This window comes from Pseudomonas sp. TSO6 (assembly GCF_056098905.1).
Window position 1 is genome coordinate 229,352 of sequence record NZ_JBLZWV010000069.1, and the last position, 57,671, is coordinate 287,022.

40 protein-coding genes and 1 pseudogene (1 of these 41 cut by a window edge) are annotated in these 57,671 nt (G+C 61.9%); 19 read left to right on the forward strand and 22 right to left on the reverse strand.

Annotated features, from left to right (window positions below; translation table 11 throughout):
• Both typA and thiI read right to left on the reverse strand, forming a co-directional pair.
• Positions 1–1,485: the 5' portion of a translational GTPase TypA gene (gene typA, locus ACN6NG_RS27920; protein WP_016502013.1), read on the reverse strand. 339 nt of this gene lie to the left of the window's left edge; the window shows 1,485 of its 1,824 coding nt (coding positions 1–1,485); it begins with the start codon at positions 1,483–1,485; the stop codon falls past the left edge of the window.
• Between the two features lie 127 nt (positions 1,486–1,612).
• On the reverse strand, positions 1,613–3,067 hold the full coding sequence (gene thiI / locus ACN6NG_RS27925; RefSeq protein ID WP_016502014.1) for a tRNA uracil 4-sulfurtransferase ThiI: 1,455 nt from the start codon (positions 3,065–3,067) through the stop codon (positions 1,613–1,615).
• 470 nt (positions 3,068–3,537) lie between these two features.
• Between thiI and glnA the strand changes: the two genes are divergently transcribed.
• The 4 genes from glnA (at position 3,538) to ntrC (ending at position 8,412) form a co-directional block, all read left to right on the forward strand.
• Positions 3,538–4,944, forward strand: coding sequence for a type I glutamate--ammonia ligase (gene glnA / locus ACN6NG_RS27930; protein WP_016489592.1), 1,407 nt, complete (start codon positions 3,538–3,540; stop codon positions 4,942–4,944).
• Between the two features lie 151 nt (positions 4,945–5,095).
• On the forward strand, positions 5,096–5,638 hold the full coding sequence (locus ACN6NG_RS27935) for a chorismate mutase (protein WP_063423325.1): 543 nt from the start codon (positions 5,096–5,098) through the stop codon (positions 5,636–5,638).
• A 255-nt stretch (positions 5,639–5,893) separates the two neighbouring features.
• The gene (gene glnL, locus ACN6NG_RS27940; RefSeq protein WP_016489593.1) at positions 5,894–6,979 is read left to right on the forward strand and encodes a nitrogen regulation protein NR(II); all 1,086 of its coding nucleotides are present in this window, start codon (positions 5,894–5,896) and stop codon (positions 6,977–6,979) included.
• Positions 6,976–8,412 (forward strand): nitrogen regulation protein NR(I), encoded by a 1,437-nt coding sequence (gene ntrC, locus ACN6NG_RS27945; RefSeq protein WP_474317267.1) that lies wholly within the window; start codon positions 6,976–6,978, stop codon positions 8,410–8,412. The genes glnL and ntrC overlap by 4 nt, the downstream gene beginning before the upstream one ends.
• 442 nt (positions 8,413–8,854) lie before the next feature.
• Here ntrC and ACN6NG_RS27950 read toward each other — a convergent pair whose 3' ends face one another.
• Positions 8,855–9,292 (reverse strand): hypothetical protein, encoded by a 438-nt coding sequence (locus ACN6NG_RS27950; protein ID WP_063423324.1) that lies wholly within the window; start codon positions 9,290–9,292, stop codon positions 8,855–8,857.
• Here ACN6NG_RS27950 and trmL point away from each other — a divergent pair.
• Positions 9,291–9,752, forward strand: a complete 462-nt coding sequence (gene trmL, locus ACN6NG_RS27955) for a tRNA (uridine(34)/cytosine(34)/5-carboxymethylaminomethyluridine(34)-2'-O)-methyltransferase TrmL (protein ID WP_013974580.1) — start codon at positions 9,291–9,293, stop codon at positions 9,750–9,752. The genes ACN6NG_RS27950 and trmL overlap by 2 nt on opposite strands.
• 86 nt (positions 9,753–9,838) lie before the next feature.
• Here trmL and secB read toward each other — a convergent pair whose 3' ends face one another.
• Genes secB through ACN6NG_RS27970 form a run of 3 tightly spaced genes read right to left on the reverse strand, consistent with a single transcriptional unit; the run spans position 9,839 to position 11,033 of the window.
• Positions 9,839–10,324 carry a protein-export chaperone SecB gene (gene secB / locus ACN6NG_RS27960; protein ID WP_016489596.1) on the reverse strand — a complete coding sequence of 162 codons (486 nt, stop codon included), beginning with the start codon at positions 10,322–10,324 and terminating at the stop codon, positions 9,839–9,841.
• A 39-nt stretch (positions 10,325–10,363) separates the two neighbouring features.
• Positions 10,364–10,618, reverse strand: coding sequence for a glutaredoxin 3 (grxC, locus tag ACN6NG_RS27965; RefSeq protein WP_003249204.1), 255 nt, complete (start codon positions 10,616–10,618; stop codon positions 10,364–10,366).
• 1 nt (position 10,619) lies between these two features.
• Positions 10,620–11,033: a rhodanese-like domain-containing protein gene (locus ACN6NG_RS27970; protein ID WP_016502017.1), complete on the reverse strand. Its 414-nt coding sequence runs from the start codon at positions 11,031–11,033 to the stop codon at positions 10,620–10,622.
• Between the two features lie 206 nt (positions 11,034–11,239).
• On the opposite strand from ACN6NG_RS27970, the gene gpmI reads away from it, so the two are divergent.
• The 4 genes from gpmI (at position 11,240) to ACN6NG_RS27990 (ending at position 16,405) form a co-directional block, all read left to right on the forward strand.
• Positions 11,240–12,775, forward strand: a complete 1,536-nt coding sequence (gpmI, locus tag ACN6NG_RS27975) for a 2,3-bisphosphoglycerate-independent phosphoglycerate mutase (RefSeq protein ID WP_084966655.1) — start codon at positions 11,240–11,242, stop codon at positions 12,773–12,775.
• Between the two features lie 142 nt (positions 12,776–12,917).
• Complete coding sequence (locus ACN6NG_RS27980) at positions 12,918–14,234, forward strand: murein hydrolase activator EnvC family protein (RefSeq protein WP_114941889.1); 1,317 nt, start codon at positions 12,918–12,920, stop codon at positions 14,232–14,234.
• 78 nt (positions 14,235–14,312) lie between these two features.
• Positions 14,313–15,629, forward strand: coding sequence for a S41 family peptidase (locus ACN6NG_RS27985; protein ID WP_016502020.1), 1,317 nt, complete (start codon positions 14,313–14,315; stop codon positions 15,627–15,629).
• An 8-nt stretch (positions 15,630–15,637) separates the two neighbouring features.
• On the forward strand, positions 15,638–16,405 hold the full coding sequence (locus ACN6NG_RS27990; RefSeq protein WP_353456631.1) for a divergent polysaccharide deacetylase family protein: 768 nt from the start codon (positions 15,638–15,640) through the stop codon (positions 16,403–16,405).
• Positions 16,406–16,420: 15 nt separating this feature from the next.
• On the opposite strand, the gene ACN6NG_RS27995 is transcribed toward ACN6NG_RS27990, so the two are convergent.
• Positions 16,421–21,022 carry a dermonecrotic toxin domain-containing protein gene (locus ACN6NG_RS27995; protein WP_474317274.1) on the reverse strand — a complete coding sequence of 1,534 codons (4,602 nt, stop codon included), beginning with the start codon at positions 21,020–21,022 and terminating at the stop codon, positions 16,421–16,423.
• Positions 21,023–21,217: 195 nt separating this feature from the next.
• Positions 21,218–23,221, reverse strand: coding sequence for a BCCT family transporter (locus tag ACN6NG_RS28000; RefSeq protein WP_063423319.1), 2,004 nt, complete (start codon positions 23,219–23,221; stop codon positions 21,218–21,220).
• A 479-nt stretch (positions 23,222–23,700) separates the two neighbouring features.
• Here ACN6NG_RS28000 and betI point away from each other — a divergent pair, with 479 nt between their 5' ends.
• From betI to betA, 3 genes are all read left to right on the forward strand, one after another.
• Positions 23,701–24,357: a transcriptional regulator BetI gene (betI, locus tag ACN6NG_RS28005; protein WP_016502023.1), complete on the forward strand. Its 657-nt coding sequence runs from the start codon at positions 23,701–23,703 to the stop codon at positions 24,355–24,357.
• Between the two features lie 39 nt (positions 24,358–24,396).
• Complete coding sequence (betB, locus tag ACN6NG_RS28010; RefSeq protein ID WP_016502024.1) at positions 24,397–25,869, forward strand: betaine-aldehyde dehydrogenase; 1,473 nt, start codon at positions 24,397–24,399, stop codon at positions 25,867–25,869.
• A 77-nt stretch (positions 25,870–25,946) separates the two neighbouring features.
• Positions 25,947–27,644, forward strand: coding sequence for a choline dehydrogenase (gene betA / locus ACN6NG_RS28015; RefSeq protein WP_063423317.1), 1,698 nt, complete (start codon positions 25,947–25,949; stop codon positions 27,642–27,644).
• Between the two features lie 42 nt (positions 27,645–27,686).
• On the opposite strand, the gene ACN6NG_RS28020 is transcribed toward betA, so the two are convergent.
• Complete coding sequence (locus ACN6NG_RS28020) at positions 27,687–29,837, reverse strand: dermonecrotic toxin domain-containing protein (protein WP_474317279.1); 2,151 nt, start codon at positions 29,835–29,837, stop codon at positions 27,687–27,689.
• A 179-nt stretch (positions 29,838–30,016) separates the two neighbouring features.
• Between ACN6NG_RS28020 and ACN6NG_RS28025 the strand changes: the two genes are divergently transcribed.
• The 4 genes from ACN6NG_RS28025 (at position 30,017) to trxC (ending at position 37,180) form a co-directional block, all read left to right on the forward strand.
• Positions 30,017–31,759 carry a potassium/proton antiporter gene (locus ACN6NG_RS28025; RefSeq protein ID WP_019473139.1) on the forward strand — a complete coding sequence of 581 codons (1,743 nt, stop codon included), beginning with the start codon at positions 30,017–30,019 and terminating at the stop codon, positions 31,757–31,759.
• A gap of 35 nt (positions 31,760–31,794) precedes the next feature.
• Positions 31,795–35,103, forward strand: coding sequence for a mechanosensitive channel MscK (gene mscK, locus ACN6NG_RS28030; RefSeq protein ID WP_474317281.1), 3,309 nt, complete (start codon positions 31,795–31,797; stop codon positions 35,101–35,103).
• 45 nt (positions 35,104–35,148) lie between these two features.
• On the forward strand, positions 35,149–36,609 hold the full coding sequence (gene selO / locus ACN6NG_RS28035; protein WP_063423314.1) for a protein adenylyltransferase SelO: 1,461 nt from the start codon (positions 35,149–35,151) through the stop codon (positions 36,607–36,609).
• Positions 36,610–36,745: 136 nt separating this feature from the next.
• The gene (gene trxC / locus ACN6NG_RS28040; RefSeq protein WP_063423313.1) at positions 36,746–37,180 is read left to right on the forward strand and encodes a thioredoxin TrxC; all 435 of its coding nucleotides are present in this window, start codon (positions 36,746–36,748) and stop codon (positions 37,178–37,180) included.
• 119 nt (positions 37,181–37,299) lie between these two features.
• Here trxC and ACN6NG_RS28045 read toward each other — a convergent pair whose 3' ends face one another.
• The gene (locus tag ACN6NG_RS28045) at positions 37,300–38,073 is read right to left on the reverse strand and encodes a ParA family protein (RefSeq protein WP_063423312.1); all 774 of its coding nucleotides are present in this window, start codon (positions 38,071–38,073) and stop codon (positions 37,300–37,302) included.
• Between the two features lie 76 nt (positions 38,074–38,149).
• Positions 38,150–39,049 (reverse strand): LysR family transcriptional regulator, encoded by a 900-nt coding sequence (locus tag ACN6NG_RS28050; protein ID WP_474317285.1) that lies wholly within the window; start codon positions 39,047–39,049, stop codon positions 38,150–38,152.
• A gap of 75 nt (positions 39,050–39,124) precedes the next feature.
• Between ACN6NG_RS28050 and ACN6NG_RS28055 the strand changes: the two genes are divergently transcribed.
• Complete coding sequence (locus tag ACN6NG_RS28055; RefSeq protein WP_421666930.1) at positions 39,125–40,402, forward strand: MFS transporter; 1,278 nt, start codon at positions 39,125–39,127, stop codon at positions 40,400–40,402.
• 116 nt (positions 40,403–40,518) lie between these two features.
• On the opposite strand, the gene ACN6NG_RS28060 is transcribed toward ACN6NG_RS28055, so the two are convergent.
• A complete protein-coding gene (locus tag ACN6NG_RS28060; RefSeq protein WP_063423309.1) occupies positions 40,519–40,866 on the reverse strand; it encodes a YgiW/YdeI family stress tolerance OB fold protein in 348 nt (115 codons plus the stop codon).
• Between the two features lie 160 nt (positions 40,867–41,026).
• Between ACN6NG_RS28060 and ACN6NG_RS28065 the strand changes: the two genes are divergently transcribed.
• Both ACN6NG_RS28065 and ACN6NG_RS28070 read left to right on the forward strand, forming a co-directional pair.
• Positions 41,027–42,298 (forward strand): AAA family ATPase, encoded by a 1,272-nt coding sequence (locus tag ACN6NG_RS28065; RefSeq protein WP_474317289.1) that lies wholly within the window; start codon positions 41,027–41,029, stop codon positions 42,296–42,298.
• A pseudogene (locus ACN6NG_RS28070) lies at positions 42,295–42,939 on the forward strand (retron system putative HNH endonuclease). The gene ACN6NG_RS28065 and the pseudogene ACN6NG_RS28070 overlap by 4 nt, the downstream one beginning before the upstream one ends.
• A 36-nt stretch (positions 42,940–42,975) precedes the next feature.
• On the opposite strand, the gene hemE reads toward ACN6NG_RS28070, so the two are convergent.
• The 10 genes from hemE to pilM form a co-directional block, all read right to left on the reverse strand.
• Entirely contained in the window at positions 42,976–44,040 is a 1,065-nt protein-coding gene (gene hemE, locus ACN6NG_RS28075) for a uroporphyrinogen decarboxylase (RefSeq protein ID WP_063423307.1), read from the reverse strand.
• A 194-nt stretch (positions 44,041–44,234) separates the two neighbouring features.
• On the reverse strand, positions 44,235–45,653 hold the full coding sequence (locus ACN6NG_RS28080) for an FAD-dependent oxidoreductase (RefSeq protein WP_016502038.1): 1,419 nt from the start codon (positions 45,651–45,653) through the stop codon (positions 44,235–44,237).
• 123 nt (positions 45,654–45,776) lie between these two features.
• Positions 45,777–50,222: a glutamate synthase large subunit gene (gene gltB / locus ACN6NG_RS28085; RefSeq protein WP_016502039.1), complete on the reverse strand. Its 4,446-nt coding sequence runs from the start codon at positions 50,220–50,222 to the stop codon at positions 45,777–45,779.
• Between the two features lie 373 nt (positions 50,223–50,595).
• Positions 50,596–52,200 (reverse strand): SPOR domain-containing protein, encoded by a 1,605-nt coding sequence (locus ACN6NG_RS28090; protein ID WP_063423306.1) that lies wholly within the window; start codon positions 52,198–52,200, stop codon positions 50,596–50,598.
• Positions 52,201–52,215: 15 nt separating this feature from the next.
• Positions 52,216–53,313 carry a 3-dehydroquinate synthase gene (gene aroB / locus ACN6NG_RS28095; protein WP_016502041.1) on the reverse strand — a complete coding sequence of 366 codons (1,098 nt, stop codon included), beginning with the start codon at positions 53,311–53,313 and terminating at the stop codon, positions 52,216–52,218.
• A gap of 97 nt (positions 53,314–53,410) precedes the next feature.
• Positions 53,411–53,929 carry a shikimate kinase AroK gene (gene aroK / locus ACN6NG_RS28100; protein ID WP_024717571.1) on the reverse strand — a complete coding sequence of 173 codons (519 nt, stop codon included), beginning with the start codon at positions 53,927–53,929 and terminating at the stop codon, positions 53,411–53,413.
• A gap of 4 nt (positions 53,930–53,933) precedes the next feature.
• Positions 53,934–55,202, reverse strand: coding sequence for a type IV pilus secretin PilQ (locus ACN6NG_RS28105; protein WP_081237864.1), 1,269 nt, complete (start codon positions 55,200–55,202; stop codon positions 53,934–53,936).
• A complete protein-coding gene (locus tag ACN6NG_RS28110; RefSeq protein WP_063423438.1) occupies positions 55,126–56,127 on the reverse strand; it encodes a pilus assembly protein PilP in 1,002 nt (333 codons plus the stop codon). Before ACN6NG_RS28110 ends, ACN6NG_RS28105 begins: the two co-directional genes overlap by 77 nt.
• A gap of 11 nt (positions 56,128–56,138) precedes the next feature.
• Complete coding sequence (locus tag ACN6NG_RS28115; protein WP_063423304.1) at positions 56,139–56,675, reverse strand: PilN domain-containing protein; 537 nt, start codon at positions 56,673–56,675, stop codon at positions 56,139–56,141.
• Complete coding sequence (gene pilM / locus ACN6NG_RS28120) at positions 56,672–57,553, reverse strand: type IV pilus biogenesis protein PilM (RefSeq protein WP_063423303.1); 882 nt, start codon at positions 57,551–57,553, stop codon at positions 56,672–56,674. Before pilM ends, ACN6NG_RS28115 begins: the two co-directional genes overlap by 4 nt.
• Positions 57,554–57,671 lie beyond the last annotated feature (118 nt).

Here is a 57,671-nt window from a genome sequence, read left to right on the forward strand (position 1 = left end):
CTTGCCGGTTTCGACCGAAACCAGTACACCGTTCTGACGGCCGGACATGTGACCGGACTTCACCGCGTCGTAGCGGTCGAAGATCGAGGTCAGGATGCCTGCACCGTTGGTCAGGGTCAGGAACTGGTTACGGAAACCGATCAGACCACGCGCCGGGATGTTGTATTCCAGGCGTACACGGCCCTTGCCATCCGGCACCATGTTGGTCAGGTCGCCTTTACGCAGACCCATTTCTTCCATCACCTTGCCCTGGGCTTCTTCAGGGATGTCGATGGTGACGTTTTCGAACGGCTCTTGCTTGACGCCGTCTACTTCACGAATGATCACTTCCGGGCGGCCCAGGGCCAGCTCGAAGCCTTCGCGACGCATGGTTTCGATCAGTACCGACAGGTGCAGTTCGCCACGGCCCGAGACCTTGAACTTGTCTGGGGAATCGGTTTCTTCAACGCGCAGGGCAACGTTGTACAGCAGCTCTTTGTCCAGACGGTCCTTGATGTTACGGCTGGTGACGAACTTGCCTTCCTTGCCGCAGAACGGCGAGTCGTTGACCTGGAAGGTCATCGAAACGGTTGGCTCGTCAACGGTCAGCGGCTTCATCGCCTCAACGGCAGTCGGGTCGCACAGGGTGTCGGAGATGAAAAGCTCGTCGAAACCGCTGATGCAGACGATGTCGCCAGCCTGGGCTTCTTCAACGTCAACGCGGTGCAGGCCGTGGTGGCCCATCAGCTTGAGGATACGGCCGTTACGCTTCTTGCCGTCAGCGTCGATGGCAACAACCGGGGTGTTCGGCTTGATGCGACCACGGGCAATACGGCCAACGCCGATAACACCCAGGAAGCTGTTGTAGTCCAGTGCGGAGATCTGCATCTGGAACGGGCCGTCACGGTCAACAGCTGGCGCTGGAACGTGGTCGATGACAGCCTGGTACAGGGCAGTCATGTCTTCGCCCATTTCGGTGTGGTCCAGACCGGCAATGCCGTTCAGGGCCGAGGCGTAGACCACTTTGAAGTCCAGCTGCTCGTCGGTAGCGCCGAGGTTGTCGAACAGGTCGAAGATCTGGTCCAGAACCCAGTCAGGGCGTGCGCCCGGACGGTCAACCTTGTTGATCACGACGATTGGCTTCAGGCCGGCTTCGAAGGCCTTCTTGGTCACGAAGCGGGTTTGCGGCATAGGGCCGTCTTGAGCGTCGACCAGCAGCAGCACGGAGTCGACCATCGACATTACACGCTCAACCTCGCCACCGAAGTCGGCGTGGCCGGGGGTGTCGACGATGTTGATGTGGTAGCCGTTCCAGTTGATGGCGGTGTTTTTCGCCAGAATGGTAATACCGCGCTCTTTTTCCTGGTCGTTGGAGTCCATGACGCGCTCGTCGTTGAGCTCGTTACGCTCCAGAGTGCCGGACTGACGCAGGAGTTTGTCGACCAGGGTGGTTTTACCATGGTCAACGTGGGCGATGATGGCGATGTTACGCAGATTTTCGATCACAAGTGTATCTCGATCAGAGGATTCGGTTGCCGCCAGTGTAGGCGGCCAATATGTACTGTTTAAGGCTCAGCGGGCCCGGCGGTCGGGAGGGCGATGGCGGATACTGCCGCCAAACAGCCCCGGCGTCTTATGTCGGACGATAAACACGCACATTGGCATGTCCCTCACTGAGCAGATGGTGTGCGTGCAAACGGCTCATCACACCCTTGTCGCAATACAGCAAGTACTGGCGCGTCGGATCCAGATGCTTGAACTTGCTGTTGATGGCATAAAACGGCATGGCCTGGACTTCGATACCTTCCAGCACCAGGGGTTCGTCTTCCTGGGCATCGGGGTGACGAATGTCGATGACGATCTGGCCCGACAGTGCCTCGGCCACTTCCTCGATTTCGACATCCTTGCCCAGCTCGTCGATCACATGGTCGATGGAGATCAGCTTGGCGCGCTCCAGGGCGCGCTCCAGCACGGCCATGTCGAACTGCTTTTCTTCATGCTCCATGCGGTGGCGCTTGGCGTGAGTGGTCGGGTTTACCGAAATCACGCCGCAGTATTCTGGCATGTGCTTGGCGAAGTCGGCGGTGCCGATTTCGTTGGCCTGGTCGATGATGTCCTGCTTGTGGCTGGCCAGCAAAGGGCGCAGCACCAGCTTGTCGGTGGCCGAGTCGATGATCGACAGGTTCGGCAGCGTCTGGCTGGACACCTGGGAAATGGCCTCGCCAGTTACCAGGGCGTCGATCTCCAGGCGGTCAGCCATGTGCGCGGCGCCGCGCAGCATCATGCGCTTGAGGGTCACGCCCATGTAGCTGTTGTCGACCTTGTTGAGGATCTCGCCGACCACTTCTTCGAACGGCACGCTGATGAACAGCACGCGCTGGCTGCTGCCGTACTTCTTCCACAGGTAGTGGGCCACTTCCATCACACCCAGCTCGTGGGCACGGCCGCCGAGGTTGAAGAAGCAGAAGTGGGTCATCAGGCCACGGCGCATCATCTGGTAGGCCGCCACGGTGGAGTCGAAGCCACCGGACATCAGCACCAGGGTCTGCTCCAGGGCGCCCAGCGGGTAGCCGCCGATGCCCTGGTGCTGGTTGTGGATCACGTACAGGCGCTGGTTGCGGATTTCGATGCGCACCAGCACTTCAGGCTTCTTCAGCTCGATGCCGGCGGCGCCACACTGCTGGCGCAGCTGGCTGCCGACGTAACGGTCGACGTCCATCGAGGTGAAGTCATGGTGGCCACCGCGCTTGCAGCGCACGGCGAAGTGCTTGCCGGCCAGCAGGTGGCCGAAGTGGTGCTTGCACTTGGCAACGATGTCGTCGAAGTCACCCAGCGGGTATTCCTCAACCTGCAGGAAGTGGGTGATACCCGGTGTGCAGGTGAGGCGCTCGATGATCTCGCGCTGGACCTTTTCGTCCTCGATGCGGGTGACCACTTCGAGATTGTCCCAGACACCATCGACCGCGAGCTCAGGATCGAGGTCCTTGAGCACGTTGCGGATGTTCTTGGCGAGCTGGCGGATGAAGCGCTTGCGCACCGGCCGGCTCTTGATGGTGATTTCTGGGAAGACTTTGACGATAAGTTTCATTGGTTAACAGCGCGCGCAGGGCCTGCCGAAAATGTGGGGCGCGAATTATAGCGGAAACTGCTCAGGATTTGACCAACTTTTGTACAGAAGGTTGGATTTATATTGCCTGTACTGGCCTCATCGCCGGCAAGCCAGCTCCCACAGGACTTTGGCAGGCCTCAAGACCTGCGCCCTCTCTGTGGGAGCCGGCTTGCCGGCGATGAGGCCCTTAAAGGAAGCACACAACCCAACCAATGCACCCTATTGGTGCGCTGATACCAAAAACCGCATCGTAAGGGTGCACTTTTCCCCGCCAACCCGCCGCCAAATGCCCGCAAACGCCTGCTTTTATCCCACCCTCGCCATTTTCGGGCACTGGCATGCAATTTGCTCCCTTGTGAGGCAGGTAAGCTTGGCCGACTATCCGCGCCCGGCAACACCCTTTTTCCAGGGCAGCGGCCCACCGCGCTCTAGACCCTCCGGAGGACAACATGTCGAAGTCGGTTCAACTCATCAAAGATCATGACGTCAAGTGGATTGATCTGCGTTTCACGGACACCAAAGGCATTCAGCACCACGTGACCATGCCGTCGCGTGATGCGCTGGACGAAGACTTCTTCGAAGTCGGCAAGATGTTCGACGGTTCCTCCATTGCTGGCTGGAAAGGCATCGAAGCTTCCGACATGATCCTGATGCCGGTTGACGACACTGCCGTCCTGGACCCGTTCACCGAAGAACCTACCCTGATCATCACCTGCGACATCGTCGACCCGTCGAGCATGCAGGGCTACGATCGCGACCCACGTGCGATCGCCAAGCGCGCCGAAGAGTACCTGAAGAGCACCGGCATCGGTGACACCGTATTCGCAGGCCCGGAGCCAGAGTTCTTCATCTTCGACGAAGTGAAGTTCCACTCGGACATCTCCGGTTCGATGTTCAAGATCTTCTCCGAGCAAGGCTCGTGGATGACCGGCGCTGACGTGGAAGGCGGCAACAAAGGCCACCGTCCAGGCGTGAAAGGCGGCTACTTCCCGGTTCCGCCGTTCGACCACGACCACGAAATCCGTACTGCCATGTGCAACGCGCTGGAAGAAATGGGCCAGACCGTTGAAGTTCACCACCACGAAGTGGCGACTGCCGGCCAGAACGAAATCGGCGTCAAGTTCAACACCCTGGTGAAAAAAGCTGACGAAGTACAGGCCCTGAAATACGTCGTGCACAACGTTGCCGACGCTTACGGCCGTACCGCTACCTTCATGCCGAAGCCACTGTACGGCGACAACGGCTCGGGCATGCACGTGCACATGTCGATCTGGAAAGACGGCAAGAACACCTTCTCGGGTGAAGGCTATGCCGGCCTGTCCGACACCGCCCTGTACTTCATCGGCGGTATCATCAAGCACGGTAAGGCCCTGAACGGCTTCACCAACCCGTCGACCAACTCCTACAAGCGTCTGGTCCCAGGTTTCGAAGCCCCGGTAATGCTGGCCTACTCGGCTCGCAACCGTTCCGCCTCGATCCGTATTCCTTACGTCGGCAGCCCGAAAGCCCGCCGTATCGAAGCACGCTTCCCGGACCCATCGGCCAACCCGTACCTGGCCTTCGCGGCCCTGCTGATGGCTGGCCTGGACGGCATCCAGAACAAGATCCACCCAGGCGATGCTGCCGACAAGAACCTGTACGACCTGCCACCAGAAGAGGCCAAGGACATTCCGCAAGTGTGCGGCAGCCTGAAAGAAGCCCTGGAAGAGCTGGACAAAGGCCGTGCGTTCCTGACCAAGGGCGGCGTGTTCTCTGATGATTTCATCGATGCCTTCATCGAGCTGAAGTCGGAAGAAGAGATCAAGGTCCGTACCTTCGTGCACCCGCTGGAATACGAGCTGTACTACAGCTGCTGATCTGATCGGCGCCTCGCGCCGGTGAAATCACCGAAAACGGCCTTCTTCTGAAGGCCGTTTTTGTTTTTGCGATCGTCCGAATCGGAAGCGTCCTACAAGCAGAACGGGCCACCTAACCCACAATCAGGTCTCCAGGCATAAGGAGATCACCATGCAACGCACCACCCTCGCGCTCGTCATCACATTCAGCCTTCTCGGCTGCCAGGCATCATCACCTTCTGAACCAGAATTTCAGCCCTTGCTGACCATTATCGAGCAGCGCCTGGACCTGGCCACCTCGGTCGCGGTGCACAAATGGGACAATCACCTGCCCGTGGAAGCCCCCGAACGAGAGCGACAGGTGCTGGTGGGTGTCCAGGAGATGGCACCCGACTACGACCTGAGCCCTGAACGCGCCGCTGCTTTCTTCGCCGACCAGATCGAAGCCAACAAGCTCATCCAGTACACCCTGCGCGACCGCTGGACAATGCTTGGGCAACGACCGGCCGCTGCACCGCTCGACCTCGCCAACCAGATTCGGCCCCGCCTGGACAAACTCCAGGCGACGCTACTACTCGAACTGGCCCGATTCGACCGGCAGCACAATCAGGACTGCACGCAAAAACTCACTCACGCCTTGGCGCGACTCACCAACGACACTTTACGCCATCAGGCGCTGGTGCGCGCCACCACGCAATTGTGTGTAGAACGCTAGTCGCACAGATGCTCTATATTGGTGCATGACGCCCTCCATTACGCCGCTGACCACCCCAAAACAGGTCAAGTGAAACGGTAAATCAGCAGATTCTGATCCGAATAAGCGCAATAAAAGGTCTTTATCAAGGAATCCCGCTTCTTTTCGGAGCTTTGGTTTGTTTCTTGCATTTTCCAAGCACCAGCGGATCCATAGCGCGCTCGTCCTTGGCCCGACCAATGACCAGCCAGCGCCAAAAGAGGTCAACGACGCCTTATGACCATCAGCGATGCACAGCACCGTCTGCTTCTGGACAACCTGACCACCGCCACGTTGCTGCTCAACGCCGAGCTGCGCCTGGAGTACATGAACCCGGCCGCGGAAATGCTGCTGGCCGTCAGTGGTCAACGTAGCCATGGGCAGTTCATCAGCGAGCTGTTTACCGAATCGACCGAGGCCCTCAGCTCGTTGCGCCAGGCGGTCGAGCAGGCGCACCCGTTCACCAAGCGTGAAGCGCAGCTCACCTCGCTGACCGGGCAGACCATTACCGTCGACTACGCGGTAACCCCCATCCTCAACCAGGGCCAGACCCTGTTGTTGCTGGAGGTGCACCCGCGCGACCGGCTGCTGCGCATCACCAAGGAAGAGGCCCAGCTGAGCAAGCAGGAAACCACCAAGATGCTGGTGCGCGGCCTGGCCCACGAAATCAAGAACCCCCTCGGCGGCATTCGCGGCGCAGCCCAGTTGCTGGCCCGCGAGCTACCCGAGGAAGGCCTGCGCGACTACACCAATGTGATCATCGAAGAGGCCGACCGCCTGCGCAACCTGGTCGACCGCATGCTCGGTTCGAACAAGCTGCCGTCGCTGGCCATGACCAACATCCACGAAGTGCTGGAGCGGGTCTGCAGCCTGGTCGATGCCGAAAGCCAGGGTTGCATCACTTTGGTGCGCGATTACGACCCAAGCCTGCCGGACGTGCTGATCGACCGCGAGCAGATGATCCAGGCCGTACTCAACATCGTGCGCAATGCCATGCAGGCGATCAGTTCGCAGAACGAACTGCGCCTGGGCCGCATCACCCTGCGCAGCCGCGCCTTGCGCCAGTTCACCATCGGCCATGTACGCCACCGCCTGGTCGCGCGGGTGGAGATCATCGATAACGGCCCGGGCATTCCGCCGGAACTGCAAGACACCCTCTTCTATCCCATGGTCAGCGGCCGCCCGGACGGTACCGGGCTGGGCCTGGCCATTACCCAGAACATCATCAGCCAGCACCAGGGCCTGATCGAGTGTGAAAGCCACGCAGGCCACACCGCCTTCTCGATCTACCTGCCCCTGGAACAAGGAGCCACCGCCTCATGAGCCGAAGTGAAACCGTATGGATCGTCGACGATGATCGCTCCATCCGCTGGGTCCTGGAAAAAGCCCTGCAACAAGAAGGCATGACCACCCAGAGCTTCGACAGCGCAGATGGCGTAATGGGCCGCCTGGCACGCCAGCAGCCGGACGTGATCATTTCCGATATCCGCATGCCGGGCGCCAGCGGCCTCGACCTGCTGGCACAGATCCGCGAGCACCACCCGCGCCTGCCGGTCATCATCATGACCGCCCATTCCGACCTCGACAGCGCCGTGGCGTCGTACCAGGGCGGTGCTTTCGAGTACCTGCCCAAGCCGTTCGATGTGGACGAAGCCGTCTCGCTGGTCAAGCGCGCCAACCAGCACGCCCAGGAGCAACAAGGCCTGGATGTGCCGCAGAACCTGGCGCGCACACCTGAAATCATCGGCGAAGCCCCGGCGATGCAGGAGGTGTTCCGCGCCATCGGCCGCCTCAGCCATTCCAACATCACCGTACTGATCAACGGCGAGTCCGGTACCGGCAAAGAGCTGGTCGCCCACGCCTTGCACCGTCACAGCCCGCGTGCAGCGTCGCCGTTCATTGCCCTGAACATGGCGGCCATCCCGAAGGATTTGATGGAGTCCGAGCTGTTCGGCCATGAGAAAGGTGCTTTCACCGGTGCTGCCAACCTGCGCCGGGGCCGCTTCGAACAGGCGGATGGCGGCACCTTGTTCCTCGACGAAATCGGTGACATGCCCGCCGACACCCAGACCCGCCTGCTGCGGGTGCTGGCCGATGGCGAGTTCTACCGCGTTGGCGGCCATGTGCCGGTCAAGGTCGACGTGCGCATCATCGCTGCGACCCACCAGAACCTGGAGTCGCTGGTGCAGGCGGGCAAGTTCCGTGAGGACTTGTTCCACCGCCTGAACGTGATCCGCATCCACATTCCGCGGCTGGCTGACCGCCGCGAGGACATCCCTGCCCTCGCCCGCCACTTCCTCGCCCGCGCCGCGCAAGAGCTGGCAGTCGAGCCGAAGATCCTCAAGCCGGAAACCGAAGAGTTCATCCGCAACCTGCCGTGGCCAGGCAACGTGCGGCAGATGGAAAACACCTGCCGCTGGATCACTGTGATGGCCTCCAGCCGCGAGGTGCTGATCGGCGACCTGCCGCCCGAGCTGCTGAACCTGCCACAGGATGCCGCACCGGTCACCAACTGGGAGCAGGCCCTGCGCCAGTGGGCCGACCAGGCGCTGGCACGCGGGCAGTCGAACCTGCTGGACAGCGCGGTGCCGAGTTTTGAACGGATCATGATCGAGACGGCGCTCAAGCACACCGCAGGACGGCGCCGGGATGCGGCGCTGTTGCTGGGTTGGGGGCGTAATACCCTTACGCGCAAAATCAAGGAGCTGGGCATGAATGTGGCGGGTGGGGATGACGAGGAAGGTGACGAGCAATGACTTATCTGTAAACCCGTAATCTCCCGGGGCTGCTTTGCAGCCCTTTCGCGGCACAAGGCCGCTCCTACAGGGGTTTGCGTTCTCCTGTAGGAGCGGCCTTGTGCCGCGAAAGGGCAGCAAAGCGGCCCCAGCTATTTCAGCCCCGATGCACCGATCCTGTGCCCAATGCACCTCCGGAAGGCACAAATCCCCTCAAAACCCGGCCAAATCCCCCTCAAAGCCCAACATTCACGGGCTTTGCAAAATTGGCACGCCCCCTGCAATAGCTAATACATACCCAGTTTCGGGGGCCCTGGTACAGGCAGGCCGGGTGAACCCCTCTTTTATTCGCAGCACCGCCCGTTTTGGGGACCTCGGTACAGGCAGGCCGGGTCATCCCCCCTTTATACGCAGTAACCCCTTTTGGGGACCCTGGTACAGGCAGGCCGGGATATCCCCTCTTTTATTCGTGCAGTGTCACCTGCACCCGCCAACGCCCATCGTCCTCTGCACCGGCCCACTCGCCGTGCAGGGGACGCGCGGCAATCACCGTGAGCAACAAACCCTCATCACTCTTCTGCACCCGCCAACTGACCGGCTTGCCCTGCAGGCTCAATTGCCCTTGCTGGCTCTTGCCCTGGGCCTGGAACAGCAGCGCAACCGTACCTTCCACATTCTCGCCATGCAGCTTGGGTTCTTCGTTGAACCACAACGTCAGGCCATCCTGCATTACCTCCACCTGCTGGAGCTCACGCTCGTCGGGCGCGGTCAGGCGGCCAATCATCAGCCCTACCATCAAACCGACAATCGCCAGTGACAGCATTACCCGAGGGAAGGCCTTCGAACGCACGTCCGGTTCAGGAGTAGAATGCCCGTCATCTTCACGCTTGGAGCCGTGCATGTTTCACGTCATCCTTTTTCAACCAGAAATTCCGCCGAATACCGGCAACATCATTCGCCTGTGCGCCAACAGCGGCTGCGACCTGCACCTGATCGAACCCATCAGCTTCGAACTGGATGACAAGCGCCTGCGTCGCGCGGGGCTGGATTACCATGAGTATGCCACGCTCAAGCGCCATGAGAGCCTGGCCGGATGCCTGGAAAGCCTAGGTAATCCAAGGCTGTTCGCCTTTACCACCAAGGGCTCGCACCCGTTCCATGAAGTGGCCTATCAGCCGGGCGACGCCTTTCTGTTCGGGCCAGAAAGCCGCGGTTTGCCGGCCGAGGTGCTGGACAGCCTGCCGGCCGAACAACGCCTGCGCCTGCCGATGCGGCCGGGGTGCCGTAGCCTGAACCTGTCCAATACTGTGGCAGTGACAGTGTATGAGGCCTGGCGGCAGAACGGGTTTGCCGGTAGCTGATGGATTAGCAGGGCTTGCCCCGCGAAGAGGCCAGAGCAGGCAACAAAAAAGCGCCCCGAGAGGCGCTTTTTTGATACCGGCAGTGATTACTGCACAGTCGGCACTTCGCCCGCTTCCTGCATGCGCTGCATTTCTTGCGCGTACAGGGCGTCGAAGTTGACCGGCGACAGCATCAGGGCCGGGAACGAACCACGGGTCACCAGGCTGTCCAGGGTCTCGCGGGCGTACGGGAACAGGATATTCGGGCAGAACGCACCCAGGGTGTGGCTCATCGAAGCCGCATCCAGGTTGGCGATCAGGAAGATACCGGCCTGCTGCACTTCAGCAATGAAAGCCACTTCGTCACCGTTCTTGACGGTTACCGACAGGGTCAACACCACTTCGTGGAAGTCACCTTCCAGGGCTTTCTGCTTGGTGTTCAGGTCCAGCGCAACGCTCGGCTCCCAGGTCTGACGGAAGATCTGCGGGCTTTTCGGGGCCTCGAACGACAGGTCGCGCACATAGATGCGCTGCAGGGAGAACTGAGGGCTGTTGTCTTCTGCAGCAGCGCCGTTGGTCTGTTGGTCAGTCATGGCAGGTCCTTATCCTAATGTTTTTGAATGCAGTGCAAATCAGGCCGCCAGCAGCGCGTCGAGCTTGCCGGCGCGCTCCAGGGCATAAAGGTCATCGCATCCACCGACATGGGTGCTGCCGATCCAGATCTGCGGCACCGACGTACGGCCAGCCTTCTGGCTCATCTCGGCACGAACCTGCGGCTTGCCGTCGACCTTGATTTCCTCGAAGGCCACGCCCTTGCTCTCGAGCAGGTACTTGGCGCGCATGCAGTAGGGGCAGTAGTCGCTGGAATAGACGATGACGGGCTTCATATCACTTCACCAGGGGCAGGTTATCGGCTTTCCAGCTGGAAACGCCACCGCTCAGTTTGGCGGCGGTGTAACCAGCCTTGAGCAGTTCGCGGCAGTGGGTGCCGGACTGCTGGCCCATTGCGTCGACGACGATCAGGGTCTTCTCTTTGTGCTTGTCCAGTTCGCTCATGCGCGCGGCCAGCTTGTCCTGCGGAATGTTGATCGCACCGACGATGTGGCCGGCGGCGTATTCCTTGGCAGTACGGATGTCGATGACCAGGCCCTTGTCGGCATTGACCAGGGCGGTCAGTTGGCCATTGCTCAGGCTCTGGCCGCCGCGGCGGATTTCATTGAGCAGCAGCAGGACCAGCAGAACAACGAAGATCGCAACCAGGATGTAGTGATCTGTCGCGAATTGAATCAGGTGAGCAACCATCAGCGGTGTTCCAGGCGATTGAAAATGCCGGCCAGTATACACAGCCCCCCAGTGCCACCAAAGCCCGACGGGCCGGCCGCAAAGGTACCTTCATGTTGCCACATGGGCCGCGCTGGTCAGGGAACAGGACGAATATTCGCCGCAGGTGGCGTATTTGCCCTAAAATGCGTGTCTTTATCATCTTTGAACAACCGTGAGTTTGATTGATGACGAGCACGCCCAAACCCCTGGTCCTGATTATCCTGGATGGCTTCGGCCACAGCGAAATCCCCGAACACAACGCTATCTTTGCCGCCAAAACGCCGGTCTATGATCGCCTGCGCGCCACCCAGCCGCATGGCCTCATTTCCGGCTCGGGCATGGATGTCGGCCTGCCGGACGGGCAGATGGGCAACTCCGAAGTCGGTCACATGAACCTGGGGGCCGGCCGCGTCGTCTACCAGGACTTCACCCGCGTCACCAAAGCCATCCGCGATGGCGAGTTCTTCGAGAACCCGGTGCTCACCGCTGCCGTGGACAAGGCCGCCAGTGCCGGCAAGGCCGTGCACATCCTCGGCCTGCTGTCCGATGGTGGCGTGCACAGCCACCAGGACCACCTGGTGGCCATGGCCGAACTGGCTGCGCAGCGCGGTGCAGAAAAAATCTACCTGCACGCCTTCCTCGACGGCCGCGACACCCCGCCACGCAGCGCACAGTCGTCCATCGACCTGCTCGACGGCACGTTCGCCAAGCTGGGCAAGGGCCGCATCGCCACCCTGATCGGCCGCTACTTTGCCATGGACCGCGACAACCGCTGGGACCGTGTCAGTGCCGCCTACAACCTGATCGTCGACAGCGCCGCCGAGTACACCGCCGACACCGCCCAGGCCGGCCTGGAAGCGGCCTACGCCCGTGACGAAAGCGACGAGTTCGTCAAAGCCACGCGCATTGGTGAAGCGGTCAAGGTTGAAGATGGCGATGCCGTGATCTTCATGAACTTCCGCGCCGACCGCGCCCGCGAACTGTCGCGTGCGTTCGTCGAAGCCGACTTCAACGAGTTCCCGCGTGCCCGCCTGCCAAAACTGGCGGCCTACATCGGCCTGACCCAGTACTCGGCCAAGATCCCCGCCCCCGCAGCCTTTGCACCGTCCAGCCTGAACAATGTGCTGGGCGAGTACCTGGCCAAGAACGGCAAGACCCAGCTGCGCATCGCCGAGACCGAGAAGTACGCCCACGTTACCTTCTTCTTCTCGGGCGGGCGTGAAGAGCCGTTCGAAGGCGAAGAACGCATCCTGATCCCGTCGCCGAAGGTTGCCACCTACGACCTGCAGCCGGAAATGAACGCACCAGAAGTGACCGACCGCATTGTCGAAGCCATCGAGCAGCAGCGGTACGACGTGATCGTGGTCAACTACGCCAACGGCGACATGGTCGGCCACACGGGCGTGTTCGAGGCGGCGGTCAAGGCGGTCGAAGCGCTGGATACCTGCGTAGGGCGCATTGTCGAAGCGCTGGACAAGGTGGACGGCGAAGCGCTGATCACCGCCGACCACGGCAACGTCGAGCAGATGGAAGACGAATGCACCGGCCAGGCGCACACCGCGCACACCACCGAGCCGGTACCGTTCATCTATGTGGGCAAGCGCAACGTCAAGGTACGCGATGGCGGCGTGCTGGCCGACGTGGCGCCGACCATGCTGAAGCTGCTGGGGCTGGAAAAGCCGGTGGAAATGACCGGTACGTCGATCCTGGTCGACGCCTGATTCGGTGTATCGGGGCCGCGAAGCGGCCCCAATTGCACATGAATTCCAGACCAACGCCCCCCTGCTCCCGCAGCGAGGCGTTTTTTTTGCCCGCCCGGGCGGGCATACTAGGCCAGTCTCCATCCTTGGTACGCCAAACCCCATGCTTCGCGCCCTGATCCTCCTAGCCCTGTCTTGCCTGCTCAGCCCGGCCTTCGCCGATGAGCGTGTGCAGACCCAGCAGCAACTGGACGCCACCCGCCAGGACATTGCCGAGCTCAAGAAGACGCTGGGCAAGCTCCAGGAAGAAAAGGCCGGTGTGCAAAAGGACCTCAAAGCCACCGAGACCGACATCGGCAATCTCGAAAAACAGGTGGAGGCTCTACAGCAAGAGCTAAAAAAGACCGAGGGCGATCTGGAGCGCCTTGAAACCGAGAAAAAAAAACTCCAGAGCGCCCGCGTTGAACAACAGCGACTGATCGCCATTCAGGCCCGGTCGGCCTACCAGAACAACGGCCGGGAGGAATACCTCAAGCTGCTGCTCAACCAGCAGAACCCCGAGAAGTTCGCGCGCACCCTCACCTACTACGATTACCTGAGCAAGGCGCGCCTGGAGCAATTGCGCACCTTCAACGAGACCTTGCGCCAGCTGGCCAACGTCGAGCAGGACATTGCCGGCCAGCAGCAACAGTTGCTGGCCCAGCGCGCCGACCTCGACAGCCGCCGCCAGGCCCTGGAAGCCGAGCGAGGCAAGCGCCAGCAGGTGCTGGCCAAGCTCAATGGCGACATGAAGGACCGCGACCAGAAGTTGCAGGCCCGCGAGCAGGACCAGGCCGACCTGGCCAAAGTCCTCAAGACTATCGAGGAAACCCTGGCCCGACAGGCCCGCGAAGCTGAAGAGGCGCGCAAGAAAGCCTTGCTGGCCCAGCAGGAAGCGGAAAAACGCCGCCAGCAGGAGGCCCTGGCCGCTGCCGCTGCCCGCGAACGGGCCCAGGCACCTGTGGAGCCGGTGGAGCCACCGAAAAAGGCTCGTACCACCCTCGGCCCGATGGTTTCCACCGACGGTGCAAGCTACGGCGGCGCATTTTCTTCGGCGCGGGGAAAACTTCCATGGCCCGTGAACGGTCGATTGCTGGCACGCTTTGGTGATGCCCGCGGCAGCGACGCCCGTGCAAAGTGGGACGGGGTGATGATCAGCGCCAACCCGGGCACCCAGGTACGTGCGGTGCACGGCGGGCGCGTGGTGTTCGCCGACTGGTTGCGCGGCGCCGGGCTTCTGGTCATTCTCGACCATGGCAACGGTTACCTGAGCCTGTACGGCCACAACCAGAGCCTGCTCAAGAGCGCCGGTGATATCGTCAAGGCCGGTGAAGCCATTTCCACCGTTGGCGACAGCGGTGGCCAGGACGCGGCAGGCTTGTACTTCGCCATCCGCCAGCAGGGTCGGCCTACCGACCCTTCGCAGTGGTGCCGGGGCTAGTCAAATTTCTACGGCGTAGCCTGAATGCTGCGCCGATGCTCCCCAGGGAGCGCTTACAGGATCAGGAGTTCGTTCGACATGCTGCACTCGCCTCGTCTCACCCAGCTGGCCCTGTCCATCGCCCTGGCGGTCGGCGCGCCCCTGGCCACCGCCGCAGAGCCGGCCAAGGCCGCCGCAGTGCCAGCCACCGAGGTGACCGCCAAGGCACCGCTGCCGCTGGAAGAGCTGCGCACCTTCGCCGAGGTCATGGACCGCATCAAGGCTGCCTACGTCGAACCGGTGGATGACAAGACCCTGCTGGAAAACGCCATCAAGGGCATGCTCAGCAACCTTGACCCGCACTCCGCCTACCTCGGCCCCGAGGACTTCCAGGAGCTGCAGGAAAGCACCAGCGGCGAGTTCGGCGGGCTGGGCATCGAAGTGGGCCAGGAAGACGGCTTCATCAAGGTGGTCTCGCCAATCGACGACACCCCGGCTTCGCGTGCCGGTGTGCAGGCAGGCGACCTGATCGTGAAGATCAACGGCGCCCCTACCCGTGGCCAGACCATGACCGAAGCCGTAGACAAGATGCGCGGCAAGATCGGCGAAAAAATCACCCTGACCCTGGTGCGTGACGGCGGCAACCCGTTCGACGTGACCCTTGCCCGTGCGGTAATCCAGGTCAAGAGCGTGAAGAGCCAGCTGCTGGAAAACGACTATGGCTACATCCGCATCACCCAGTTCCAGGTCAAGACCGGCGACGAAGTGGGCAAGGCGCTGGCCAAGCTGCGCAAGGACAACGGCAAGAAGTTGCGCGGGGTAGTGCTGGACCTGCGCAACAACCCGGGCGGCGTGCTGCAGTCGGCGGTAGAAGTGGCCGACCACTTCCTGACCAAGGGCCTGATCGTCTACACCAAGGGCCGCATCGCCAACTCCGAACTGCGCTTCTCGGCCGACCCGGCCGACGCCAGCGAAGGCGTGCCACTTGTGGTGCTGATCAACGGCGGCAGTGCCTCGGCCTCCGAGATCGTCGCCGGTGCCCTGCAGGACCAGAAGCGCGCCGTGCTGATGGGTACCGACAGCTTCGGCAAAGGCTCGGTGCAGACCGTGCTGCCGCTGGCCAACGACCGCGCCCTGAAACTCACCACCGCGCTGTACTACACCCCCAACGGCCGCTCGATCCAGGCCCAGGGCATCGTGCCGGACATCGAAGTGCGCCCAGCCAAGCTCACCGCCGAAGTCGACACCGAAAACTTCAAGGAAGCCGACCTGCAGGGCCACCTGGGCAACGGCAACGGCGGCGCCGACCGGCCGACCGGCAGCAGCAAGCGCAAGGAACGCCCACAGGACGATGACTTCCAGCTGAGCCAGGCCCTGAGCCTGCTCAAAGGGCTGAACATCACCTCGGGCAAATGATCCACACGATGCGTTACCTGCTGTGTCTGTTGTTCTGCCTGTTGGCCGGGGTCGCGCAAGCGGCGCCGGCCGGCAAGGCCTACATGAGCATCATCATCGACGACCTGGGCCAAAGCCCCGACCGTGACAGCCGAACCCTGGCCCTGCCTGGGCCGGTGACCATGGCGATCATGCCCGACACCCCGCACGCCAGCGACTTCGCCCGCCAGGCCCACAAGGCCGGCAAGACGGTGATCCTGCACATGCCGATGGACCCGGCCACCGGGCCATATGCCTGGCACCCGGGCATCGCCATCGAGGAACTGGCCCGCCGCCTGGAGGCGGCCTTGGCGAAGGTGCCCTACGCCGCCGGCATCAACAACCACATGGGCAGCCGCATGACCGCACAGCGTGAACCCATGGCCTGGTTGATGGGCGAGTTGCAGCGGCGTCATCTGTTCTTTGTCGACAGCCGCACCAGTGCCGCCACCGTCGCCGCAGCCGAGGCGCAGGCACAGGATGTCGCGCATGTGTCACGGGATGTATTTCTGGATGACGTACGCACACCCGAAGCCATTAGCGGTCAGTTGCAACAAGGTATCGCCCTGGCGCGCAAGCAAGGCTCGGCGGTGCTGATCGGCCACCCTTATCCACAGACCCTGGCAGTGCTGGAACGGGAAATCCCCCGGCTCAAGAGCCAGGGGATCGAATTGATCGGCCTGCGCCAGATGATCGCGGAACGCGCCAACCAGGCCATGCCAGCGCATGGCCGCAATGGCCGTTACCATAACCGCTGATCGTCAGCGCAAGGTTCAGGATGGGCGGTTCCAGGCCTCGCTGAAAACAGCCGATGCCTGGGCAAGCGTCAACCGGCCCCGATGCAGTCGCTGGCCGCGCTCAGCCAGTACGGGGGCATCCTGGGGGCCCAGGAAGCGCTGCTCCCAGGTCTTGAGATGGCCCACTGTGAACTCTGCCGGCAAGGCATCTGGGGAAGCGAAGTGAAAGTGCGCGGCCCAGATGATTTTTTTGGGTTTGCCAGCCTTACTGTCGCGCAGGCGAATCGCATATTCATCCATGGAGGAATTGTCCTTCAGCACCTTCCGCGGACCACGGTATTCGATCGAAATCCGCTGTTGCTCATGCAAGTAACGTAAACCCTCGGCTTCAGGGTAAGGCGTAGTGGAATAGACCTTGATCAGCAAGTCCTGGCGCCTCTGCGTCCAACTGCTCAGCTTTTCGACCAGTTTTCCATGGGTGAAACCTTCGCCGCTCTGCAACGCGTCGGCATGTGTACGGAGCTGGCCGATATGGTCGTCGAGGAGGTTCTTCAGATCTCGAGTGCTCACGCCGTCGCGCGCCTTTTGTTCAATCATTCGCTCCAGGGGCGCGTCCTCGGACAGCAAATACAGGGCATGCCCGACCAGCTCTGCCCGGGCGCGGTCAGGTACTACCGGGGCTGGCACACGCTCGGTCCATACGCCATCGACCCTGTCGAAGCGCTTGAGCACCGCCATATCGCCCGATCGGCTGGTCACCTCGACCACGGGCGCCCCCCCTTCATCGACCTGACGGCCTATGGCAATCTGACCGTCCCGGCCATACACCACGAACTGCTGCGCCTGCTCGACAGGATAGGCGCGACGTGCCGAGGGAGTTCGGCCCTCAAGCTCCCACGTTGCCTCGACCAGCAGGGTATTGGCCGACTGCTTCAACGCCATCATGTCCTGTTCGAAAGCCTCGAGCATGGCGCGATTCACAACGGGGTCCACGTCGCGCTTCATGTCGATGCTATTGATGATGGCGCCGCTGTATTCATCCCAGGCCACTTGCAGCACTTCGATACGATCTGCGGGCGGCAGGTTGCTTGTAAGGAGTTGGGCGTGGGCATTGCTGGCGACTTTCAACGCTTCGCTGACAAGCTTGCGCCTGTCGTCCGCCCGATTGACAGCGTCTTCCTGCTCCAGATTGAACGAGAGCTCTGCATGGAACATAGCCTGCCCGAGCTGCATGTCCAGCGTCGTGACTGTACGTTTTGTGACTAATCTACCCAGGGTATTCGGCTGGCCATTTTCATCCAGAACCGAACTCATCACATGATCCTCAGGCACCACGACGATGAACTCGTCGAGGTTGGCACTCGCCTCCACAACCTGCTTGGTAATTTCGACCAGGCCGAGGATGCGGCGTTTGTACTCCAGGTACTGCCCCTCTACCTCGCTGATCGTACGCCCCACCAGCTCATCCTCCAACCGATAGACTTCACCGGGCTCAGCATTTTGCAGTAGCTGGTGCAGCATGTTTTCGCTGCATCTGACGATCTCGGCGTACGCCTCAAGTCGCGACTGCTGGATCACCTCCAGCGCGATCCGGGATGTCAATCTGGAGTAGCGGGCTCTCAATTCGGCAGCGGTGTCCAGCAGACTGACCAGTCGCTTGTTCCGGCCGATGGTGTTACGCAGGTCGCTCACGAACTGGATGCTTACCTCGCGGTACTCGCCCTTTTTCGTCGCGATCTTTTCTTCGGTGGAGGCGACCAGGCGCGCACGCTGCTCAGCTTGTTGGTCCGGCATCTGCTGGAACCTGTCCCTCATGCCGTTGAGCACGGTAAGCTCCGAGGACAAGCGCCGGCATTCCTGGGACAACCTGACCGTGTCGTATTGACGCTGCTCCAGCTCCATGAGCAGTTCCGTAGTTTGACTCACCGCGTGGTCGTATTGCTGCTGCGGTACCCTCCCCTCACGTCGACCTCCGCCTCCGGCCAGGAAACCATCGGTTCTAATGCGCCATAGGCCATCATCCACCAACAGCGGGCCATGCTCACCGTCAGGGCCAACGATGCGCCGCCCATGGTCGTCGTGCTGCACCTGGTAGGCATTCCCGTCGATAACCACATAGAACCGCTCGCCAACCCGCTCGAGGCCATCGCTGCGCGTAGCGCCAGTCAGATCGATATCGGCGACATACGGGGCCAACGCCTTGGCTTGTGCCACTGGCCCTTGCCCCCAACCGTGTCCCAGCGATACCGGCCCGACTTCCTCCCGTAGCGAGCCGATGGAGGTTTCCAATGTGGACACCACCTCAGCCGGCCGCCAGATAGCAGGGTCTCGAGGTGCAAGGGCCCTGTAGATCGGCTCGGCATGAATCATTTGCGGTGCGCGGGCAATCTCGCCCTGTCGACCATGCATGAGCGCCATGGCTACGGTAGCCACCAGGTTCGCACTCATTACCGTATCCGATAGGCCACGCTCCGAAGCTGGCGTCTTTTCCAGCAAAGGCGACAGCAGGCCCACCACGGCGGCGACCCGGCCCAGCAGGCCCGGCAATACCGGCGCAACCAGGTCGAAGAACAGCCAACCGAACGTCTTCACCACTGCCCAGCGATGCTCGGCATTGGATACCGTCTGCCGGTCCGCCAGTTCGATCAGCGCTGCGCGCTTGCTGGCGAACATGCCCACGTCGATGTCGGCCAGATAGTTCTGCAACTTCAATCTCGGCGGCGCGACCGGTGATGGCAGGATCGAAGTATCGATGATCGGGCGGCCCAGGTGAGGCTCGATGAAGCCACCGTAGGCGTAGATGGATCGCGCACCTTCCGGCAACCAGGCGAGCACGCTGTCCTGCAGATCGCCAGGCTGCCTTATGGCGTTCATCAGGCCGCCCTGATCGTCGTACTGCAGCAGCGTCTGTTGCGCATAAAGCGGCCGGTACAGCAGAACCACCGACGGGTGGGTCAGGGCGATCACATACATGCACGCGACCTCGTCGACCTGACGCCGGTCAGGGTCTGCCCTGAAGGCCAAGGGGGCGATATCCACATTTACCCTCAGATCCCGTCCGCTGCGGCAGAACTCGGCCAGCGCACGCCAGGCACTCTCGCTCAGGCTGCCCTCGACCTTGGCCCTCAAGCCGTCGAACAACAGTCCATGACGCCATTCACGGCCAAACAACTTGCCGCGCTCCGTTAATGTGGCCCTGTCATTGAGCACTTCGGCGGCATGCAGAGGATAGTTGCCGCCAATATCCACACGTTCGATCAGGCCACTGATGTAGACCGGATTCATCCAGTCCATGATCAACTGGTTTTTCTTGTGACTAATGCTGCTGATGATGCCACCCGACAGGGCATCCAGGTGCCCGATGGCCAGCTCGGTGAGGGTCAGGCTACCGCCATCCTTGAGGGTGACGGGCAAGTCTTTGTCCACAGTGGTGTCGGGGATGGACACCTTCAGTATCAGGTCATCCGGGAAGTAGTTGGCCTCAGTTGGGTAATCGTCGAGCATCTGCTTACGCAAGCGCTCTGCGGCATAGCTGTGAAGGTCTTGCAGACCACCCAGCGAACTGCGCCCCTTGCTCAGCGCCTGGGCGATCGAGGCATCCAGCAATGCCACCTGATACTCGAAGCGGTCACGGCTACTGGCGGCCAACAGCCATTCAGGCAAGGTCGAAGACACGTCGATATCGCCAGAACGGTCCTCGTTGAGGAAGTGCCGGGACGGATCGGTGAGTACGCTCATCACCGCTTCCAGTTCGGCACCATCGGCCATCGACGACAATTTGACTTGCGCCACATCATCAAGCAGCAGGTTCAGCAGCAACCCGGATTGCTGCATGAAGGCATCACCCTCGAAGGCATACCTGCGCCAGGTCAGCTCGTCGGCCCGGCCGCGCCCCACCGAGTAGTCACGCAGCGCTTCGCTGAACGCCAGCACATCCGCGAACGCCTTGACCGCGCCAGACAGCGTGCACCACAGGATTAGCTTGCGCTCGTCTCGCTCGGCCTCGATCAACAGGTCCCCCGGCATGAACACCTGCTCGCGCTCATCAACGGCCCAGGAAAACCCCAGCGTGGTGACCTGGACCCCGCTCACGCCCAACAGCAGTTCGTTGACCAAGGCGCGTTCGTCATCCTCCAACGGGGCCCGCGATACGCTGCCTGCCAGCGCCATGCGCAGCGCTTGCTGCATCCAGCGGTGCCTGCCGACGCCGGCATCATCGGGGTTCGGGCGGGCTTCGGCATTCCAGTAGTCGATCTGTGCCCGCTGAAAATCCTCGACCAGCGAGGCCAGGACTTCATCGAAAACAGCATTCATTTCGTGCAACTGCACGTTCAACGACTGCAAGCCACTGTGTTCGATGACCTCGGAAAGCCCGTTGGCGGGAGGCTCGGCGCTCAGGTGATGCTGCTCGGTGAAGGCTACCGGCCGGCCTTGAACCACCCCGTCGAGCAACACCGTGGCCAGGCTCTGCAGGTCGATCTTGCCATTGCGCGCCAGGGTCACGGTAAACCCTTCGCTGGAATCATGCTCGGGAAAGTGAGAGGCCAGCTTTGGATAACGTGCGACGAGGGCGCTGAACAGCTTGGCGTCCAATACTTGGCGCAACGTCGGGCGTGTTGCGAACTGTGCGGCGATCACGTCCCGCTGCGCAGGGGGGGGCGAAGTGCTCGGTGGTAAGGGTCATGCGATTGGCTCCAGCTACGGATATGAGCCGTTACCATGCGCAACCGCGCCACCCAATGAGGCTTACATATTTACTCACCTGCCGACCTGGCAGTCAGGCAGGACAAGGGCCGTGCTCCACTCCGGCATGGCCCTTGCCGCGTCTATCGATCAGCTATACACACGCCCCAGCAACTGGCGATGGCTCTCGAACTGGTCGAGCACATCACGCACTATCTGCTCAGGGGCGAAGCCCATCAGGTCGTACTCCTGACTGCCGTCGTGCAGGTAGACCTCGGCGCGGTAGAAGCGCTGGCGCAGTTCAGGCTCACCGTCGACCGGCGCCTCGCTCGGCGCGGCCATGTAGCCGTCAAGGCTCACTTCGTAGACGAACGGGTTGCCCTCATCCATCATCACCCGCAAGCCCATCAGGTTGCGCGACTGGCCAAAGCGGGTTTCCACCTCGAAGCCTAAGGCCTGCAGCTGAGCAGCGGCTTCTTTCAACGCCGGGCTTACGTGCTTGTCCATGAAGCGCTGCACCACGGCCTGGGTCGGCTGCAGGTCCAGTTGGCTCAGGCGCTCGCTGAAGCCGCGGCGGCCACGGGCGGCCAGCTCGGCGCGCTCCTGCTCGACCGCCACATCCTGCTTCATGGCCTTGTACAAGCCGAACATGAACAGCACCAGCACCACCGAGAACGGCAGGCCCGCCAGCACGACCATGGTCTGCATGGCTTCGAAGTTGCCGGCAAACAGCAGGCCGATGGTAACCAGCGTGATGATCACCGACCAGAACACTACCATCCAGTGCGGCGCGTCTTCGTCCACCTTGCCGCCTTTGCACGACAGGTTGGCCATCATCACTGCGCCGGAGTCGGCCGGGGTGAGGAACAGCACGAAGCCGACGAACACCGCCACACCGATCACGATCTTGGCGGCCGGGAAGTATTCAAGCAGTTGGTAGATCGACATCGACGGCTGTTCGAGGGCGGTCTTGCCCAGCTCGACGGCGCCCTGGTTGATCACCAGGTCCAGTGCGGTGTTACCGAAGATCGACAGCCAGGCCAGGGTGAAGCCCAGCGGGATCAGCAGCACGCCCATGACCAGCTGGCGTACGGTGCGGCCCTTGGAGATACGCGCGATGAACATGCCAACGAACGGGCCCCAGGAAATCCACCAGGCCCAGTAGAACACGGTCCACAGGCCGAGCCAGCGCTCGGACTTGCCGGCTTCGCCTTCGTAGACGTACAGGTCGAAGGTCTTCAGCACGATGCCATTTAGGTAGTCGCCGACGTTCTGCACCAGGCCGTTGAGCAAGTGCAGGGTTTCGCCGCCCAGCAGCACGAAGATCAGCAGGCCGCTGAACAGCATGATGTTCAGGTTGGACAGGCGGCGAATGCCGTTCTCCACGCCGGACACCGCAGCCACCGTCGCCACACCTGCCATGACCAGGATCACTACCAGCAGGTTGGTTTTGCTGTGGTCCATGCCGAACAGGTATTCCAGGCCCGAAGACACCTGCATCGAGCCGATACCCAGGTTGGTTACCAGGCCCAGCAGGGTGACGAACATCCCGAAGATGTCCACCGCGTTGCCCGCAGCACCCTTGACCCAACGCTCACCCACCAGCGGGTACAGCGCCGAGCGCAGTGCCAGGGGCTGATTATGGCGGTAGGCGAAGTAACCCACGGCCAGGCCGACCAGGGCGTAGATCGCCCAGCCGTGCAGGCCCCAGTGCAGGAAGGTCAGCTGCAGGCCCTGGCGCGCGGCCTCGAGGCTGGCTGGCGTGCCTTCAGGTGGGTTGAAGTAGTGGTCCAGTGGCTCGGAGGCGCCGAAGTACAGCAGCGAGATACCGATACCAGAGGAGAACAACATGCCCGCCCAGGCCCCGTAGCTGAAGTCGGGCTGGTCGTCCTTGCCGCCAAGCTTGAGCTTGCCGTAATCGGAGAACGCCAGGAAAACGACAAACAGCAGGTAACCGCAGATCACCAGCATGTAGTACCAGCCGAAGGTGCGCGTCAGCCACTTCTGGGCTACGCCCAGCACTTGGCCGGCAGTATCGGGTACAGCGATCAGCAAGGCAGTCAGAACAAGGATCATCAGCGCGGAGGTGAAGAACACTACGCGGTTGACCCGTACCCTCTCGGCGGGGGGCTTGGTAAGTGAGGCAGAACTCATTGCACGAATGCTCCGGGCAGTACGGCTTTGTGGAGGCTAATCATTCTTTCCCGAGCAATTGGTGGAATATCCCCACTGCGTCAGGTGTTATAAAAGCACCCTGGAAACCGTGATCCCGAATCGATACGTTGCAAAAAAACAGACAGGTGGCCTGCAGAAAATGCCCACGCATCCGCAGAGGTGCGCGCATTCGTCACAGATCACCCCGCCCGCTCCAAGGGCCTGTCGCAGGGCCAGTGGCCGTACGGCAGAATCTGCATTTCGCATCGCTCATGCCCGTCAACGCCTTGTATTCCGGGGGTTACGCGATTTCCTGGGGTGTCAATCCGTGCCTTCTGGACCGCCTTGTAAGCTGTCAATGGCACAAATTGTCGCAGAGCTTATTCTTTATTGATTGAACGTTCAATCAAAACAAAATAGACTGGCCTTCGCCGAGTCAGCCGCCCGTCGTCTGCTCGCAGGCCTGAGGAGATAGCAAGATGCCCAAGGTCGGTATGCAACCCATCCGCCGCCAGCAGTTGATCGAAGCCACGCTGCAGGCGGTCGATCAGGTCGGTCTGGGGGACGCCAGCATTGCGCTGATTGCCCGTTTGGCCGGTGTGTCGAACGGCATCATCAGTCACTACTTTCGGGACAAGAACGGCCTGATAGCAGCGACGATGGGTTACATCATGAGCATGCTCAACGAAGGCGTCAGAGCACGCCGTCAGGCCCTGACGGACGACAGCCCGCGCGCTCACCTGAAAGTGATCATCGAGGGCAACTTCGATGCCAGCCAGGTGAACGGCCCGGCAATGAAAACCTGGTTGGCCTTCTGGGCTTCCAGCATGCACCAGCCCGATTTGCACAGGTTGCAGCGGATCAACGACCACCGCTTGTATTCCAACCTGTGCTGCCAGTTCCGCCGCGCCCTGCCGCTCTACCATGCGCGTAAGGCAGCCCGCGGCCTGGCAGCCCTGATCGACGGCCTGTGGCTGCGTGGCGCCCTGTCGGGTGATGCATTCGACACCGGCCAGGCGATACGGATTGCTTACGAATACATGGATCTACAACTGGCTAAACAGCACACCCTGGGCACAAACGACCAGGCCGCTGAACAAGCACGCACGGCCCTTGCCAACCCAGCAGGAGCGTGACGCGCAAGCCAAACCACACACTGCACTTGCGAGGACACTATGGCCCGTTTCGGAACGCAAAAACTCTACATTGATGGCGCTTACGTCGACGCTGGCAGCGATGCCACTTTCGAAGCCATCAACCCGGCTACCGGCGAAGTCCTCGCCCACGTGCAACGTGCCACCGAGGCTGACGTCGAGAAAGCTGTCGAAAGCGCCGAGCGTGGCCAGAAAGTCTGGGCTGCGATGACCGCCATGCAGCGTTCGCGCATCCTGCGCCGCGCCGTCGACATCCTGCGCGAGCGCAACGATGAGCTGGCCCAGCTGGAAACCCTGGACACCGGCAAGTCGTACTCCGAAACCCGCTACGTCGACATCGTCACCGGCGCCGACGTGCTGGAATACTATGCAGGCCTGGTGCCGGCCATCGAAGGCGAGCAGATCCCGCTGCGCGAATCGTCCTTCGTCTACACCCGCCGCGAGCCGCTGGGCGTGACCGTGGGTATCGGCGCCTGGAACTATCCGATCCAGATCGCCCTGTGGAAATCCGCCCCGGCCCTGGCCGCTGGCAACGCGATGATCTTCAAGCCGTCGGAAGTCACCTCGCTGACCACCCTGAAACTGGCCGAGATCTACACCGAAGCCGGCCTGCCAAATGGCGTGTTCAACGTTCTGACCGGCAGCGGCCGCGAAGTCGGCACCTGGCTGACCGAGCACCCGCGCATCGAAAAAGTCTCCTTCACCGGCGGCACCACCACCGGCAAGAAAGTCATGGCCAGCGCCTCCAGCTCCTCGCTGAAGGAAGTCACCATGGAACTGGGCGGCAAGTCGCCACTGATCATCTGCGCCGACGCCGACCTGGACAAGGCCGCCGACATCGCCATGATGGCCAACTTCTACAGCTCGGGCCAGGTGTGCACCAACGGCACCCGCGTGTTCATCCCGGCTGAAATGAAAGCTGCTTTTGAAGCCAAGATCGCCGAGCGCGTTGCCCGCATCCGTGTTGGCAACCCGGAAGACGAAAACACCAACTTCGGCCCGCTGGTCAGCTTCGCCCACATGGAAAACGTGTTGGGCTACATCGCCAAGGGTAAAGAAGAAGGTGCCCGCGTACTGTGCGGTGGCGAGCGTCTGACCGAAGGTGACTTCGCCAAGGGCGCCTTCGTGGCCCCGACCGTGTTCACCGACTGCACCGACGACATGACCATCGTCAAGGAAGAGATCTTCGGCCCGGTCATGAGCATTCTGTCCTACGAGACCGAAGAAGAAGTGATCCGTCGTGCCAACGACACCGAGTACGGCCTGGCCGCCGGTGTGTGCACCAACGACATCACCCGCGCCCACCGCATCATCCACAAGCTGGAAGCCGGCATCTGCTGGATCAACGCATGGGGTGAATCGCCGGCCGAAATGCCGGTCGGTGGCTACAAGCAGTCGGGCGTCGGCCGTGAGAACGGCGTCAGCTCGCTGGCTCAATACACTCGCATCAAGTCGGTCCAGGTCGAGCTGGGCGGCTACAACTCGGTTTTCTAAGCCCTGTCTAGCCACGCCCGTGCCACTGTGCACGGGCGTTCCCGCTCCCTGATCACCGCCAACACGAGGGTACTTTCATGTCCCAAGAATTCGATTACATCATCGTCGGTGCCGGTTCGGCCGGTAACACCCTGGCTACCCGCCTGACCGAAGACGCCGGCGTCACCGTACTGCTGCTGGAAGCCGGTGGCCCCGACTACCGCTTCGACTTCCGCACCCAGATGCCCGCCGCCCTGGCCTTCCCGCTGCAAGGCCGCCGCTACAACTGGGCGTATGAGACCGACCCGGAGCCGCACATGGACGGCCGCCGCATGGAATGTGGCCGTGGCAAGGGCCTGGGTGGCTCGTCGCTGATCAACGGCATGTGCTACATCCGCGGCAACGCCATGGACTTCGACGGCTGGGCAGAGCTGCCAGGCCTGGAAGACTGGACCTACCTGGATTGCCTGCCGTACTTCCGTAAAGCCGAAACCCGTGACATCGGCCCGAACGATTACCACGGTGGTGAAGGCCCGGTCAGCGTTGCCACGCCAAAAGCCGGCAACAACCCGCTGTTCCACGCCATGGTCGAGGCCGGCGTGCAGGCTGGTTACCCGCGCACCGAAGACCTCAACGGCTACCAGCAGGAAGGCTTCGGCCCGATGGACCGTTCGGTCACCAAGAACGGCCGCCGCTCCAGCACCGCCCGTGGCTACCTGGACCAGGCCAAGAAGCGCCCGAACCTGACCATCGTCACCCATGCCCTGAGCGACCGTATCCTGTTCGACGGCAAGCGTGCCGTTGGCGTGACCTACCTGGTTGGCGACAGCGAAGAGCGTGTGGAAGCCCGTGCCCGCAAGGAAGTGATCGTAAGCTCCGGCGCCATCGCTTCGCCGCAGCTGCTGCAGCGCTCCGGCGTCGGCCCGCGTCACCTGCTGGAAAGCCTCGACATCCCGGTTGTACACGACCTGCCAGGTGTTGGTGAAAACCTGCAGGACCACCTGGAGTTGTACCTGCAGTACGCCTGCACCCAGCCGGTATCGCTGTACCCATCGCTGCTGTGGTGGAACCAGCCGGCCATCGGTGCCGAGTGGCTGTTCAACGGCACCGGCATCGGCGCCAGCAACCAGTTCGAGGCTGGCGGTTTCATCCGTACCCGCCCTGAATTCAAGTGGCCGAACATTCAGTACCATTTCCTGCCGGTGGCCATTAACTACAACGGCTCCAATGGCGTGAAGGAACACGGCTTCCAGGCTCACATGGGTTCCATGCGTTCGCCTGCCCGTGGTCGCATCCAGGCCAAGTCGAAAAACCCCCGCCAGCACCCGAGCATCCTGTTCAACTACATGTCCACCGAGCAGGACTGGCAGGAATTCCGCGACGGCATCCGCTTGACCCGCGAGATCATGGCCCAGCCGGCGCTGGACCCGTACCGTGGCCGCGAGATCAGCCCGGGCGCCGACGTGCAAACCGACGAGCAGCTGGACAAGTTCATCCGCGAGCACGCCGAAACCGCCTTCCACCCGTCCTGCTCGTGCAAGATGGGCACCGACGACATGGCAGTGGTCGACGGCGAAGGCCGCGTGCATGGCATGAAAGGCCTGCGTGTGGTCGATGCCTCGATCATGCCGCTGATCATCACCGGCAACCTCAACGCCACCACGATCATGATTGCCGAAAAGATCTCGGACAAGATCCGTGGCCGCAAGCCGCTGCCGCGCAGCACTGCCAAGTACTATGTGGCGGGCGATGCGCCGGTGAAAGGCAAGCCGATGCGTGAAGTGAAGCAGGGTTGAAACCTTGATCAGGGGCCGCACAGCGGCCCCTTTCACTTTTGCTCAGGTGGGCACCGCAAAGAAGGTGCGCATCAACGAGTCATCCTCACTGCCCAGTCGCACAGCCAGTGCCTGGCGGTCGAACAACATTCCGGTGCGCATCTCACGCACGGTATTCCCGCTTGGCGCCTGCGCCAGTGCCTTCAGGCACACCTCCGTAAAGTGATAGTTGTGCCCTTGAACGGCCGTTATCTTTTCCACTTGCAGGTAGCGCCCGGGCATCATCAAAGACTCTGCCTCATCTGGTCGCCTTGAAAAGGGCCCGATCGGCGTCGCCTGCATGTCCTCGCCTGGTTCCAATACATACACCAAGGCATTTTCATCAAAAGCACTCCGGCCGCTGACCTGGGTCTGAGGGCCATTGAAAACCTCCCAGAGGGCATAGGGGTTTTCCGTGAATGACGTGAAGTCGGTGGTCACCAGCACATCACCCACGTCAATGGCACCCTCACCAGATACCTGAAAACCCGTGCCCCGCAGGCTGGAAGCCGCCCGGTACAGCCTCACCTGATTACTGACGCCAATTTGCCCCAGTGCGCGGGCAAGGTCGTGGCTGCGCTGGATATTCCCGGCGCGACTGCCCTCTAGCGACATGCCCCGCCACAGGTTGTTGTAGCGCTCCGGCGAGCTGGTGTACTCGGCAATGGCGGGCGAACCAAAGCCGTGCTCATCGCGATAGACGGGATACGGCTCACTGAATGCATCCAGATACTCGCCATTGGCCCCCACGGCATCGAGATCAGCGCACGGCACCGCGCCCAACAGGGCTTCCTGCCGCGCCAGCGCCTGATCCGACGTAGCCAGCAATTCGTCTGCCGCCGGGGCCATGTAAGGCCCCCAGTCGACCTTGCCGGCAGAGGCTTGCGCCTGACCAGCCACACGCGGGGGGACGTGGCCATCGGTGAACAGCTCGCTGGCACGCATCATCGCTATATCAAGCAGAATGAACAGAATATCCGTCAGTACTGACCACCATGCAGCTGTGCGCCAGGCCTGCTTGCCATTGATTGCCCGGTCCAGATGCAGAGCCAGGCTTGCGGTACCCAGACCGAGCGATGCCAATATCACTGGCCAGCCAAGCGGCGTCATCGGCGCGATTATAAAACTCGCTGCTTGCAAGCCCGCCAGCCAATCGGCCTTGCGCAGTTGTGCGTTGGTGGTCAGCCGCTCATGAGCATCGCTGGCCAGATCGTCCATGACCGCATCGCGCAGATGGACGAACAAGTCCCCTGCGATGGCCGGCCCGGAAATCATGGTGTCGCCCCGCGACTGCGCGAACAACTTGAAGTAATTGCGTAAACGCGGGCGCAACGACTGCGCCAGTACCCCGTCCCCGACGAACAACCTGACCAGCCGCTCTCGCCCCACATCCGTGGCTGCCTGGTCAGCCATCCATTCCTGAAACGCGTGGCGATCGTCGAATACCTGCACGACATCCTGTGCATCGGCAAGATAGAGGCACAACCTGCCAGTCTTCAGCTTACGCAAGAACAGCATCCTGGCGCTGATATCGCCGATGGCCAGTGCGCTCCATCCATGTTGGGCATTCGCTTGCTGGTCCTGTCGCAAGCCTTGCACGGTACTCGGCAAACCGGGTACAGCGACAGTTGCCATTACCAGCTCCTGGCGCTCAGGGTCGCTCAACGTGGATTGGCCCACAGCGGCAAGGAAGCGGGCGCGGGCCAAGACACAATAGTCTTCGCCATGGCGCGAGCGAAACTGGCGCAGTGCCTCGGTGTAGCGCCCCGCAAAATCCAATCGCCAGAACGCCGCCAAGACCTGCTGTGCGTCGAGCCGCACCTCGTTGCGCTCGTCATAGACCCTGTGGCTGGCATCGACCCGGTAGAAGCCACCGTAAATACTCAGCTCGTCAGCACTGGCCTGCTGCTGCGGGCTGAACCGCTGGATGACCAGCTCGGTCAGGCTCAAGGACCGCAGTGGCGGCCCGTTGTGGCACCAGCCAGTGAAGCTCGACGAACTACTGGCCGCCGACTGGAACTCGTGCCAGTAAAGCCCGTCCGGATCCACCCAGTAACCTAGCTGGCGGCGAAGCACATGGCCCGCCGCCTGGCGCGCCAAGTTGTGCAAATCAGGAAATTTTCCGAGTAGGCGCTGGGCCACCTGGGCGAGAGAAATGGGTGCTTTGACGTTCATGTTACGCGCCTGCCTGATAATGGGCGCACCATTGCAGCCGCAAGCCGCAGCGACGATGCGGTATCGCTTTACAGCCTGCGCTGGCCTCGGGTTAGAATCGATTGGCACGCGACCTGCTAGCTTTTGCTGAAAAACGCGCTACCACGTCCCTTCCCGCCGCTGTCTCGGAGTACCTGCCTTTGGATGCAAGCACCATCAACAGCCTGTTCTTGATCGGCGCATTGCTGGTGGGTGCAAGTATTCTGGTCAGCTCGCTGTCGTCGCGGCTGGGCATCCCCATTCTGGTCATCATCCTCGCCGTCGGCATGGTCGCCGGTGTCGATGGTGGCGGCATCATCTTCAACAACTACCCGACCGCCTACCTGGTGGGCAACCTGGCACTGGCCGTGATCCTGCTCGACGGTGGCTTGCGCACGCGGGTGGCAAGCTTCCGCGTGGCGCTGTGGCCGGCACTGTCGCTGGCCACGGTCGGGGTAATGATCACCACCGCCCTCACCGGCCTGGTTGCAGCCTGGCTGTTCAACCTGAGCCTGATCCAGGGCCTGCTGATCGGCGCCATCGTCGGCTCCACCGACGCCGCTGCGGTGTTCTCGCTGCTGGGCGGCAAAGGCCTGAACGAGCGGGTTACCGCCACCCTCGAGATCGAGTCGGGCAGCAACGACCCGATGGCGGTGTTCCTCACGGTCACCCTGATCGACATGATCGCCAGCGGCCAGACCGGCCTGCACTGGGGCCTGCTGGGCCACCTGTTGCGCGAGTTCGGCATTGGCGGGCTGCTGGGCCTGGGTGGCGGCTGGGTGATGTTGCAGCTGGTCAACCGCATCAACCTGGCCGGTGGCCTGTACCCGATCCTGGTGGTAGCCGGCGGCCTGGTGGTGTTTTCGCTGACCAACGCCCTGCACGGTAGCGGCTTCCTCGCCGTGTACCTGTGCGGCCTGGTGCTGGGCAACAAGCCTATCCGCAGCCGCCACGGCATCCTGCACATGCTCGACGGCATGGCCTGGCTGGCCCAGATCGGCATGTTCCTGGTGCTGGGGCTGCTGGTCACGCCCCACGACCTGCTGCCCATCGCCTTGCCGGCGCTAGGCCTGGCATTGTGGATGATTCTGGTGGCGCGGCCGCTGTCGGTGGTCGCTGCACTGCTGCCGTTCAAGGCCTTCCATGGCCGCGAAAAGGGCTTTATTTCCTGGGTAGGCCTGCGCGGCGCGGTACCGATCATTCTGGCGGTGTTCCCGCTGATGGCCGGCCTGCCAGACGCCCAGCTGTTCTTCAACCTGGCGTTCTTCATCGTGCTGGTGTCACTGCTGGTGCAAGGCACCAGCCTGCCGTGGATGGCCAAACTGCTGAAAGTGACGGTGCCGCCAGACCCGGCGCCGATCTCCCGCTCCGCCCTAGAAGTGCACATCACCAGCGAGTGGGAAATGTTCGTCTACCGCCTGGGCGCCGAAAAATGGTGCATCGGTGCCGCCCTGCGCGAGCTGAAAATGCCCGAAGGCACGCGGATTGCCGCCCTGTTCCGTGGCGAGCAACTGCTGCACCCATCGGGCAGTACCGTGCTGGAAGTGGGCGACATGCTTTGCGTGATCGGCCACGAGCACAACCTGCCGGCCCTGGGCAAGCTGTTCAGCCAGGCACCACAGCGCGGCCTGGACCTGCGGTTCTTTGGCGACTTCGTGCTCGAAGGCGATGCCGAACTGGGTGCGGTGGCAGCACTTTACGGCCTGAAACTCGATGGCCTGGACGCGAAAATGCCGCTGGCGCAGTTCATCCGACAGAAGGTCGGAGGCGCTCCAGTAGTAGGTGACCAGGTCGATTGGCATGGCACGATCTGGACCGTGGCAACCATGGACGGGAACAAGATCCAGAAAGTAGGCGTCAGATTCCCCGAAGGAACGCGACCCGGACCAGGATTGTTCCTCTAAACTTCGTTTCTGCCGGATCCACAAGTAGTTTGCCTATGTCCCTGCGCGTGTACCTTCGCACAGCCCTGCTCGGGCTGTGCCTGTCCCTTTCCTTTGCGGCCACCGCAGCAGAGGCCCCGACCACCGCCAACATCCAGAACAGCCTCGACAAGATCGCCGAGCGCAAACTGCCCGAGGCTGACCAGAAGGCCCTGCAGCAAGTGCTCGAACAGACGTTGAGCCTGCTTGCCAGCAAGGAAGACAACGAAAGGAAGCTCGCCGCGCTCAAGCAGCAGCTGACCAGTGCCCCCAAGGAAACCAGTGACAGCCAGAAGGAACTGGCCCGGCTCAAGGAAAGCAAGGCGCAGCCTGTCGCTCAACGCTACGCCGCCCTCAGCGTGCCACAGCTCGAGCAAATGCTCAGCGAACGCAACACCCAGCAGGGCGAGCTGCAGAAGGCGCTGTCCGAAGCCAACAGCCTGATCATCAATTCGCAAACCCGCCCGGAACGCGCCCAGGCCGAAATCAGCAACAGCCAGGCCCGTACCCAGCAGATCAACAGCATCCTCAAAACCGGCAAGGATGGCGGCAAATCGATCAACGCCGACCAGCGCAACCAACTCAATGCCGAGCTGGCCTCACTCAACGCACTTACCTTGCTGCGCCGCCAGGAACTGGCTGGCAACAGCCTGCTGCAAGACCTGGGCAACGCCCGCCACGACCTGTTGATCGAGCGTGCCGCGCGCCTGGAGCAGGAAATCCAGGGCCTGCAGACGCTGATCAACGATAAACGGCTGGCCCAGTCGCAAGAGGCGGTCACCCAGCAATCGATCGAGGCCCAGAAAGCCGGCGGCAGCAGCCTGCTGGCCAGCGAGAGCGCGGCCAACCTCAAGCTTTCCGACTACCTGCTCAAAAGCACCGACCGCCTCAACGAGCTGACCCAACAGAACTTGCGCACCAAGCAGCAACTCGACAGCCTGACCCAGGCCGATCAGGCGCTGGACGAGCAGATCAGCGTACTCAAGGGCAGCCTGTTGCTGTCGAAGATCCTCTACAAACAGAAGCAGGCGCTACCGCACCTCAAGCTCGACCGTGACCTGGCCGACCAGATCGCCGATATCCGCCTGTACCAGTTCGAGATCAATCAGCAACGCGAACAAATGAGCAGCCCGGTTACCTACGTCGACAAACTGCTGGCCAGCCAGCCGCAGGCAGACGTCACCCCGGCCTTGCGCAAAGCCCTGCTGGAGGTGGCGATCACCCGCAGCGATCTGCTCGAGCGCCTGAACCGCGAACTGTCGGCACTGCTCAACGAGTCGATTACCCTGCAACTCAACCAGAAGCAGCTGCTGGGCACCGCGCAGAGCCTGCGCACCACCCTCGACGAACAGATGTTCTGGATCCCCAGCAACAAGCCGCTGGACTGGGACTGGCTGAGCTATGTACCCCAGCGCCTGGCCGACCAGGTCGCCAACCTGCCGTGGGGTTCGGGCCTGAAAGAGCTGGCCGACGGCCTGAGCCAGCGCCCGCTGCTGTTCCTGCCGCTGTTGTTGGTAATCGGCGCCCTGTTGTGGCGGCGCAAGTACCTGTACCAACGGCTGGGCAAGGTGCACCAGGACATCGGCCACTTCCGCCGTGACAGCCAGTGGCACACGCCCCAGGCGATCCTTATCAACATCCTCCTGGCGATGCCGGTCAGCCTTGGCCTGGCGCTGTGCAGCTACGCCCTGCAGATCGACGCCCGCGGGCAGAATGCCAACCTGGGCGCCGCACTCTGGCAGCTGGCCCAGGCCTGGCTGGTGTTCTACACCGCCTACCGTATCCTCGCACCCGGTGGCGTGGCGGAAGTCCACTTCCGCTGGCACAAACCGCAGGTCGAGTTCCTGCGCGGCTGGGTTCGCCGCCTGGGCACCGTGGTGCTGGCGCTGGTGGGCGTGGTGGCGGTGGCCGAGCACCAGCCTTCGGCGCTGGCCGACGATGTGCTGGGTATCGGCGTGGTGCTGACCTGCTACGCACTGATGGCCTGGCTGCTCAGCCGCCTGCTGCTCAGCAGCCCCGCGCACCGCGACACCTCGCTGTTCCGCAGGGCCGTGGGTGTAGCGTTCACCGCACTGCCCATCGCCCTGTTCGTCGCCGTGTGTTTCGGCTACTACTACACCGCATTGAAGCTCACCGACCGACTCATCTACACCCTGTACCTGCTGCTGTTCTGGCTGGTGATCGAGGCGGCGTTCGTGCGCGGCCTGTCGGTGGCGGCACGGCGCCTGGCCTACCAGCGCGCGCTCAGCAAACGGGCAGCGGCCAAGGAAGGGCTGGATGGCGAAGTCATCACCGAAGAGCCGACGCTGGACATCGAGCAGGTCAACCAGCAGTCGCTGCGCCTGATCCGCCTGGCCCTGCTCGGCGGCTTCATCGCCGGCCTGTACTGGGTGTGGGCAGACCTGATCTCGGTGTTCGCTTACCTCAACAACTTCGTCCTGTACGAATACACCAGCGGCACCGGCGCCGCCGCCAGCATGGTGCCGATAAGCCTTGGCGACCTGCTGGGTGCGCTGGTAATTGTCGGCATCACGTTCGCCCTGGCCGGCAACTTGCCGGGCCTGCTGGAAGTGCTGGTGCTGTCACGCCTGAACCTGGCCCAGGGCAGCGCCTATGCCACCACCACGCTGCTGTCGTACACCATTGTCGGCATCGGTATCGTCAGCACCCTGTCGACCCTGGGGGTGAGCTGGGACAAGCTGCAATGGCTGGTGGCCGCGTTGTCGGTGGGCCTGGGCTTCGGCATGCAGGAAATCTTCGCCAACTTCATCTCCGGCATCATGATCCTGTTCGAGCGCCCGGTACGGATTGGCGACACCATCACCATCGGCAACCTGTCGGGCACGGTGAGCAAGATCCGCATCCGCGCCACCACCATCACCGACTTCGACCGCAAGGACATCATCGTCCCCAACAAGACCTTCATCACCGGCCAGCTGATCAACTGGTCGCTGACCGACACGGTCACCCGGGTAACGCTGAAGCTGGGCATCGACTACGGCTCTGACCTGGACCTTGTACGCGACCTGCTGCTCAAGGGCGCACACGAAAACCCGCGCGTGCTCAAGGACCCGGAACCGATCGTGTACTTCCTCAACTTTGGTGAAAGCTCGCTGGACCACGAGTTGCGCATGCACGTGCGCGACCTGGGCGACCGCAACCCGACGCTGGACGAGATCAACCGCTACATCAACCGCGAGTTCAAGGCTCACAACATCAAGATCTCGGTACGCCAGGTCGAGGTGTTCCTGATGGACCAGAAGGGCGGCAAGCAGCAGCTGATTCCGCTGGAGCAACCTAAACCGGATGGCACTGCACCGGCCTGAGTGGGCTCGAATGCTTTATTCTGTGCTGAATCTCAGGAGCAGCCCGTGAAAGCCCTCGACCAACTCACCTTCGACAACCGCTTCGCCCGCCTGGGCGATGCGTTCTCCACCCAGGTGCTGCCCGAGCCCATTGCAGACCCGCGCCTGGTGGTAGCCAGCGAGTCGGCCATGGCCTTGCTCGAGCTCGACCCCGCCCAGGCCGACCTGCCGGTGTTCGCCGAGCTGTTCAGCGGCCACAAGCTGTGGGAAGAAGCCGACCCACGGGCGATGGTCTATTCCGGCCACCAGTTCGGCTCGTACAACCCACGGCTGGGCGATGGTCGCGGCCTGCTGCTGGCCGAAGTACTCAACGACAAAGGCGAGCACTGGGATCTGCACCTCAAGGGCGCCGGCCAGACCCCTTACTCACGGATGGGCGATGGCCGCGCCGTGCTGCGCTCGTCGATACGCGAATTCCTTGCCTCGGAAGCCTTGCACGCCCTGGGTATCCCAAGCAGCCGGGCGCTGTGCGTGATCGGCTCCAGCACCGCGGTGTGGCGTGAAACCCGCGAAAGCGCCGCCATGCTGACGCGCCTGGCGCAGAGCCATGTGCGTTTCGGCCATTTCGAGTATTTCTACTACACCAAGCAGCCCGAGCAGCAACGCGTGCTGATCGATCATGTCCTGGAGCAGCACTACCCCGAATGCCGTGACGCCGAACAACCGTACCTGGCCATGTTCCACACCATCGTCGAGCGCAACGCCGAACTGATCGCCCGCTGGCAAGCCTATGGCTTCTGCCACGGGGTGATGAACACCGACAACATGTCGATCCTGGGCATCACCTTCGACTTCGGCCCTTACGCCTTCCTGGACGACTTCGACGCCAACTTCATCTGCAACCACTCCGACGACCGTGGCCGCTACAGCTACGCCAACCAGGTGCCCATCGCCCACTGGAACCTCAGCGCGCTGGCCCAGGCCCTGACCACCGTGATCCAGGTTGAGCCGTTGAAGGAAGCGTTGGGGCTGTTCCTGCCACTGTACCAGGCCCACTACCTAGACCTGATGCGACGGCGTCTGGGCCTGACCACTGCCGAGGACGACGATATGGCACTGGTCGAGCGCCTGCTGCAGTGCATGCAGCGTGGCGGCGTGGACTACAGCCTGTTCTTCCGAAAACTCGGTGAGCAGCCGGTGGCCGATGCGCTGAAAGTGGTGCGCGACGACTTCATCGACCTGGCCGGCTTCGATGCCTGGGGTGCAGATTACCTGGCCCGCTGTGAACGTGAACCCGGCAATGCCGAAGGCCGCCGTAAACGGATGCATGCGGTGAACCCGCTGTATGTGCTGCGCAACTACCTGGCGCAAAAAGCCATCGAAGCGGCTGAAGCGGGGGACTACAGTGAAGTGCGGCGATTGCACCAGGTACTGACCAGACCCTTCGAGGAACAGCCCGGGATGCAGGCCTACGCCGAGCGGCCGCCGGAATGGGGCAAGCACCTGGAAATCAGCTGCTCTTCCTGATTGATGATTGCTCTACCGGCCCTATCGCCGGCAAGCCAGCTCCCACAGGTAACGTGCCAGACTTGAGGCAAGCGGTACCCCTGTGGGAGCTGGCTTGCCGGCGATAGGGCCCGAACAAACAACACAAGGAATTGATATGTCCGACCCACTGGTAATCCCCTGCCCCCACTGCAACGGCCTGAACCGCCTGCCCGCCGAGCGCCTGGGCGATTCACCGAAATGCGGCCGCTGCAAACAGGACGTGCTGCTGAGCACCCCCTTCGAGCTCACCGAAGCCAGCTACGCCAGCCAGATCAAAGGCGACCTGCCGCTGCTGGTCGACATCTGGGCCGACTGGTGCGGCCCGTGTAAATCCTTCGCGCCCACTTTCGAACAGGCCGCCCGCCAACTTGCCGGCCGCTGCCGCCTGGCCAAGCTCGACAGCGAAGCCAACCGCAACCTCGCCGGGCAACTGGGCATCCGTTCGATCCCCAGCTTGCTGCTGTTCAAGAACGAGCGCGAAATCAGCCGCCAGGCCGGGGCGTTTCCACTCCAGTCGTTGCTGGAGTGGGTGCGTAGCCAAGGGGTTTAGGTGTGTTTTCTGGTGCATGCCTTTAGCAGGATGGCGCCTGTGAGATCGAGCGCCGCCCGGGCGGCGCTGGATATCCGCCTCACAACAAGAACCAAATCCCACACTTGGGCCGCTCAGTCCTATACGTTCTCTTCCAACAACGAATGCAACTCCACAAACTGCTGGGTCAGTTTGTGCCGCGGCTCCAGGTGAATCAGCGGCAGGCTGGCGTGGTGCGATTCGCGCATCTTCACCGAGCTGCCCAGGTACACCGGTAGCACCGGCAGGCCTTCGGCCAGCAGTTCGTCGAGCATCTGCTGCGGCAGGCTGGCGCGCGACTGGAACTGGTTGACCACGATGCCTTCGACCATCAGGTCTTCGTTGTGGTCTTCCTTGAGGTCTTCGATCTCGGCCAGCAGGCCGTACAGGGCCTGGCGCGAGAAGCTGTCGCAGTCAAAGGGGATCAGCACACGATCAGCGGCGATCAACGCGGAAACCGCGTAGAAGTTAAGCGCCGGCGGGGTATCGATGTAGATACGCTCGTAGTCCTCGTCCAGCTCGTCGAGCAACTTACGCAGCTTGTTGATCTTGTGCTTGGCCTCAAGCTTGGGCTGCAGGTCGGCCAACTCGGCAGTGGCCGTGACCACGTGCAGGTTGTCGAACGGGGTTTCGTAGATGTCGACCTTGTTCTTCTTGCTGAACGGCCCGCTGGACAGGCTTTGCTTGAAGAAGTCGGCGATACCCATGGGGATGTCCCCGCCGGTCAGGCCGGTGAGGTACTGGGTCGAATTCGCCTGGGCATCCAGGTCGATCAACAGGGTCCGGTAGCCTTCATTGGCACTGACCGCCGCCAGGTTGCAGGCGATGCTCGACTTGCCCACGCCACCTTTCTGATTGAACACCACGCGCCGCATGAGAGACCTCCGTGTATCAACGAATGCCCGAGTATGTGGCGCCACTGCGGCAATGGCCAGCGCCATTTGACCCGTATTACCCCTGGCCGACCACCTGCCCCGTCAACAGCTCGGCAAACGCCTTGGCCATCACCGAATTGCCGCGCTCGCGCTGCACCAGCCACACCGCCGACATCGCCCCTTCGTCCAGCAGCGTGCGGTATACCACCCCTTCGATGCGCATGCGCTGGAACGACGCCGGCAACACCGACACCCCCAGCCCCGCCGACACCAGGCCGATGATGGTCATCGCCTCCCCGGCCTCCTGGGCAAAGTGCGGGCTGAAGCCTGCCTGCCGCGCCAGGCTGAGCAACTGGGCATGCAGGCCGCTGCCATAACTGCGCGGGAAGAATACGAACGGCTCGTGGGCCAGCGCCGCCATGTGCACCCCTTGCTCAGTGCTTTCAGCCAGCGGATGCGATGCGTTGATCACCGCCACCAGCGGCTCGCGGAACAATTCGGTGACCACCAACCCTTCCGGCAACGGCATCGGCCGCATCAGCCCCACTTCGATGGACTCGTCGAACACCCCTTCGGCAACATCGCGGCTGCTCATTTCCTTGAGGTTCAGGTGCACCGCCGGGAAGCGCTGACGAAAGGCATGGATGGCCTTGGGTATTTTCGATGTGAATGGTGCAGACGAGGTAAAGCCGATCTTCATTTCGCCCAGTTCACCCAGCTGTGCCCGCCGGGCCACATCTGCGGCCTTCTCCACCTGCGACAGCACCTGGCGGGCCTCTTCAAGAAACAGCCGCCCCGCCTCGCTCAGCTCGACCCGACGGTTGGTGCGCTCGAACAACCGCGCCCCCAGTTCCTGCTCCAGGGCCTGGATCTGCTGGCTCAGGGGCGGCTGGGAAATGCCCAGCTGCTGGGCGGCACGGCCAAAGTGCAGCTCTTCGGCCACGGCGATGAAGTAACGCAGATGGCGCAGTTCCATGATCGGCTCCAAACAGGTCGCAAAACGTCTTAAATAGGTCGAACAATATATTGGATCTAATCATTAGCCAGCTATATGCTTTTTTCATTGCGCCAGAGGTACCCGCCCGTGAAAACTGCTGTAGCCCCCCTTCCCGCCGAGCCAGAGCCTGCTCTACTGAACGAAATGTGGATCGAAAAAGGCACCCCCGCCTTCATGAAGACCGTGCTGGCCCTGTTCAGCGGCGGCTTTGCCACCTTCGCCCTGCTGTACTGCGTGCAGCCAATGATGCCGCTGCTGTCGAAGGAGTTTTCCATCAACGCGGCCCAGAGCAGCCTGGTGCTGTCAGTGTCCACCGCCATGCTGGCGTTCGGCCTGTTGATCACCGGCCCCATTTCTGACCGCATCGGGCGCAAGCCAGTGATGGTCTTTGCCCTGGGGTGCGCCGCCCTCTCCACCCTGGCCAGCGCGGTGATGCCAAGCTGGGAACTGGTATTGGCCACCCGCGCCCTCGTTGGCCTGTCACTGAGCGGCTTGGCTGCTGTGGCCATGACCTACCTGAGCGAAGAAATCCACCCTCAGCACATCGGCCTGGCCATGGGCCTGTACATCGGCGGCAACGCCATTGGCGGCATGAGCGGACGGCTGATCACCGGCGTGCTGATCGACTTCGTCAGCTGGCACACGGCCATGCTGACCATCGGTGGCCTGGCCCTGGTCGCCGCCCTGGTGTTCTGGAAGGTGCTACCCGAATCGCGCAACTTCCGCCCGCAGATGATGAGCCCACGCAGCCTGCTGGACGGCTTTGTCATGCACTTCAAGGATGCCGGCCTGCCTTGGCTGTTCCTCGAGGCCTTCCTGCTGATGGGCGCCTTCGTCACCCTGTTCAACTACATCGGCTACCGCTTGCTGGCCGAGCCTTACCACATGAACCAGGCGCTGGTGGGCTTGCTGTCGGTGGTGTACCTGTCAGGTATCTACAGCTCGGCACAAGTGGGCGCGCTGGCGGACAAGCTGGGCCGGCGCAAAGTGTTCTGGGCGAGTATCGTGGTAATGGCAGGTGGCTTGCTGATCACCCTGGCCAGCCCGCTGGCGATGGTGATCGTGGGCATGCTGGTGTTCACCTTCGGCTTCTTTGGCGCGCACTCGGTGGCCAGCAGCTGGATCGGCCGCCGGGCGCTGAAAGCCAAGGGGCAGGCTTCTTCGCTGTACCTGTTCAGCTATTACGCAGGGTCCAGCGTGGCCGGTACGGCGGGCGGGGTGTTCTGGCACCAGTGGGGCTGGAACGGCATCGGGCTGTTCATTGGCAGCTTGCTGGCGGTGGCATTGCTGGTGGCGCTGCACCTGAGCAAGTTACCACCCAAGACAGCCTGAGAATGGGGCTGCTTTGCAGCCCAATCGCCGGCAAGCCAGCTCCCACAGGAACCCACAAGGCTCATGACCTGTGGAGTACCTGTGGGAGCTGGCTTGCCGGCGATTTGGCCATCAGATCAGTTGATGATCTCGACAATATCCACATCCACTTCGCGGCTCATCAGGTGCTTTTCCACCTCACCGGTCAGCTTGACCTTGGTCTTGTCGTTGAACGGCGTCGGCGGCAGGTCCTCATCATCGATCTCAACAGTGATGGTGCCGGTGTTATCCTTGAACTCGTACTTGTCGTCGTTGTTGATCTTCTTGGTCACATACCCCTGCAGCACCACAGGCGTGTCATCGGCAGCGTCGTTGGCAGCTGCCACGGTGGTGACCGACTGGGCGCCAGGGCCGGTATAGCTGGCGGCCAGTGCAGCGGTGCTGAACAGAGGGGCGAGGATCAGGGCGAAATAACGTGCTTTCATGAGGATCGGGTCCTGTTTCGGTTTCGATGGGACCAGATTAACGGTCTTGGCTGAATCGAAGCTTAACCGGGCAATGGACCGCCCAGTTACAAACTCTCGAAGCCAATCGATAGAATCAACGTTACCCTGGTAGCAAACCTATCAGGCACTGGATATCCATATGCGTTTGGACAGCCTTAAGATTAAAAATTTTCGGTGTTATGAAAGTGCCGAATTCAAGTTTAATCCAAACTTCAATTTACTTATAGGTGTAAACGGCAGTGGGAAAACCTCATTGCTTCAAGCAGTAGCCAGCAGCTTTGTCGAGTTTTCTGAAGCCATCGGTCACCCCTACTGCCCCAATAATGAAGAGGTGGTTCGCGTAGTCGTACAGAATGTGGAAAAGAAGGTCAGGTTCGAAGAATGCTACCCGCTGCAACTTGATGCTGAGGGCGAGCTTCTTGGACGAACCCGCTGGCACGTGAAGAAAATCAAAAGCACTGAACCCGTCACTGTCGGATATGTTGTAGCATCACATCTTGCAGACTCTTTTCTGCAGGTACCACATGACCCGAACGCCGACTTGCCGATGCTGGCATTCTATCGAGCTAACCGACGCTGGGTAACAACAGACGTCGAAATAACTTCGGCAATGACTGAAAGACCATCCCGCTTGGATGCCTACCACCAATGGCAAGATGCCGCTGTAGATATTGAAGACTTACAGCGCTGGGTCATATCTAAGACGCTTGAAAACCTTCAGCACTTCGCTGAAACAGGGTCGCAGCAAGACGCGCCTAACGATGAACTCAGCATCGTTAAAACTACAATTTCCAAGGCACTTCCGGGAGCCAAAGGAATCCGATACGATATTACACTGCGAAGCTTGATGGTGGATATCGGATCATCTGCACCTATCGCATTCAACAATCTTAGCGATGGTCAGCGATCAATGATCGCCTTGTTGGCTGATATCGCTCGTCGTATGTGCCTACTCAACCCCCACCTCTCCACAAATGTCCTAGTTGAAACTGCGGGTATCATTGTAATCGACGAACTTGACATTCATCTACACCCTGCGTGGCAACGCATGATCGTTCAAACCTTGAAAGCGGCATTTCCTAAAGTTCAATTCATAGCTGCAAGTCACTCACCTCAGATTATCGGCACACTCAAGGCTGAAGAAGTGATCATTCTGGAGCACGGCGAAGCCTCGCATCCTCGCGTCACATACGGGTTGGATTCCAGCAGTATCCTTTCAGAAGTCATGGATGTAGAAAAGCGTGACCCTGATGTTCAGGCGCTTCTAACAGCACTATTCACGTCAATTGAGAGCAATGAACTAAATACAGCCAAAGCTAAATTGATTGAGCTTAAGGAGAAAGCACCAGACCTTCCAGAATTCGCAGGTGCAGAGGCCTTGATTCGCCGGAAGGAAATTCTGGGAAAATGAGAAAAATTCTGAAAGCTGTCGAACCGTAGAGCGTCACGCAGTGGAAAGCCCAAGCCAATGACGACTGGCAACCCAGCTATGCAACCTTGCAAAACCCGCAAAAGCGAGACCTTCATCTCAGCCTACTAAATGAACAAGGGCATCTCTGCTGCTATTGTGGCCGACGAATCGGCCCCGAAGATAGCCACGTCGAGCATTTCAGGCCCCAGGAGCTTTTCCAAACCCTTGAACTGGACTACGAAAACCTGCATGCATCGTGCATTCGTCAAAAAAATCCAGGGTCGCCATTACACTGCGGCCATCACAAAGGAAATTGGTTCGAAGAGCACTTGCACATTTCACCGCTTGAGGAAGCATGCGAAGAGCGCTTCAGTTACTTACTTACGGGTGAAATTCAATCGGCTAAGGAAACAGATCCTGCAGCTGTAAAAATGATAGAAGTTCTCGCCTTGGACATACCCTACCTGAATAATCGCCGCGAAGAGGCCATTATCAGAATGTTCGACAACGCGTTCCTCGAAGCAATGAGCGATGACGAACTTCTATATCTAATGAGTGCTCTACGAGCACTACCACCGAGCCAGCAAAATCCCTTCGACCACGTGCTAGCTAGGTTCGCCCAGCAACTGCTGCCAGAGTAATACCGGGCTGCAAAAAGCGCAGCCCGATCACTACCATCAACGATGGTACTGCGCCGACAGTTCATGCACGGCGTTGATGAACACGCCAGCGTGCTCCGGGTCGACTTCCGGGGTAATGCCGTGGCCCAGGTTGAACACATGACCGGTGCCGTGGCCGTAGCTGGCCAGGATGCGCGCCACTTCCTGGCGGATGGCTTCCGGCTTGGCGTAAAGCACGGTCGGGTCCATGTTGCCTTGCAAGGCTACTTTGTCGCCCACGCGGCGGCGGGCATCGCCGATTTCGCAAGTCCAGTCCAGGCCCAGTGCGTCGGCACCGGCTTCAGCAATGCTTTCCAGCCACAGGCCGCCGTTCTTGGTGAACAGGATCACCGGCACCTTGCGCCCTTCGTGCTCGCGGATCAGGCCGCTGACGATCTTGCGCATGTAGGCCAGGGAGAATTCCTGATAGGCCGCCGCAGACAGGTTGCCGCCCCAGGTGTCGAAGATCTGCACAGCCTGGGCGCCGGCAAGGATCTGGCCGTTGAGGTAGCTGGTGACTGACTGGGCCAGCTTGTCCAGCAGCAGGTGGAGGGCTTGCGGGTTGTCGTAGGCCATGGCCTTGGTCTTGCGGAAGTCCTTCGACGAGCCGCCTTCGACCATGTAGGTGGCCAGGGTCCACGGGCTGCCCGAGAAGCCGATCAACGGCACGCGGCCATTGAGCTCACGGCGGATGGTGCTGACCGCATCCATTACATAGCCCAGATCTTTCTGCGGGTCGGGGATCGGCAACGCTTCGATGTCGGCCGGGGTGCTGATGACCTTCTTGAAACGCGGGCCTTCGCCGGTTTCGAAGTACAGGCCCAGGCCCATGGCATCGGGGATGGTGAGGATGTCCGAGAACAGGATCGCCGCGTCCAGCGGGTAGCGCTCTAGCGGCTGCAGGGTGACCTCGCAGGCAAACTGCGGGTTCATGCACAGGCTCATGAAGTCACCGGCCTTGGCGCGGCTGGCGCGGTACTCCGGCAGGTAGCGGCCGGCCTGGCGCATCATCCACACCGGGGTGACGTCTACAGGTTGCTTGAGCAGTGCACGCAGGAAACGGTCGTTCTTCAGGGCAGTCATGTCGGCATCCGGAAAAATAGTGCGGGCATTTTCTCAGACGCCAGCGCAAAAGGCACGGCCATGGCCATGCGTTTTGTCTATTGGATGCCACAGATCAAGCGTTTTTGTATACAAAAGCTTCGCGGGCATGCCCGGTCCCACAGGTTCTACGCTTAACCCTGTGGGAGCGGGCATGCCCGCGAATAGGCCGATAATCAGACTTCGAGGTAGTCCAGGATACCTTCCGCAGCCGTACGCCCTTCGAAGATCGCCGTCACCACCAAGTCCGAACCGCGCACCATGTCGCCACCGGCAAACACTTTCGGGTTGCTGGTCTGGTGCTTGAACTTGCCCTTCTCCGGCGCTACCACGCGGCCCTGGCTGTCCAGCTGGATGCCATGCTGCTCGAACCACGGCGCCGGGCTTGGGCGGAAGCCGAAGGCGATCACCACGGCATCGGCCGGCAGGATCTCTTCGGAACCCGGGATCGGCTCAGGGCTGCGGCGGCCACGGGCATCCGGCTCGCCGAGACGGGTCTCCACCACCTTCACGCCTTCCACCTTGTCCTCGCCGACGATGGCGATGGGCTGGCGGTTGTAGAGGAACTTCACGCCCTCTTCCTTGGCGTTTTTCACCTCTTTGCGCGAACCCGGCATGTTGGCCTCGTCACGGCGATAGGCGCAGGTGACCGCTTGCGCGCCCTGGCGGATCGACGTGCGGTTGCAGTCCATTGCGGTGTCACCACCGCCCAGCACCACAACCTTCTTGCCCCGCATGTCGACGAAGTCTTCCGGCGACTTCTCGAAGCCCAGGTTGCGGTTGACGTTGGCGATCAGGAAGTCCAGCGCGTCATGCACGCCCGGCAGGTCCTCGCCCGGGAAGCCGCCCTTCATGTAGGTGTAGGTGCCCATGCCCATGAATACTGCGTCGTACTCGGCGAGCAGCTGCTCCATGGTGATGTCGGTGCCCACCTCGGTGTTCAGGCGGAACTCGATGCCCATGCCGGTGAACACTTCACGGCGGTTGCTGAGCACGGTCTTTTCCAGCTTGAACTCAGGGATGCCAAAGGTCAGCAGGCCGCCGATTTCCGGGTTCTTGTCGAAGACCACCGGGGTTACCCCAGCGCGTACCAGCACGTCGGCGCAGCCCAGGCCAGCCGGGCCGGCACCGATGATGGCGACGCGCTTGCCGGTTGGCTTGACCTTGGACATGTCCGGGCGCCAGCCCATGGCGAAGGCGGTGTCGGTGATGTACTTCTCCACCGAACCGATGGTCACCGCGCCGAAGCCGTCGTTCAGGGTGCAGGCACCTTCACACAGACGGTCTTGCGGGCACACGCGGCCACACACTTCCGGCAGGGTGTTGGTCTGGTGCGACAGCTCGGCCGCAGCCAGGATGTTGCCTTCGGACACCAGCTTCAGCCAGTTGGGGATGAAGTTGTGCACCGGGCACTTCCATTCGCAATACGGGTTACCGCAACCCAGGCAGCGGTGTGCCTGGTCTACGGACTGCTGCGGCTTGAACGGTTCGTAGATTTCCACGAACTCCTTCTTGCGCTGGCGCAGCAGCTTTTTCTTCGGGTCCTTGCGGCCCACTTCGATGAACTGGAAGTCGTTATTCAGACGTTCAGCCATTTTTCAAAACCTCTTTACAGCAGCTGCAAGCTACACGCTGCAAGCCGCAAGACGATCACTTAAGCCGGGCAAACCTCGTACTGCCTTTACATGCAGCTTGAGGCTTGCCACTTGCAGCTGTTTTTACTGCGGGTTGGCACGGGTGCTGGACAACAGTTGCTTCAGGTTGGCTGCCTTCGGCTTCACCAGCCAGAAGCGCCGCACGTAGTCGTCCAGGTTCTCGGAGAGCTCACGCCCCCACTCGCTGCCGGTTTCTTCCACATACTCGCCAAGGACGCGCGCCAGGTGGCTGCGGTAGGCCTCCATCGCTTCACCACTGATACGCTGGATTTCCACCAGCTCGTGGTTGAGCTTGTCGACGAAGCTATTGTCCATGTCGAGCACGTAGGCGAAGCCGCCAGTCATGCCAGAACCGAAGTTGTAACCGGTCTTGCCCAGGACGCAGACAAAGCCGCCGGTCATGTACTCACAGCAGTGATCGCCAGTGCCCTCGACAACAGCGTGGGCGCCGGAGTTACGCACAGCGAAGCGCTCGCCCGCAGTGCCTGCGGCAAACAGCTTGCCGCCAGTGGCACCGTACAGGCAGGTGTTGCCCACGATGGCGCTGTGCTGGGTTTCGAACGGGCTGCCAGCTGGCGGCACGATGGTGACCTTGCCACCGGTCATGCCCTTGCCGACGTAGTCGTTGGCATCGCCTTGCAGGTGCAGGTTCAGGCCACCGGCGTTCCATACGCCGAAGCTCTGGCCGGCAGTACCCTTGAAGCGGAAGGTGATCGGGTTGGCGGCCATGCCCTGGTTGCCGTACAGCTTGGCGATTTCGCCAGAGATACGGGCACCGATGGAACGGTCGCAGTTGCAGATGTCGAGGTTGAACTCGCCACCGGCCTGATCGCGGATCGCCGGCAGGGCCATGTCCACCATCTTCTCGGCCAGCTCGCCTTTGTCGAACGGCGGGTTCTTGTCGACTTCGCAGAACTGCGGCTTGTCCGCAGGAATGTGCGAGCTGCCCAGCAGCGGCGACAGGTCCAGGTACTGCTGGCGCTCGGTATCGCCTGGCAGCATTTCGAGCAGGTCGGTACGGCCGATCAGCTCGCCCAGGCTGCGCACGCCCAGCTTGGCCAGCCACTCACGGGTTTCTTCGGCGACGAAGGTGAAGAAGTTGATCACCATGTCGACGGTGCCGATGTAGTGGTCCTTGCGCAGCTTGTCGTTCTGGGTGGCTACGCCGGTGGCGCAGTTGTTCAGGTGGCAGATGCGCAGGTACTTGCAGCCCAGGGCGATCATTGGCGCGGTACCGAAGCCGAAGCTTTCGGCGCCGAGGATGGCCGCCTTGATCACGTCCAGGCCGGTTTTCAGGCCGCCGTCGGTCTGTACCCGTACCTTGCCGCGCAGATCATTGCCGCGCAGGGTCTGGTGGGTTTCGGCCAGGCCCAGTTCCCACGGGGCGCCGGCGTACTTGATCGAGGTCAGCGGCGAAGCACCGGTACCACCGTCATAACCGGAGATGGTGATCAGGTCGGCATAGGCCTTGGCAACGCCAGCGGCGATGGTGCCCACGCCGGCTTCTGCCACCAGCTTGACGGACACCAGGGCCTGCGGGTTGACCTGCTTGAGGTCGTAGATCAGCTGGGCCAGGTCTTCGATCGAATAGATGTCGTGGTGCGGCGGTGGCGAGATCAGGGTCACGCCCGGTACCGCATATCGCAGCTTGGCGATCAGGCCGTTGACCTTGCCGCCTGGCAACTGGCCGCCTTCCCCCGGCTTGGCGCCCTGGGCAACCTTGATCTGCAGCACTTCGGCGTTGACCAGGTATTCCGGGGTCACACCAAAGCGGCCGGTGGCCACCTGCTTGATCTTGGAGCTCTTGATGGTGCCGTAGCGAGACGGGTCTTCACCGCCTTCACCGGAGTTGGAACGCGCGCCCAGGCGGTTCATCGCCTCGGCCAGCGCTTCGTGAGCCTCTGGCGACAGTGCACCCAGCGAGATACCGGCGGAATCGAAGCGCTTGAGGATGGCCTCCAGCGGCTCGATCTGCTCCAGCGCCAGTGGCTGGTCGGCCACTTTCACCTTGAGCAGGTCACGGATCATCGACACCGGGCGCTGGTCGACCAGCGTGGTGTATTCCTTGAACTTGGCGTAGTCGCCCTGCTGCACGGCGGCTTGCAGGGTGTTGACCACGTCAGGGTTGTAGGCGTGGTACTCGCCACCGTGGACGAACTTCAGCAACCCACCTTGCTGGATCGGCTTGCGCGCGCTCCAGGCTTCGGCCGCCAGCAGCTTCTGGTCGCTTTCCAGGTCTACGAAGCGCGCGCCCTTGATGCGGCTGGACACGCCCTTGAAGCTCAGGCCGACCACTTCCTCGGCCAGGCCGATGGCTTCGAACAGCTGCGCACCGCGGTACGAGGCGATGGTGGAGATACCCATCTTCGACAGGATCTTCAGCAGGCCCTTGGAGATGCCCTTGCGGTAGTACTTGAACACTTCGTCCAGGTCGCCCAGCACTTCGCCGGTACGGATCAGGTCGGCCAGTACTTCATACGCCAGGTACGGGTAAACGGCCGAGGCACCGAAGCCCAGCAGCACGGCAAAGTGGTGCGGGTCGCGGGCGGTGGCGGTTTCCACCAGGATGTTGCTGTCGCAACGCAGGCCCTGTTCGGTCAGGCGGTGGTGTACCGCGCCAACGGCCAGCGATGCGTGCACCGGCAGCTTGCCCGGGGCGATGTAGCGGTCGCTCAGCACCAGCTGGGTCTTGCCAGCGCGCACGGCTTCTTCAGCCTGGTCGGCGATGTTGCGAATGGCCGCTTCCAGGCCGACGCTCTGCTCATAGTTGAGGTCGATCAGCTGACGGTCAAAACCTTCGCGCTCCAGGTTCATCAGCGAACGCCACTTGGCGGGCGAGATGACCGGCGAGCTGAGGATGACCCGCGAAGCGTGCTCCGGGGACTCCTGGAAGATGTTGCGCTCGGCGCCCAGGCAGATCTCCAGCGACATCACGATGGCTTCGCGCAGCGGGTCGATCGGTGGGTTGGTCACCTGGGCGAACTGCTGGCGGAAGAAGTCGAACGGCGAACGCACACGCTGCGACAGCACGGCCATCGGCGTGTCGTCACCCATCGAACCAACGGCTTCCTGGCCCTGCTCACCCAACGGGCGCAGCACCTGGTCACGCTCTTCGAAGGTGACCTGGAACATCTTCATGTATTGCTTGAGCTGGTCAGCGTCGTAGCTGGCCGCGCCCTGGTCGTCGGTCAGCGTCGCCTGAATGCGGGTAGCGTGTTGACGCAGCCAGCGCTTGTACGGGTGCCGCGACTTCAGGCGGTTGTCGATGGCGTCGGTATCGAGAATCTGGCCGGTTTCAGTGTCCACGGCGAGGATCTGACCCGGGCCGACACGGCCCTTGGCCAGCACTTCCTCAGGCTGGTAACCCCATACGCCGATTTCCGAGGCGATGGTGATGTAGCCATTGGTGGTGGTCACCCAGCGCGCCGGGCGCAGGCCGTTGCGGTCGAGCAGGCACACCGCGTGGCGGCCTTCGGTCATGACGATACCGGCCGGGCCATCCCACGGTTCCATGTGCATGGAGTTGTATTCGTAGAAGGCGCGCAGGTCGGCGTCCATGGTCTCGACGTTCTGCCAGGCTGGTGGTACCAGCATGCGCACGCCGCGGAACAGGTCGATGCCACCGGTCACCATCAGCTCCAGCATGTTGTCCATGCTCGACGAGTCGGAACCGACGCGGTTGACCAGCGGGCCGAGCTCTTCGAGGTCGGGGATCTGGTCATTGGCGAACTTGGTGCGACGGGCCATGGCCCAGTTGCGGTTGCCGGTGATGGTGTTGATCTCGCCGTTGTGGGCGAGGAAGCGGAACGGCTGCGCCAGCGGCCATTTCGGCAGGGTGTTGGTGGAGAAGCGCTGGTGGAACACGCAGATCGCGGTTTGCAGGCGCTCGTCACCCAGGTCTGGATAAAACGCCGCGAGATCGCGCGGCATCATCAGGCCTTTGTAGATGATGGTCTTGTGCGAGAAGCTGCAGATGTAGTGGTCGCTGTCGTGGGCGTTAGCCACCGACGAACGGCGACGGGCACTGAACAGCTTGATAGCAAATTCCTGGTCGCTCAGGCCTTCACCGCCGATGAACACCTGCTCGATCTGCGGCAGGCGCTCCAGGGCCAGGCGGCCGAGTACGCTGGTGTCGATCGGTACCTTGCGCCAGCCGACCAGTTTCAGGCCAGCGGCGAGGATTTCGCGGTCCATGTTGGCGCGGGCAGCTTCGGCTTTGACCGGGTCCTGGTTGAAGAACACCATGCCGACGGCGTACTGCTTGGGCAGTTCGACGGCGAAGTGTTCCTGGGCCACGGCTCGCAGGAATTGATCGGGCTTCTGCATGAGCAGACCGCAACCGTCGCCGGTCTTGCCGTCGGCGTTGATACCGCCGCGGTGGGTCATGCAAGTCAGCGCCTGCATGGCGGTTTGCAGAAGGTGGTGGCTCGGTACGCCCGTCATATGGGCGATCAGGCCAAAACCACAGTTGTCCTTGAATTCTTCGGGATGGTACAGACCTGTTTTCATAGACACATTCTCACCAGGTTCACCTCTCAACGGAGGCAAATCTCTTTTTTAACAACCACTTACCATCCACGCCGATCAAACGCCAGCTTTTTTGCGGTGGTCATGGAAAACCATTGTTGCACAGCGACAGCGATGCCCACAAATTTTCATGTCTCACCATTGAAAATTTATGTCGCAATTTTGAATGTTTTTGCGCCATGCGCCGTGATAACGGCTTGGCTCGAGTCTGAAGCGTTTCAGCCATGACTGCAACTAGGGGCTTGTGGCCGGCAGTCTGGGACAGAAAAGCCTGCCGCGTTGAAACGCAGCAGGCTATTCGAAAGTCAGTAATCGCTCAGCAACTGGGCGGCGGGGTGATGCCGCCCGGAAGGTATCAGCGGGCCGTGGCCAGCTCTTGTTGGACGCTGCCGACGGTACGTGGCCAAGGTTTACCAGCCTGGACCTTCTCTGGCAAGTTCTTGATTGCCGCAACCGCTGCATCGCGGCTGGCGAAGCTGCCGTAGGTGACTACGTACAGCGGCTTGCCCTGCAGGTTTTTCTTGAAGTAGCGATAGTCGCCACCCTGGCTCTTGACGAACGCCTGGGCCGAGGCCTCGGAGCTGGTGCCCAGGATCTGCACCACGTAATTGCCCGGCTTCTGCCCGGAGTACCAGCCGCTGTTGCCGCTGCCACTGGCGGCAGGTTTTTCGACAGGCTTGGCGGCCGGCTTGGCAACGGCGACCTGGGTAGGCGCGGGTGCAGGCTTGGCAGGTGCAACCGGCTTCGCAGGCTGGGTTGCAACAGGCTTGGGCGCAGGCGCAACCGGCTGTACCGGCGCAGTAGCCACAGGCTGTGCAGGCACAGGTGCCGGGCCAGCTGGCACGCCTTGCGGCGGCGCAATGGTGGTCACGGTTGGCGGCGGGTTGCCAGGCTGCAGGGCAGTGTCACCCGCCGGGCTGCCTTCTTCACCCTCACCCATGCCCGCGGCCTGGGCCAGCGGTTCGCGCATTACAGGCTGGGACTGGCCAACCAGCGGCAACGGCATCGGCTGGGAAGAGCCGGAGAACTCGATATTGGCACCCTGCTTGCCGTCGCCAAGCGGCAACTGGGCCTGGGCGGCCGGCGCCTCAGCGGGTGGCTTGTCGCCTTTCTTGGGCATCAACACCGCGGCCGCCACAGCGACCACGACCACAGCGGACAGCGCGAGCACATGTTTTTTAGGCATCTTGAACCCCATGGATGGTCGCTTGACCGTCGAACGGCTGGCGATCATGGCTTCGATCAAAGTGTCACGGGCGACCTGGTTGATGTTGCCAGGCCAGCCGTCAGAGTGTTCATGGATATCGACGATCTGTTCACGGCTGAACACCTCGATGCCCCGGCCAGCCCCTTCCAGGCGCTGCTCCAGGTACTCGCGGGTTTCTTCTTCACTGTAGGGGGCAAGCTCGATGATGTGGAAGCGTTCTTCCTCGACATTGAGCTCGTCCAGACCGGCAATCAGTGAAGGCTCACCGAACAGGAACACGTGCGGGCGCCCTTCCGGTACCCCCGCCGCCAACTCCAGCAACGCTTGGAGTGCCGACTCGTCGAGTTGTTCCGCATCGTCCACCAGCAAATACACTTCCTGCCCGGTCAGTGCCAGCTGCACCACCTTGGACAGGATCGCCTGCACTTCGGGCTGGGCCACACCCAGGTCCTGAGCAACCTGGGCAAGCATGCTGGAAGCATCGCTGGCACTGCGGGCAGACACCACCACACTCTGCACAGCCTGCTTGTTGGTGCTGGCCACCAGGGCCTGGCGCAGCAGCGACTTGCCGCTGCCCAGCGGGCCGCTGACCACCAGCATCAGCTGGCTGTAGCGCGCCAGGTGGTGCAGCTGGCCAAGCACGGGCTTGCGCTGGGCCGGGAAGAACTTGAAGCCGGGCACACGGGGCGCGAACGGATCGTGGCTCAACTGGTAATGGTCGAGAAAGGCCTCATCGGCATGCAAACTGGTCATTGCGCTGTCACAACCTCAAAGCTGGGCCACGATCGCGCGGTAATCCGCCGACAGCGTGGCCTGAAGAATCTCTTTCGGATAGTCGTCGGTCACAACGGCTTCGCCCATCTGGCGCAACAGCACCAGACGCAAGCGGCCGTCGATCACTTTCTTGTCGACCGCCATGTGCTCCATGAAATGCGCCGGGGTCATTTCCTGTGGTGGCACCACCGGCAAACCTGCGTCCTGCAACAGGCGGATTCCGCGATCACGCTCGGCCTGGTCGATCCAGCCAAGGCGCATGGACATTTCCAGGGCCATCACCGTGCCCGCTGCCACGGCTTCGCCGTGCAGCCACACGCCGTAGCCCATGTGGGTCTCGATGGCATGCCCGAAGGTATGCCCCAGGTTCAGGGTGGCCCGTACGCCGGACTCGCGCTCGTCGGCACCGACCACTGCAGCCTTGGCCGCGCAGGAGCGGCGGATGGCTTCAGTCAAGGCAGCCGAATCGAGGGTGCGCAAGGCCTGCATGTTGTCTTCAAGCCAGCCGAGAAACGGCTTGTCGCAAATCAGGCCGTACTTGATCACTTCGGCCAGGCCAGCAGACAGTTCGCGCGCCGGCAGGGTCTTCAGGCTGGTGGTATCGATTAGCACCGCATTGGGCTGATAGAAGGCACCGACCATGTTCTTGCCCAGCGGGTGGTTGATACCGGTCTTGCCGCCCACCGACGAGTCGACCTGGGAAAGCAGGGTGGTCGGCACCTGGATGAAGTCGACACCGCGCTGGTAGCAAGCGGCAGCGAAGCCGGCCATGTCACCGATCACGCCGCCGCCCAGGGCTACCACGGTCGTGCGACGATCATGGCGGGCTGTCAGCAGGCCGTCGAAGATCAGCTGCAGCGTTTCCCAGTTCTTGTGGGCTTCGCCATCGGGCAATACCACCGGCAGCACCGAGTAGGCACCCAGGGTCTTGCTCAGGCGTTCGAGATACAGGGGCGCGACGGTCTCGTTGGAAACGATGGCGACCTGCCGGCCGGCAATGTGCGGCGCCAGCAGCTCGGGCTGGTCCAGCAGGCCTTCGCCAATGTAGATCGGGTAGCTGCGCTCGCCCAGGTCGACCTTAAGTGTCTGCATGTATCCCCACAATGTACTTGGGCGCGGCGCCATTCGGGCAACCCACGCGCTATCGTTGAACCTCGCCTCGGCGCTGGTGGCCGAGAATAGTCCCGGGTTAACGGGGCGGCAACTGCTGCAAGCGTTCGAGAATATCGATCACCACCATGCGCGGCGGCCGCTCGTCGGTTTCCACCACCACGTCGGCGATCTCGCGGTAGAGCGGGTCGCGGGCTTCCAGCAGGGCGCGCAGGGTCGCCTCGGGGTTGGCGGTGCGCAGCAGCGGGCGATTGCGATCACGCGCGGTACGGCCAACCTGCTGTTCCACCGAGGCATGCAGGTAGATCACCCGGCCGCCCCGGCGCAATGCCTGGCGGTTGGCTTCGCGCATCACCGCGCCACCGCCGGTGGCCAGGACCACGCCGTCAAGTGCGCACAGTTCGGCGATCATCGCCTGCTCGCGCTCACGGAAACCCGGCTCGCCTTCCTTGTCGAAAATCCACGGGATGTTGGCGCCGCATCGCAGTTCGATTTCCTTGTCGGAATCCTTGAACAGCAGGCGCAGCTCTTTGGCCAATAGGCGTCCGATGGTGCTTTTACCAGCGCCCATGGGCCCCACAAGTATCAAATTTCGCACAGAATCAACGACTCACAGCAATCGCCTGGTCACTCATGATACGCGGAGTCAGGAAGACCAGCAGCTCGGATTTTTTCTCTTGTAATGCATCGCGTCGAAACAGCCGCCCAACATACGGCAGATCGCCTAAAAATGGCACCTTGTCGACCACATTGTTTTGCGAAGTCGAGTACACGCCACCGATCACGATCGTTTCACCGTCCGCCACGCGAACCTTGGCGTTCACCTCGTTCTTGCGAATCGGCGGTACGTTGTTCAAGGCATTGACGTAATCCGGCTCGTCCTTGGTCACCCTGACCGCCATGATCACCTTGTTGTCCGGTGTAATTTGCGGGGTTACCTCCAGCGACAGCGAGGCTTCGCGAAAGGCGACCGAGGTGGCGCCGCTCTTGCTGGTTTCCTGGTAGGGCACCTCGGTGCCTTTTAGGATCCTGGCCGTTTCCTTGTCGGCCGTGACCACCTTGGGCTGCGAGATGATTTCGCCGTTGCCGCTTTTTTCCATGGCGCTGAGTTCCAGATCGAGCAGCACGCCGCCGCGCAGCAGACCCAGACCGACACTGCTGCCCGCCCGCTCCACGCCGAGGTCGATGAACAACTCCTTGCCCGGCCGCAGGTTTTCACCGTACAGCGGCCCACCCCAGCGCACCCCCAGGCTTTTCTCGTAGTCGACATTGGCCTCGACGATACGTGCCTCGATCGCCACCTGGCGCACCGGCACATCCAGCTGCGCGACCAGTTGTCGCAACTCGGCCAGTCGGTCGGCGGGCTGGTGCGCCACCAGGGTATTGGTGCGCTCATCGACACCCAGGCTGCCACGAACGGCGAGTGTGCTGTCATCCGCCAGGCTGGTCATCAACAGCTCGACCAGTTCCGCGGCGTTGGCATGGTGGATCGGTATCAATTCACGACGTAACGGCTGCAATTGTGCATCCGGCAACAGGCCGACATGGGCATCAAACGGCTGCGGGGCAAACGCTGCCGCAGGCGCCACCAGCAGCACATTGCCCTCTTGCTGCCGGGCAAGGCCCTTGCTGCGCAGCACCAGGTCAAGGGCCTGGTCCCAGGGCACGTCCTGCAACCTCAAGGTCACGCTGCCCTGCACGTCATCGCTGGCAACCAGGTTGACGCCCGCATAATCGGCCAGCACCTGCAGCACCGAACGCACCTCCACATCCTGGAAGTTCAACGACAGGGGTTCACCCTGGTAAGGCGTCGCCGACACCAACGGGATCGGCAGCAGGGCTGCCAACATCCATTTCATCACTCTCTTCATTCTGGTCCGGGGCCTCCTTGCCCACGCGGTTTGCAAGGGCGATGAACGCCGTGCGCTCGTGCCACACCCCTGCCATGAATAGCCGTTCGTGCACTTCGACCTGGCCTTGATCAATCCGCGCCACCACACCGTGGTTACGCCCCAAGCGCTCACCTGCCCGCACGCGATAGAGCCTGCCAGCCGCCATCAACAGAGCCTCATGCGCCGCACCTCGCGACAGGCTGCCGACCATTTCCAGTTGCGCCAGCGGCACGCTGGCCAGCCCGGAGCCAGCCGTTCGCGTCGCCCCTGGCGCGAAGGGGTCGACCGCAGGCACTGGCGTCGCGGCCATGGCCGGCATATGCGCAAGCACGTCAGGTGCCGGTACGGGCGCGGTGGCCTGGAAGGCATCGACCCGCAACTGCAGACGCAATAGGCCGGGCTGACCCTCGACTGCGGCCAGGTTCATGTCACCGCTGCGCAGCAGGCGTGCCTGGCCCAGCCAGTCGCCCAGCCACTGACGCAAGTCCATGTAACGCCCCAGCACCTGTACTTCCAGCGGCACTTTCCAATAGCCTGCCTGTTGCTCGGCTTCTTGTACGTCGAACCGCTCGACCAGCAACCCGTGCGCATGCCCCGAAGCCGCCAGGCGCTCAAGCAGGTCGCTCATGCCCTCCCCTGCGGCCAGGTGCCAGTGGGCCTCCAGCAACCGCCGCTCGGCAAAAACCAGAGACGCTTGCAATCGCTCCAGCTCGACCAGTTGCGCCGCACTGGCTGCCTGCTGCTCGTTCAATGTGGCGTGCCTGACCGCCTCCTGCGCCTGCTGCTGTAACCCTGCCGGCAGGCGAAACGCACAACCCAGGCCGAACACCAGCACAGCGACCAGCACTGGCGCGATACGCCTGATGCTTCTGGAACGCTCGGCTACCGCCAGCCAGGCAAGGATCGGTGCTGCATTCACGACCAGAACGCCGAAACGCGCGCAACGAGCAGAAATTCATCGCCACCCGGCATGCTCCTGACGCGCTTGAGCGCCAGATCGAGCAGAACACCCGACCGATCCAGATCGCGCATGAACTGCGCAACCACTGCGCCGGACGTAGCCAGCCCGGTCATCTGCAGATGGCCGTTTTCCAGGCTGAGGTCGAGTAGCTGGACCCCAACCGGTAGCGCCCTTTCGAGGTCAGCGAATACATCGCCTAGAACACCCTGCTGGGCACGCAAGCCCTCTAGCGCTGCCGACCGTGCGATGAGTGCGTCATGCTGTGCACGCACATCAGCCAGCGGCTGCAGTTGCCCGGCCAGCACCTCAAGGGCGGCATGGTGTTGGGCATTGGCCACCGCCTGTTGCTGCCCGCGCTGACGGGCCAACTGGTCGACCAGCGTCACGGCGCACAGCGCCAGCAGTGCGCCGGCAATCAGCTGGGTACGAAAGCGCCGGAGCGCCGCCTCGCGCTGCCGTTCACGCCAGGGCATCAGGTTAAGCCGCATCATGGGCGCAACCCTCCAAGTGCCAGGGCGCACGCCAGGAGCATCGTGCCGTCAACGTGTTCCAGCCCCTTCAGGCCAGGTAAATGCCTGCACGGCGTAGTCAGCTGGTGACCAAGGTTTCGCAACCAGGTTGGGTCCACCGATGAGCTGCTGGTAATCCACAGGCCACCAGGCAAATGCTCATCGGCAAGCAGCGCGTGCAGTTGCTCCGACAACTGCCCCATGTTGTTCAGCCCCTGCACTTGAAGCTCACGACGCTGGTAAGGCCGGTCGGGCTGCCAGCCATAAAGCACTGCGCTGTGCGCTTCGACCCGCAGCAGTGCCGAACCTTCGAGGCAGCCCTGAGGCAACATGCGGCACAAGGCAATGTTGTCGACCTCGATCGCCTCCAGTTGCAAACCGGCCTCTTCGACGATGGCATCAAGACACGCCAACGCACTTTGCCGACACGCGGCCACCATCACCTCGGCGCACCCCGGTTGCGTGCGGGATGCCCCCAAGACTTGAAAGTCCAGGGCCAGGTCCTCCAACGGAAACGGAAACAGCCGCTCGGCATCGGCCAGCAACTGCGTCTCCAGTTCTGCCCCGGCCTGCTCCATCGGCAAATGACACCGCTTGCAGATCACCTGGCTGGCCGGTAACGCCAACGCTACCCGACGCTGCCTCAGGCCGCTGCGCAGGTAGGCACGGCGCAGGGCTGCCACCACGGTAGCGGGCTCCGCGACCCAATCCTTGCCTGCCAGTAATTCGAACGGTTCTTGTGCCGATGCAAGCACCCGGCAGCGCCGATTGCGCCGCTGAAGTTGCACAACACGAACAGCGTCAGGGGCAATTTCCACCCCCACGAGTGAACTGGCATCCTTGCCAAAGCGTCCTAACATGCGGCTTCCTTGCTGCCTGCTGCAGCGGTCGGTCGCAACCCCGCGTCAACACTCGGCCCGGCCTGCCCATCGAGGCGACGGGCAGCCTGGCCGGTAACCCGGAGAGGCGAAAAAATGC

What these genes read in the sequence shown, in the direction of transcription:
- ntrC (WP_474317267.1), top strand. Translation starts at nt 6,976, where the DNA reads ATGAGCCGAAGTGAAACCGTATGGATCGTCGACGATGATCGCTCCATC.
- trxC (WP_063423313.1), top strand. Translation starts at nt 36,746, where the DNA reads ATGTCCGACCCACTGGTAATCCCCTGCCCCCACTGCAACGGCCTGAAC.
- ACN6NG_RS28060 (WP_063423309.1), bottom strand. Translation starts at nt 40,866, where the DNA reads ATGAAAGCACGTTATTTCGCCCTGATCCTCGCCCCTCTGTTCAGCACC.
- aroB (WP_016502041.1), bottom strand. Translation starts at nt 53,313, where the DNA reads ATGCAGACACTTAAGGTCGACCTGGGCGAGCGCAGCTACCCGATCTAC.
- ACN6NG_RS28020 (WP_474317279.1), bottom strand. Translation starts at nt 29,837, where the DNA reads ATGAACGTCAAAGCACCCATTTCTCTCGCCCAGGTGGCCCAGCGCCTA.
- ACN6NG_RS28105 (WP_081237864.1), bottom strand. Translation starts at nt 55,202, where the DNA reads ATGAAGAGAGTGATGAAATGGATGTTGGCAGCCCTGCTGCCGATCCCG.
- ACN6NG_RS28000 (WP_063423319.1), bottom strand. Translation starts at nt 23,221, where the DNA reads ATGAGTTCTGCCTCACTTACCAAGCCCCCCGCCGAGAGGGTACGGGTC.
- gltB (WP_016502039.1), bottom strand. Translation starts at nt 50,222, where the DNA reads ATGAAAACAGGTCTGTACCATCCCGAAGAATTCAAGGACAACTGTGGT.
- grxC (WP_003249204.1), bottom strand. Translation starts at nt 10,618, where the DNA reads ATGAAGCCCGTCATCGTCTATTCCAGCGACTACTGCCCCTACTGCATG.
- ACN6NG_RS28090 (WP_063423306.1), bottom strand. Translation starts at nt 52,200, where the DNA reads ATGACCAGTTTGCATGCCGATGAGGCCTTTCTCGACCATTACCAGTTG.
- ACN6NG_RS27980 (WP_114941889.1), top strand. Translation starts at nt 12,918, where the DNA reads ATGCTTCGCGCCCTGATCCTCCTAGCCCTGTCTTGCCTGCTCAGCCCG.
- hemE (WP_063423307.1), bottom strand. Translation starts at nt 44,040, where the DNA reads ATGACTGCCCTGAAGAACGACCGTTTCCTGCGTGCACTGCTCAAGCAA.
- ACN6NG_RS27985 (WP_016502020.1), top strand. Translation starts at nt 14,313, where the DNA reads ATGCTGCACTCGCCTCGTCTCACCCAGCTGGCCCTGTCCATCGCCCTG.
- betA (WP_063423317.1), top strand. Translation starts at nt 25,947, where the DNA reads ATGTCCCAAGAATTCGATTACATCATCGTCGGTGCCGGTTCGGCCGGT.
- glnL (WP_016489593.1), top strand. Translation starts at nt 5,894, where the DNA reads ATGACCATCAGCGATGCACAGCACCGTCTGCTTCTGGACAACCTGACC.
- ACN6NG_RS28065 (WP_474317289.1), top strand. Translation starts at nt 41,027, where the DNA reads ATGCGTTTGGACAGCCTTAAGATTAAAAATTTTCGGTGTTATGAAAGT.
- thiI (WP_016502014.1), bottom strand. Translation starts at nt 3,067, where the DNA reads ATGAAACTTATCGTCAAAGTCTTCCCAGAAATCACCATCAAGAGCCGG.
- ACN6NG_RS28050 (WP_474317285.1), bottom strand. Translation starts at nt 39,049, where the DNA reads ATGGAACTGCGCCATCTGCGTTACTTCATCGCCGTGGCCGAAGAGCTG.
- ACN6NG_RS27935 (WP_063423325.1), top strand. Translation starts at nt 5,096, where the DNA reads ATGCAACGCACCACCCTCGCGCTCGTCATCACATTCAGCCTTCTCGGC.
- betB (WP_016502024.1), top strand. Translation starts at nt 24,397, where the DNA reads ATGGCCCGTTTCGGAACGCAAAAACTCTACATTGATGGCGCTTACGTC.
- glnA (WP_016489592.1), top strand. Translation starts at nt 3,538, where the DNA reads ATGTCGAAGTCGGTTCAACTCATCAAAGATCATGACGTCAAGTGGATT.
- trmL (WP_013974580.1), top strand. Translation starts at nt 9,291, where the DNA reads ATGTTTCACGTCATCCTTTTTCAACCAGAAATTCCGCCGAATACCGGC.
- betI (WP_016502023.1), top strand. Translation starts at nt 23,701, where the DNA reads ATGCCCAAGGTCGGTATGCAACCCATCCGCCGCCAGCAGTTGATCGAA.
- secB (WP_016489596.1), bottom strand. Translation starts at nt 10,324, where the DNA reads ATGACTGACCAACAGACCAACGGCGCTGCTGCAGAAGACAACAGCCCT.
- ACN6NG_RS27990 (WP_353456631.1), top strand. Translation starts at nt 15,638, where the DNA reads ATGCGTTACCTGCTGTGTCTGTTGTTCTGCCTGTTGGCCGGGGTCGCG.
- gpmI (WP_084966655.1), top strand. Translation starts at nt 11,240, where the DNA reads ATGACGAGCACGCCCAAACCCCTGGTCCTGATTATCCTGGATGGCTTC.
- pilM (WP_063423303.1), bottom strand. Translation starts at nt 57,553, where the DNA reads ATGTTAGGACGCTTTGGCAAGGATGCCAGTTCACTCGTGGGGGTGGAA.
- ACN6NG_RS27970 (WP_016502017.1), bottom strand. Translation starts at nt 11,033, where the DNA reads ATGGTTGCTCACCTGATTCAATTCGCGACAGATCACTACATCCTGGTT.
- mscK (WP_474317281.1), top strand. Translation starts at nt 31,795, where the DNA reads ATGTCCCTGCGCGTGTACCTTCGCACAGCCCTGCTCGGGCTGTGCCTG.
- ACN6NG_RS28115 (WP_063423304.1), bottom strand. Translation starts at nt 56,675, where the DNA reads ATGATGCGGCTTAACCTGATGCCCTGGCGTGAACGGCAGCGCGAGGCG.
- ACN6NG_RS28055 (WP_421666930.1), top strand. Translation starts at nt 39,125, where the DNA reads ATGCTTTTTTCATTGCGCCAGAGGTACCCGCCCGTGAAAACTGCTGTA.
- ACN6NG_RS28045 (WP_063423312.1), bottom strand. Translation starts at nt 38,073, where the DNA reads ATGCGGCGCGTGGTGTTCAATCAGAAAGGTGGCGTGGGCAAGTCGAGC.
- ACN6NG_RS27950 (WP_063423324.1), bottom strand. Translation starts at nt 9,292, where the DNA reads ATGCACGGCTCCAAGCGTGAAGATGACGGGCATTCTACTCCTGAACCG.
- ACN6NG_RS28080 (WP_016502038.1), bottom strand. Translation starts at nt 45,653, where the DNA reads ATGGCTGAACGTCTGAATAACGACTTCCAGTTCATCGAAGTGGGCCGC.